Source organism: Paraburkholderia sp. CNPSo 3274, assembly GCF_024206475.1.
Taxonomy (GTDB): domain Bacteria; phylum Pseudomonadota; class Gammaproteobacteria; order Burkholderiales; family Burkholderiaceae; genus Paraburkholderia.
In genome coordinates this window covers 57129-110264 of record NZ_JAMBPR010000026.1, presented here as the reverse complement: position 1 = coordinate 110264, position 53136 = coordinate 57129, and the positions used below count along the sequence as shown (strand labels likewise).

Annotated in this window: 53 protein-coding genes and 1 pseudogene (1 of these 54 cut by a window edge); 37 read left to right on the top strand and 17 right to left on the bottom strand. The window is 64.9% G+C overall.

Annotated elements, in window-relative coordinates; translation table 11 throughout:
• The 3 genes and pseudogenes from M3I54_RS19545 to M3I54_RS19535 form a co-directional block, all read right to left on the bottom strand.
• A partial coding sequence (locus M3I54_RS19545) for a hypothetical protein (RefSeq protein ID WP_254338755.1) occupies nucleotides 1–910 on the bottom strand: 910 nt, incomplete at its 3' end.
• Between the two features lie 356 nt (nucleotides 911–1266).
• A pseudogene (locus M3I54_RS19540) lies at nucleotides 1267–1374 on the bottom strand (magnesium chelatase subunit ChlI); the annotation flags it as partial.
• A 210-nt stretch (nucleotides 1375–1584) separates the two neighbouring features.
• Nucleotides 1585–1842, bottom strand: coding sequence for an accessory factor UbiK family protein (locus M3I54_RS19535; RefSeq protein ID WP_028201802.1), 258 nt, complete (start codon nucleotides 1840–1842; stop codon nucleotides 1585–1587).
• A gap of 528 nt (nucleotides 1843–2370) precedes the next feature.
• Here M3I54_RS19535 and M3I54_RS19530 point away from each other — a divergent pair.
• The 7 genes from M3I54_RS19530 (at nucleotide 2371) to ptsP (M3I54_RS19500) (ending at nucleotide 10334) form a co-directional block, all read left to right on the top strand.
• Nucleotides 2371–2709 carry a P-II family nitrogen regulator gene (locus tag M3I54_RS19530; protein WP_028201804.1) on the top strand — a complete coding sequence of 113 codons (339 nt, stop codon included), beginning with the start codon at nucleotides 2371–2373 and terminating at the stop codon, nucleotides 2707–2709.
• Nucleotides 2710–2749: 40 nt separating this feature from the next.
• The gene (locus M3I54_RS19525) at nucleotides 2750–4243 is read left to right on the top strand and encodes an ammonium transporter (protein WP_254338753.1); all 1494 of its coding nucleotides are present in this window, start codon (nucleotides 2750–2752) and stop codon (nucleotides 4241–4243) included.
• A gap of 392 nt (nucleotides 4244–4635) precedes the next feature.
• A complete protein-coding gene (gene gshA, locus M3I54_RS19520) occupies nucleotides 4636–5925 on the top strand; it encodes a glutamate--cysteine ligase (RefSeq protein ID WP_254338751.1) in 1290 nt (429 codons plus the stop codon).
• A 122-nt stretch (nucleotides 5926–6047) separates the two neighbouring features.
• Nucleotides 6048–7001 carry a glutathione synthase gene (gene gshB / locus M3I54_RS19515; RefSeq protein WP_254338749.1) on the top strand — a complete coding sequence of 318 codons (954 nt, stop codon included), beginning with the start codon at nucleotides 6048–6050 and terminating at the stop codon, nucleotides 6999–7001.
• Nucleotides 7002–7441: 440 nt separating this feature from the next.
• Nucleotides 7442–8026, top strand: a complete 585-nt coding sequence (locus M3I54_RS19510; protein WP_254338747.1) for a PTS sugar transporter subunit IIA — start codon at nucleotides 7442–7444, stop codon at nucleotides 8024–8026.
• A gap of 85 nt (nucleotides 8027–8111) precedes the next feature.
• The gene (locus tag M3I54_RS19505) at nucleotides 8112–8381 is read left to right on the top strand and encodes an HPr family phosphocarrier protein (RefSeq protein ID WP_254338745.1); all 270 of its coding nucleotides are present in this window, start codon (nucleotides 8112–8114) and stop codon (nucleotides 8379–8381) included.
• Nucleotides 8382–8594: 213 nt separating this feature from the next.
• Nucleotides 8595–10334: a phosphoenolpyruvate--protein phosphotransferase gene (ptsP, locus tag M3I54_RS19500; protein WP_254338744.1), complete on the top strand. Its 1740-nt coding sequence runs from the start codon at nucleotides 8595–8597 to the stop codon at nucleotides 10332–10334.
• 77 nt (nucleotides 10335–10411) lie between these two features.
• Here ptsP (M3I54_RS19500) and M3I54_RS19495 read toward each other — a convergent pair whose 3' ends face one another.
• From M3I54_RS19495 to gpmA, 3 genes are all read right to left on the bottom strand, one after another.
• Entirely contained in the window at nucleotides 10412–11173 is a 762-nt protein-coding gene (locus tag M3I54_RS19495; protein ID WP_254338741.1) for a molybdopterin-synthase adenylyltransferase MoeB, read from the bottom strand.
• A 176-nt stretch (nucleotides 11174–11349) separates the two neighbouring features.
• The gene (locus M3I54_RS19490; RefSeq protein ID WP_254338739.1) at nucleotides 11350–12933 is read right to left on the bottom strand and encodes a S41 family peptidase; all 1584 of its coding nucleotides are present in this window, start codon (nucleotides 12931–12933) and stop codon (nucleotides 11350–11352) included.
• Between the two features lie 400 nt (nucleotides 12934–13333).
• Nucleotides 13334–14083 carry a 2,3-diphosphoglycerate-dependent phosphoglycerate mutase gene (gene gpmA / locus M3I54_RS19485; protein WP_254338737.1) on the bottom strand — a complete coding sequence of 250 codons (750 nt, stop codon included), beginning with the start codon at nucleotides 14081–14083 and terminating at the stop codon, nucleotides 13334–13336.
• Between the two features lie 212 nt (nucleotides 14084–14295).
• On the opposite strand from gpmA, the gene M3I54_RS19480 reads away from it, so the two are divergent.
• From M3I54_RS19480 to M3I54_RS19460, 5 genes are all read left to right on the top strand, one after another.
• Nucleotides 14296–14721 (top strand): rhodanese-like domain-containing protein, encoded by a 426-nt coding sequence (locus tag M3I54_RS19480; protein ID WP_254338735.1) that lies wholly within the window; start codon nucleotides 14296–14298, stop codon nucleotides 14719–14721.
• Complete coding sequence (gene grxC, locus M3I54_RS19475; protein WP_254338733.1) at nucleotides 14718–14978, top strand: glutaredoxin 3; 261 nt, start codon at nucleotides 14718–14720, stop codon at nucleotides 14976–14978. Before M3I54_RS19480 ends, grxC begins: the two co-directional genes overlap by 4 nt.
• A gap of 226 nt (nucleotides 14979–15204) precedes the next feature.
• Nucleotides 15205–15669 carry a protein-export chaperone SecB gene (gene secB, locus M3I54_RS19470; RefSeq protein ID WP_233879248.1) on the top strand — a complete coding sequence of 155 codons (465 nt, stop codon included), beginning with the start codon at nucleotides 15205–15207 and terminating at the stop codon, nucleotides 15667–15669.
• Nucleotides 15670–15715: 46 nt separating this feature from the next.
• The gene (locus M3I54_RS19465; protein WP_254338731.1) at nucleotides 15716–16714 is read left to right on the top strand and encodes an NAD(P)H-dependent glycerol-3-phosphate dehydrogenase; all 999 of its coding nucleotides are present in this window, start codon (nucleotides 15716–15718) and stop codon (nucleotides 16712–16714) included.
• A 99-nt stretch (nucleotides 16715–16813) separates the two neighbouring features.
• On the top strand, nucleotides 16814–17347 hold the full coding sequence (locus M3I54_RS19460) for an O-acetyl-ADP-ribose deacetylase (RefSeq protein ID WP_254338729.1): 534 nt from the start codon (nucleotides 16814–16816) through the stop codon (nucleotides 17345–17347).
• A gap of 13 nt (nucleotides 17348–17360) precedes the next feature.
• On the opposite strand, the gene trmL is transcribed toward M3I54_RS19460, so the two are convergent.
• Entirely contained in the window at nucleotides 17361–17831 is a 471-nt protein-coding gene (gene trmL / locus M3I54_RS19455) for a tRNA (uridine(34)/cytosine(34)/5-carboxymethylaminomethyluridine(34)-2'-O)-methyltransferase TrmL (RefSeq protein WP_254338727.1), read from the bottom strand.
• A 42-nt stretch (nucleotides 17832–17873) separates the two neighbouring features.
• Nucleotides 17874–18704 carry a ComF family protein gene (locus M3I54_RS19450; RefSeq protein ID WP_254338725.1) on the bottom strand — a complete coding sequence of 277 codons (831 nt, stop codon included), beginning with the start codon at nucleotides 18702–18704 and terminating at the stop codon, nucleotides 17874–17876.
• An 87-nt stretch (nucleotides 18705–18791) separates the two neighbouring features.
• On the opposite strand from M3I54_RS19450, the gene M3I54_RS19445 reads away from it, so the two are divergent.
• From M3I54_RS19445 to M3I54_RS19410, 8 genes are all read left to right on the top strand, one after another.
• The gene (locus tag M3I54_RS19445) at nucleotides 18792–19787 is read left to right on the top strand and encodes a methyltransferase domain-containing protein (protein ID WP_254338723.1); all 996 of its coding nucleotides are present in this window, start codon (nucleotides 18792–18794) and stop codon (nucleotides 19785–19787) included.
• 267 nt (nucleotides 19788–20054) lie between these two features.
• Complete coding sequence (locus tag M3I54_RS19440) at nucleotides 20055–20531, top strand: DUF2244 domain-containing protein (RefSeq protein ID WP_158756827.1); 477 nt, start codon at nucleotides 20055–20057, stop codon at nucleotides 20529–20531.
• A gap of 89 nt (nucleotides 20532–20620) precedes the next feature.
• A complete protein-coding gene (gene coxB, locus M3I54_RS19435; RefSeq protein WP_254338721.1) occupies nucleotides 20621–22288 on the top strand; it encodes a cytochrome c oxidase subunit II in 1668 nt (555 codons plus the stop codon).
• A 176-nt stretch (nucleotides 22289–22464) separates the two neighbouring features.
• Nucleotides 22465–24078, top strand: coding sequence for a cytochrome c oxidase subunit I (ctaD, locus tag M3I54_RS19430; protein WP_254338719.1), 1614 nt, complete (start codon nucleotides 22465–22467; stop codon nucleotides 24076–24078).
• Nucleotides 24079–24215: 137 nt separating this feature from the next.
• Complete coding sequence (locus tag M3I54_RS19425) at nucleotides 24216–24356, top strand: cytochrome oxidase small assembly protein (protein WP_208867222.1); 141 nt, start codon at nucleotides 24216–24218, stop codon at nucleotides 24354–24356.
• Nucleotides 24357–24396: 40 nt separating this feature from the next.
• The gene (locus tag M3I54_RS19420) at nucleotides 24397–24975 is read left to right on the top strand and encodes a cytochrome c oxidase assembly protein (RefSeq protein ID WP_051481078.1); all 579 of its coding nucleotides are present in this window, start codon (nucleotides 24397–24399) and stop codon (nucleotides 24973–24975) included.
• Nucleotides 24976–25084: 109 nt separating this feature from the next.
• On the top strand, nucleotides 25085–25246 hold the full coding sequence (locus M3I54_RS19415; protein WP_375542167.1) for a DUF2970 domain-containing protein: 162 nt from the start codon (nucleotides 25085–25087) through the stop codon (nucleotides 25244–25246).
• Nucleotides 25247–25349: 103 nt separating this feature from the next.
• Nucleotides 25350–26207, top strand: a complete 858-nt coding sequence (locus M3I54_RS19410; protein ID WP_254338715.1) for a cytochrome c oxidase subunit 3 — start codon at nucleotides 25350–25352, stop codon at nucleotides 26205–26207.
• Nucleotides 26208–26341: 134 nt separating this feature from the next.
• On the opposite strand, the gene M3I54_RS19405 is transcribed toward M3I54_RS19410, so the two are convergent.
• Nucleotides 26342–26551, bottom strand: a complete 210-nt coding sequence (locus M3I54_RS19405; protein WP_028201826.1) for a twin transmembrane helix small protein — start codon at nucleotides 26549–26551, stop codon at nucleotides 26342–26344.
• A gap of 105 nt (nucleotides 26552–26656) precedes the next feature.
• Here M3I54_RS19405 and M3I54_RS19400 point away from each other — a divergent pair, with 105 nt between their 5' ends.
• The 11 genes from M3I54_RS19400 to nagE all read left to right on the top strand — a co-directional run bounded on the left by M3I54_RS19400 (nucleotide 26657) and on the right by nagE (nucleotide 39767).
• Complete coding sequence (locus tag M3I54_RS19400) at nucleotides 26657–27439, top strand: SURF1 family protein (protein ID WP_254338713.1); 783 nt, start codon at nucleotides 26657–26659, stop codon at nucleotides 27437–27439.
• 104 nt (nucleotides 27440–27543) lie between these two features.
• On the top strand, nucleotides 27544–28188 hold the full coding sequence (locus tag M3I54_RS19395) for a cytochrome C oxidase subunit I (protein ID WP_254338710.1): 645 nt from the start codon (nucleotides 27544–27546) through the stop codon (nucleotides 28186–28188).
• 38 nt (nucleotides 28189–28226) lie between these two features.
• Nucleotides 28227–29336 carry a heme A synthase gene (locus M3I54_RS19390; RefSeq protein WP_254338708.1) on the top strand — a complete coding sequence of 370 codons (1110 nt, stop codon included), beginning with the start codon at nucleotides 28227–28229 and terminating at the stop codon, nucleotides 29334–29336.
• A gap of 9 nt (nucleotides 29337–29345) precedes the next feature.
• Nucleotides 29346–30251 (top strand): heme o synthase, encoded by a 906-nt coding sequence (gene cyoE, locus M3I54_RS19385; protein WP_254338706.1) that lies wholly within the window; start codon nucleotides 29346–29348, stop codon nucleotides 30249–30251.
• A gap of 4 nt (nucleotides 30252–30255) precedes the next feature.
• Nucleotides 30256–30897, top strand: a complete 642-nt coding sequence (locus tag M3I54_RS19380) for an SCO family protein (RefSeq protein WP_254338704.1) — start codon at nucleotides 30256–30258, stop codon at nucleotides 30895–30897.
• A 191-nt stretch (nucleotides 30898–31088) separates the two neighbouring features.
• Complete coding sequence (locus M3I54_RS19375) at nucleotides 31089–31901, top strand: MetQ/NlpA family ABC transporter substrate-binding protein (protein ID WP_254338702.1); 813 nt, start codon at nucleotides 31089–31091, stop codon at nucleotides 31899–31901.
• A 460-nt stretch (nucleotides 31902–32361) separates the two neighbouring features.
• Nucleotides 32362–33096, top strand: coding sequence for a GntR family transcriptional regulator (locus M3I54_RS19370; RefSeq protein WP_254338700.1), 735 nt, complete (start codon nucleotides 32362–32364; stop codon nucleotides 33094–33096).
• Nucleotides 33097–33172: 76 nt separating this feature from the next.
• Nucleotides 33173–34276, top strand: coding sequence for an N-acetylglucosamine-6-phosphate deacetylase (nagA, locus tag M3I54_RS19365; protein WP_254338698.1), 1104 nt, complete (start codon nucleotides 33173–33175; stop codon nucleotides 34274–34276).
• Nucleotides 34269–35276, top strand: a complete 1008-nt coding sequence (locus M3I54_RS19360; protein WP_254338764.1) for an SIS domain-containing protein — start codon at nucleotides 34269–34271, stop codon at nucleotides 35274–35276. Before nagA ends, M3I54_RS19360 begins: the two co-directional genes overlap by 8 nt.
• A gap of 12 nt (nucleotides 35277–35288) precedes the next feature.
• Entirely contained in the window at nucleotides 35289–37883 is a 2595-nt protein-coding gene (gene ptsP / locus M3I54_RS19355) for a phosphoenolpyruvate--protein phosphotransferase (RefSeq protein WP_254338696.1), read from the top strand.
• Nucleotides 37884–38003: 120 nt separating this feature from the next.
• Entirely contained in the window at nucleotides 38004–39767 is a 1764-nt protein-coding gene (gene nagE, locus M3I54_RS19350; RefSeq protein WP_254338694.1) for an N-acetylglucosamine-specific PTS transporter subunit IIBC, read from the top strand.
• An 86-nt stretch (nucleotides 39768–39853) separates the two neighbouring features.
• Here nagE and cydB read toward each other — a convergent pair whose 3' ends face one another.
• The 4 genes from cydB to rpoH form a co-directional block, all read right to left on the bottom strand.
• Complete coding sequence (gene cydB / locus M3I54_RS19345; RefSeq protein ID WP_254338693.1) at nucleotides 39854–40990, bottom strand: cytochrome d ubiquinol oxidase subunit II; 1137 nt, start codon at nucleotides 40988–40990, stop codon at nucleotides 39854–39856.
• A 37-nt stretch (nucleotides 40991–41027) separates the two neighbouring features.
• Entirely contained in the window at nucleotides 41028–42614 is a 1587-nt protein-coding gene (locus M3I54_RS19340) for a cytochrome ubiquinol oxidase subunit I (RefSeq protein ID WP_254338691.1), read from the bottom strand.
• The gene (gene cydP / locus M3I54_RS19335) at nucleotides 42601–42903 is read right to left on the bottom strand and encodes a cytochrome oxidase putative small subunit CydP (RefSeq protein WP_254338689.1); all 303 of its coding nucleotides are present in this window, start codon (nucleotides 42901–42903) and stop codon (nucleotides 42601–42603) included. Before cydP ends, M3I54_RS19340 begins: the two co-directional genes overlap by 14 nt.
• A gap of 187 nt (nucleotides 42904–43090) precedes the next feature.
• The gene (gene rpoH, locus M3I54_RS19330; RefSeq protein ID WP_254338687.1) at nucleotides 43091–44026 is read right to left on the bottom strand and encodes an RNA polymerase sigma factor RpoH; all 936 of its coding nucleotides are present in this window, start codon (nucleotides 44024–44026) and stop codon (nucleotides 43091–43093) included.
• 574 nt (nucleotides 44027–44600) lie between these two features.
• Between rpoH and M3I54_RS19325 the strand changes: the two genes are divergently transcribed.
• Nucleotides 44601–44984 carry a nuclear transport factor 2 family protein gene (locus M3I54_RS19325; protein WP_028201838.1) on the top strand — a complete coding sequence of 128 codons (384 nt, stop codon included), beginning with the start codon at nucleotides 44601–44603 and terminating at the stop codon, nucleotides 44982–44984.
• Nucleotides 44985–45123: 139 nt separating this feature from the next.
• Here M3I54_RS19325 and leuA read toward each other — a convergent pair whose 3' ends face one another.
• The 3 genes from leuA to ybiB all read right to left on the bottom strand — a co-directional run bounded on the left by leuA (nucleotide 45124) and on the right by ybiB (nucleotide 48317).
• Nucleotides 45124–46770 carry a 2-isopropylmalate synthase gene (gene leuA / locus M3I54_RS19320; protein ID WP_254338685.1) on the bottom strand — a complete coding sequence of 549 codons (1647 nt, stop codon included), beginning with the start codon at nucleotides 46768–46770 and terminating at the stop codon, nucleotides 45124–45126.
• Nucleotides 46760–46963: a hypothetical protein gene (locus tag M3I54_RS19315; protein ID WP_254338683.1), complete on the bottom strand. Its 204-nt coding sequence runs from the start codon at nucleotides 46961–46963 to the stop codon at nucleotides 46760–46762. Before M3I54_RS19315 ends, leuA begins: the two co-directional genes overlap by 11 nt.
• A gap of 391 nt (nucleotides 46964–47354) precedes the next feature.
• Nucleotides 47355–48317 carry a DNA-binding protein YbiB gene (gene ybiB, locus M3I54_RS19310; RefSeq protein ID WP_254338681.1) on the bottom strand — a complete coding sequence of 321 codons (963 nt, stop codon included), beginning with the start codon at nucleotides 48315–48317 and terminating at the stop codon, nucleotides 47355–47357.
• Nucleotides 48318–48647: 330 nt separating this feature from the next.
• Here ybiB and M3I54_RS19305 point away from each other — a divergent pair, with 330 nt between their 5' ends.
• The gene (locus M3I54_RS19305) at nucleotides 48648–49346 is read left to right on the top strand and encodes a fumarylacetoacetate hydrolase family protein (protein WP_028201842.1); all 699 of its coding nucleotides are present in this window, start codon (nucleotides 48648–48650) and stop codon (nucleotides 49344–49346) included.
• A 44-nt stretch (nucleotides 49347–49390) separates the two neighbouring features.
• Entirely contained in the window at nucleotides 49391–50038 is a 648-nt protein-coding gene (gene maiA, locus M3I54_RS19300; RefSeq protein ID WP_254338679.1) for a maleylacetoacetate isomerase, read from the top strand.
• 82 nt (nucleotides 50039–50120) lie between these two features.
• On the opposite strand, the gene ftsY is transcribed toward maiA, so the two are convergent.
• Complete coding sequence (gene ftsY / locus M3I54_RS19295) at nucleotides 50121–51269, bottom strand: signal recognition particle-docking protein FtsY (RefSeq protein WP_254338677.1); 1149 nt, start codon at nucleotides 51267–51269, stop codon at nucleotides 50121–50123.
• Nucleotides 51270–51560: 291 nt separating this feature from the next.
• On the opposite strand from ftsY, the gene rsmD reads away from it, so the two are divergent.
• The 3 genes from rsmD to M3I54_RS19280 all read left to right on the top strand — a co-directional run.
• On the top strand, nucleotides 51561–52208 hold the full coding sequence (rsmD, locus tag M3I54_RS19290) for a 16S rRNA (guanine(966)-N(2))-methyltransferase RsmD (protein WP_254338675.1): 648 nt from the start codon (nucleotides 51561–51563) through the stop codon (nucleotides 52206–52208).
• Nucleotides 52209–52316: 108 nt separating this feature from the next.
• On the top strand, nucleotides 52317–52820 hold the full coding sequence (gene coaD / locus M3I54_RS19285; protein WP_254338673.1) for a pantetheine-phosphate adenylyltransferase: 504 nt from the start codon (nucleotides 52317–52319) through the stop codon (nucleotides 52818–52820).
• A gap of 80 nt (nucleotides 52821–52900) precedes the next feature.
• A protein-coding gene (locus M3I54_RS19280; protein WP_069264882.1) for a YfhL family 4Fe-4S dicluster ferredoxin crosses the window boundary here: on the top strand, nucleotides 52901–53136 show its 5' portion. The gene runs 25 nt beyond the window's last position; 236 of the gene's 261 nt are visible here — the first part of the coding sequence; the start codon lies at nucleotides 52901–52903; the stop codon falls past the right edge of the window.

The following is a 53136-nucleotide window of genomic DNA, read 5'->3' as shown; positions in this document are numbered from 1 at the left end:
CCCCGGAAGTCCCTGTGCTGGATCCCCCGGAACTCCCCGTGCTGGATCCTCCGGAAGTCCCTGTGCCGGATCCCCCGGAACTCCCCGTGCTGGATCCTCCGGAAGTCCCTGTGCCGGATCCCCCGGAAGTCCCTGTGCTGGATCCCCCGGAACTCCCCGTGCTGGATCCTCCGGAACTACCTGTGCTGGATCCCACGGAGTACGTCTCCTCGACGGTGCCGACTACCGTCTGTTGGCTCGTATCCGAATACTCTGTGCCGGTGCCAAGTACACCGGAGCTTCCCAGCGGTGCAGCGGCTGGAATAGGATCGACCTGAGTGATGACATCGACCGACCCGTCATCGTTGATCTGACCGACTTCAGCAGATGTCTGGGGATCTGTGAAAATCTGTTTTGTCTCCGTAACCGTAGTAGTGGTGCCATTCTCAACCACGGTGTCGGTAATGGTTTCGGTGGTTTTAAAGACAGCAGCGCCATCAAACGTCGCTGCCACAGGTGGGGAGTCCGTCAGCGTCCCTGATCCGGTGGCGGCAACGTTGTCGATCGTGCCAGAAACGGAGAAGTTCGCCGTGTCGCCGTTATCGACCTCAATGGCAACAGCGGCCTGCAGCGGCACCGAAACCGCTTGTGTCGACGTTGTACTGACATTGTTATTACCGCCCCCACAGGCACCAAGCAGCATCGCGGAAATCAGGGCTATCAGCGCGGGTCGCATAGGTACTCGCAGCGCGACATCGTCCGGATGCTCTGCGGCCGCCGGCGCATTGGTTAGAGAATCGCTTTGACCCCATACGGAACAGCTCGGCAGCATTGCAGGAGAAGTGACCAGCGTCGTAACCGAACATTCCATGACGACCTCCCAACTGACCTTGGTGGGGATATCAACCACGAAACGCAGACTCGCTTCCATGATATGCAGTTGGGCGTGCCCGTCCAAATAGACCTTGGTCCGATAGCCGCCGCTGCAAGTCTATTTACGCAAATGCGTGCTACCGGGCCAGTTTCTGCCGTTCGCAAACGCTGCAGCGTAGACATCCAAATGTCGCATCGGAACGACTTGCGTGCGTAGCTCGTCCGTCAGGTTCCGGATTAAAGCAGCCGTTCCAACGGCAAGTTTCCCCGGTCGCTGACCGGCAGGTCCTGGCCGTTTGGCGACAGCTCTGTCGCCACTTGCATCCCAGCGCTTTTACTGCGTCGCGCCATGACAACTCCGACCCGGGCCAAGAACGAGGGATTTCGGCCGTGCTTCAGTTAGTGCAATAAATTCCCCACCTTCGAAAACGACGGCAGCCCGTTGGCGAGATGGACTTCTACGGTGACTTCGGGCGCGCGGCCAGCAGCCGGCGCGCGGCTGCGCACCACGGCAAGCGACATGGGATTCTCCGGAAGATTCGCATGCGGGAGTGGCGCGCGTCGTACCAAGCTTCGGACTGAGCTTCGTACGTGCTTCGCGCGCCGCGCATGCGCCAGGCTGGTGAGGCGTATGCCCCTTTACGGTTCCATTGCGATCACGCTACGGATCGCTTGCGGTGGTGCGGCAGTGGCGCTGCACTCAATTGCGCACAGGAGTGCGCAAAGAAATGATCAGGAGGACTGGCTAGTCACCGGCAGCTTCTGCTCGAGCTCGGCCACGCGGCGCTCGAGTTCTTCGAGGCGCTGGCGCGTGCGCACGAGCACCTGCGTTTGCGCGTCGAATTCCTCGCGCGTAACGAGGTCCAGCTTCGAAAAGCCTTGCGACAACATTGCGCGAACATTGCGTTCGACATCGCGCGCCGGCGAATTCTTGAGCAGATCGCTCACGCGTGACTGCAGATCATTGAATACGTCGTTTGGTTGCTTCATTCGATTCCCCTTCGCTGCACAAAAAATGTGCAAGTTTTGTTTCGCCTGTGCCCCGCGACGGACCGTGATCGATCTTGGTGCGAACTCACAGGGCCACGGCCAAGTGTGCGCGCAACAGGTGCGCATCGCCGGCCAGTGTGCTTCGCGTTGTGGCCTGGCGGGCCACTCCCAGCCGCTATGCGGCTCCCAGCGCGGCAGCGATGCCTGAGAACACTGTAGCAACGTTCCCCCCGCCACGCCACCGCGTGCGCGCCACGCTGGCCGTTCGGCCAGACCCTTGCGCGCCGCGCCCCTCAAGGCGCGGACCGGCATTGTCCACGGCTTTGGGCGCGCTTGCATCGAAGTCCATCACATCGGCTTTGCGGATGAGTGCAGCAGATTGGCACGGGTGTTGCTAATACTGCCCCGCGCACCGAACGAGGGTTGGCTCACGGTGTGCCAGCGACGCGGCGAAGCATCATGCGCCGTTCGCAAGGCGCCCGTTGCAGAAGCAGACAAATGAATGAAGCAAACCACAGCGAGGACTACATGAAACTCATTACAGCAATCATCAAGCCGTTCAAGCTCGATGAGGCGCGCGAAGCCCTCTCGGCGATCGGCGTTTCGGGGATCACGGTGACGGAGGTGAAAGGCTTCGGTCGCCAGAAGGGACACACCGAGCTGTACCGCGGCGCGGAGTATGTCGTCGACTTCCTGCCGAAGGTGAAGATCGAAGCCGCTGTGGCCGACGACATCGTCGAGCAGGCCATCGAGGCGGTCGAACGCGCGGCCCGCACGGGCAAGATCGGCGACGGCAAGATTTTCGTCACACCGATCGAACAAGTGATCCGCATCCGCACCGGCGAGACCGGCGCCGACGCGCTGTAAAGCCTAAAGAGACCGAGACAAGAGGAAAGAGGAAACCGAGATGCGCAAACTTTTGATGTCCCTGATGATGGCCGGCTCGCTGCTGGCCGGCGGCGTCGGCGCCGCGCTGGCGGACGACGCCTCCGCGCCCGCCGCGGCCTCCGCGCCGGCCACCACCGCTTCGGCACCCGATGCGTCCGCAGCCGCTCCGGCTTCGGCGCCCGCTGCCGACGCTGCTTCGGCCCCGGCAGCCGCCGCAAGCGCCCCGGCCGACGCATCGGCAGCCGCAGCCGCCGCGCCTGCCGCACCGACCGCGCCGTTCTCGGTCGATTCGTCGAAGATCAACTCGGGCGACACCGCGTGGATGCTGACCTCCACCGCGCTCGTGCTGTTCATGACGATCCCGGGCCTCGCGCTCTTCTACGGCGGCATGGTCCGCAAGAAGAACGTGCTCTCCACGCTCATGCAGAGCTTCGCGATCACCTGCGTCGTCACCGTCATCTGGACGGTGGTCGGCTACTCGATCGCGTTCACGCCCGGCGGCTCGTTCATCGGCGGCTTCTCGCGCATCTTCCTTGAGGGCATGAACTACATCAAGGGCGACAAGGCGACGACGCTCACCGTGAGCCACCTCGCGCCGACCATCCCCGAGACCGTGTACTTCGTCTACCAGATGACGTTCGCGATCATCACGCCGGCGCTCATTACCGGTGCGTTTGCCGACCGCATGAAGTTCTCGGCGATGCTCGTGTTCATGTCGCTGTGGTCGATCATCGTCTACTCGCCGATCGCACACATGGTGTGGGAGCCGACGGGCTGGCTCGCCAGCGCCGGCATCCTCGACTTCGCGGGCGGCACGGTCGTGCACATCAACGCCGGTATCGCAGGCCTCGTGTGCTGTATCGTCCTCGGCAAGCGTGTGGGTTACGGCCGCGAAGTGATGGCACCGCACAACCTCGTTCTCACGCTGACGGGCGCGGCCATGCTGTGGGTGGGCTGGTTCGGCTTCAACGCGGGTTCGGCAGTCGCGGCTGACGGCCGTGCCGGCTTCGCGATGCTCACGACGCAAATCGCCACCGCCTGCGCCGCGCTCGGCTGGATGTTCGCGGAGTGGATCGCCAAGGGCAAGCCGTCGGTGCTCGGTATCGCTTCGGGCGCCGTCGCGGGTCTCGTGGCCGTGACGCCGGCATCGGGCTTCGTCGGCGTGCTGGGCGCGATCGTGATCGGCGTGGTGGCGGGTGTGGTCTGCTTCTGGTCCGCCACGTGGCTCAAGCACAAGTTCAACTACGACGACTCGCTCGACGCGTTCGGCGTGCACGGTATCGGCGGCATCATCGGTGCGCTGCTGACCGGCGTGTTCGCGGTGAAGGACATCGGCGGCGCGGATGGCAGCGTCATCCTGCAAGCCAAGGGCGTGCTCACGACCCTCATCTACAGCGGCGTGGTGAGCTTCGTCCTGCTGAAGGTGATCGACATGGTGATGGGCCTGCGTGTTTCGGAAGAAGACGAGCGCGAAGGTCTCGACGTGGTTCTGCATGGCGAGCGCGTGGAATAAGCGCGCCGCGCTCGATGGTTTGATCTAGCAGGGCAGCAAGCAGCGACCTGGGCCCGCCGTTTCGGCGGGCCCTTTTTCTTTTGCGCGCTTTGGCGCCGGGTGCGGCTTTGCTCCCGCGGGAGGGCGCGAGGGGGAATAAGCGCCTCGTCCGCGCGTTCGCATAGTGCCCCTTCAATCCGTGTGCCCAATTGCGTCGGGTGGCGCGGGCGGTCCAGAATGGATATTCGGCATGAATATCCGCGCGCGCGCAACGCTCGATTGACCCTACCGTGCTCACGGGATTTCATGACGGGATTCATGAGGGCAATCCCGTCTTGCATCTGGCGCAATCGTCCCCAGATAAACGGCCGGTTTCCCTACAATCAAAGCATTTCGTCTGCGAGTCACCCCTTATGGTCCCGCATCTGGTTACGGCGTTGAACGGCCCGCTCCTCGAGCTGGAGCAGCGCATTCTCGACGCGACGCCGGCCATCGAGCGCTGGTTCCGCCTCGAATGGCAGGAGCACACGCCGCCGTTCTACGCTTCGGTGGACCTGCGCAACGCCGGCTTCAAGCTCGCGCCGGTCGACACCAACCTTTTTCCCGGCGCCTTCCACTGCCTGCCGCAGGAAGTGCTGCCGCTCGCCGTGCAGGCGGCCATGGCCGCCATCGAAAAGATCTGCCCGGACGCCAAGAACCTGCTGGTGATTCCGGAGATGCACACGCGCAACGCGTTCTATCTGGAGAACGTCGCGCGCCTCGCCACGATCATGCGCCAGGCAGGCCTGAACGTGCGCTTCGGCACGCTCGACGAAACGATCGCCGGACCGGTCACGATCTCGCTCGCGGACGGCCAGAAGATCGTGCTCGAACCGCTCGAGCGGTCGCAGCGGCGCGTGGGCCTGAAGAACTTCGACCCGTGCTCGATCCTGCTGAACAACGATCTTTCGGGCGGCATTCCGCCCGTGCTCGAAAACCTGCACGAGCAGTACGTGCTGCCGCCGCTACACGCGGGCTGGGCGGTGCGCCGCAAGTCCACGCACTTCTCCTGCTACGACGACGTGGCGAAGAAGTTCGCCAAGATGGTGGGCGTGGACCCCTGGATGATCAATCCGTACTTCGCGCACGTGGAAGGTGTGGACTTCGAGGCGCGCACGGGCGAGGAGCAACTTGCGAGCGCCATCGACGCCGTGCTCAAGAAGATCGCGAAGAAGTACCGCGAGTACGGCATCACCGAAAAGCCCTATGTCGTCATCAAGTCCGATGCCGGCACGGACGGCCGCGGTGTGATGACGGTGCACGACGCCTCTGAGGTGGCCGCACTCACGAAGCGCGAACGTGCGAAGATGTCGGCCACGAAGGACGGGCTCGAAGTACACGACGTGATCGTGCAGGAAGGCGTCTACACGTTCGAGCATATCGGCGACGAAGTGGCCGAGCCGGTCGTGTACATGATCGACCGCTATGTCGTGGGCGGCTTCTACCGCGTGCACGGCAGCCGCGAGCGCGACCAGAACCTGAATGCGCCGGGCATGCATTTCGTGCCGCTCGGCTTCGAGCACACGGCGCTGCCCGACACGCGCGCGCAAGCGGGTGCGGCGCCGCCGAACCGCTTTTACATGTACGGCGTGGTGGCGCGGCTCGGGTTGCTGGCGGCCTCGGTCGAGCTGGAGAAGACCGACCCCGAGGCGATCCAGGTCTGACCCAGCCGTATCATTCACACAATTGAACGCAGCGCCCGCCACCGTGCGGGCGTTGCCGTCATGAAAGCAGGCACCACACCAGGCGCCACGCAGCGACAAGACAGGGACAAGGCAGAGACGATATGGACATTCTCTTCATCGCCGATCCGCTCGAGCGGTTCAAGATCTACAAGGACTCGACCTACGCGATGATGGCCGAGGCCGCGAAGCGCGGCCACACGCTCTTCGCGTGCGAGCCTCAGCACCTCGCGTGGGTGAACGGCCAGGTGGCGGCCGACGTGCGGCGCTTTGCAATCGTCGGCGATACGGCAGACCTGCATCGCGAAACCTGGTTCGAAGCGACGGCCGATTCGCGCGCGCTCACCGGCTTCGACGCCGTCGTCATGCGCAAGGACCCGCCGTTCGACATGGAGTACGTGACGTCCACGTGGCTGCTGGAGATCGCCGAGCGCGCAGGCGCGAAGATCTTCAACAAGCCGCAGTCGATTCGCGATCACTCGGAAAAGCTCGCCATCGGCGAATTTCCGCAGTTCGTCGCGCCTACGCTCGTGACGCGCAGCGCGGCGCGCCTGCGCAAGTTCCATGAAGAGCACCAGGACGTGATCCTCAAGCCGCTCGACGGCATGGGCGGCATGGGCGTGTTCCGCGTGAAAGCGGACGGTATGAACCTCGGCTCGATCATCGAGATGCTGAGCCACGACGGCGCGCGCAGTGTGATGGCGCAGAAGTTCATCCCCGAAATCAAGGCTGGCGACAAGCGCATTCTGCTGATCGGCGGCGAGCCGGTGCCGTATTCGCTCGCGCGTATTCCTCAGGGCAATGAAGTGCGCGGCAATCTCGCGGCGGGCGGACTTGGCGTTGCGCAGCCGCTCACCGCACGCGATATAGAGATCGCCAAAGCCCTCGGCCCGACGCTCGCGGCACGCGGTCTGCTGCTCGTGGGGCTCGATGCCATCGGCGACTGGCTCACCGAGGTCAATGTCACGAGCCCGACGTGTTTCCGCGAAATCATGGAGCAGACGGGCTTCGACGTGGCCGCCATGTTCATCGACGCGCTGGAGCGCGCGGCGGCCTGAATCTGGCCTGAATCTGGCTTGGGAGCGCGGGCCGGGGCGCATTTGAAGCCCGCACCTGGAGGCGCGGACTTGAAAGCCGCGTGTATGGCTGCATTTGCCAGACGTGGGCGCCTTGCAGGGTGGGCGCCCCATCGAGACTTTGGCTGGCGGGCAGTTTCGGACCACGAAAGGTCGAGCAAGTGTGCTGTGCGTGTGAATGGCGCGCGACATCTGTCGCCGCTGTGAGCAGAACCGCCTCGCGTGCGCGAAAATGACCCTGCTACAATGCCGCGAGCCCGCGTTCCGGGCTGGCAAGCCGGCGTCGACAAGACGTTTTGGCTGCCGCGCGGCGCGTGTTCCGACCCTGCGAGCTCACGGCTGGCCGCGGGGTTGGCGCTGCAGGACGTGATCTACGGGTCGTCCGAGCATCAACCGGAGCCGTTTTTTGCAGTCAAGCTGACATGGCAGGGATTCTGATCATTGCGCACGCACCGCTCGCCACCGCGCTACGCGAGTGCATCGCGCATATCTATGGCGGTTGTCCGGCGCGCATCGGCGCGCTCGACGTGCTCCCCGACAGCGACCCGGCAGAAGTGGTCGCCAAGGCGAATTCGGAGATCGAGCGCTTGCGCGAGGACAATGGCGCGCTCGTGCTGACCGACATGTTCGGCGCCACGCCTTCGAACATCGCGGCGCGCCTCGCCACGCTGCCCGAAGTGCGCGTGCTGGCCGGCGTGAATCTGCCGATGCTGGTGCGCGCTGTGTGCTACCGTGCAACGCCGCTCGACACGCTCGTCGAAAAGGCGCTGGCTGGCGCGAGCAAGGGCGTCCAGACCATCGGCCCGACCATGCCGCCCGTTGCGGCCGCTGCGAGCGAATGCGGCTGCCCGCCCACGCCCTGCACTGAAGCCGCTGCCGACGCGACGAAGCTCGCCGCGAATCAGGCGGCCGGCCAGAGCGCAAGCCAGCCGGCCGCCGCGACGCTGGGCGCGGCTTGTACCAGCGGCGTCGCGGCTGGCGTGTTCAGGCCAGCTGGCAGCACCTGAACCGGCGGCGCGCCACTGAAAGCCAAAAACAAGGCACACCGAAAGAACCCAGTCACACTTCCACACACCGCGTCCGGATCGACCTATGCTGCAACAAGAAACGACCATCGTGAACAAACTCGGCCTGCACGCGCGGGCGTCGGCGAAGCTGACGCAGCTCGCAGGCAACTATCAGTCGGAAATCTGGATGAGCCGCAACGGCCGCCGCATCAATGCCAAGAGCATCATGGGGGTCATGATGCTGGCGGCAGGCATCGGCAGCACGGTGATGATCGAAACCGAAGGCCCGGACGAGGTCGACGCCATGAGCGCGCTGCTCAAGCTGATCGCCGATAAGTTTGGTGAAGGTCAGTAATACGCGCGTGGTCATTGCGCCTTGCTCGGAACGCCGCGGTTTGCCGCGGCGTTTTTGTTTGCGGGCAGCGGACTGCTGCACAAGGCCGCAGTCAGGCGAGAACACGCGTGCATGGCTACATTCGGCCGCGCTGGAATTTATAATCATCGCCGGGGTCTGAGAGAGCGCATTGCAGCGGTTTGCCGCAGCATCAAATAACCAGAGGAGGTGCGCGTGCCGTTCACGCTGCATGGAATTCCCGTATCACGCGGTATAGCCATCGGGCGAGCATATCTGATCGCCCCGGCTGCACTCGACGTCGACCATTACGTCATCGAGCACGCGCAGATCGAAGACGAAATCGAGCGCTTTCGCGCGGCGCTCCACGCCGTGGAGCGGGAGCTCGCCACGCTGCGCGCCGACCTCGCCGCCGACGCCCCTTCCGAAATGGGCGCATTTATCGGCGTTCACCTCATGATCCTGAACGACGTGATGCTCGTGCAGGAGACCATCGATCTCATCCGCACGCGCCGCTTCAATGTGGAGTGGGCGCTTACCGAACAGCTCGAACGCCTCTCGCGTCACTTCGACGACGTAGAGGATGAGTACCTGCGCGAGCGCAAGGCCGATATCGAGCAGGTCGTGGAGCGCGTGCTGAAGTCGCTCGCGGGCGCCATGCCCCCTTCGCTGCACGGCGGTTGCGACGAGATGATCGTCGTCGCGCACGACATCGCGCCTGCCGACATGCTGCAGTTCAAGGGGCAAACCTTCCAGGGTTTCGTCACCGATCTGGGCGGGCGCACCTCGCACACGGCCATCGTGGCGCGCAGCCTCGGCATTCCGGCGGCGGTGGGCGTGCAGCAGGCGAGCGCGCTGATCCGTCAGGACGATCTCATCATCGTCGACGGCGACCATGGCGTCGTGATCGTCGATCCCGCGCCCATCGTGCTCGAGGAGTACACCTACCGGCAAAGCGAGATGGCGCTCGAGCGGCGCAAGCTGCAGCGCCTGAAGTTCTCGCCCACGCAAACGCTGTGCGGCGCGAAGATCCAGCTCTACGCGAACATCGAGCTGCCTGACGACGCACAGGCCGCGCTCGACTCGGGCGCGACGGGCGTGGGCCTCTTTCGCACCGAGTTCCTGTTCATGAACCACAAGAACCACTTGCCGGAGGAGGACGAGCAGTTCGCCGCCTACCGCCGCGCGGTGGAGCTCATGAACGGGCTGCCCGTGACGATCCGCACGATCGACGTGGGCGCGGACAAGCCGCTCGACGCCATGAGTACGGGCGACGGTTACGAGACGGCCGCGAACCCGGCGCTCGGCCTGCGCGCGATCCGCTGGAGCCTGTCCGAGCCGCAGATGTTCCTCACGCAGCTGCGGGCGATCCTGCGCGCCTCGGCGTTCGGTTCGGTCAAGATTCTGATTCCGATGCTCGCGCACGCGCAGCAGATCGACCAGACGCTCGACCTGATCCGCGAGGCGAAGCGTCAGCTCGACGACGCCGGTTTTGCCTACGATCCCAATATCCAGATCGGCGCGATGATCGAGATTCCGGCGGCGGCGCTCGCGCTGCCAATGTTCCTGCGCCGTCTCGACTTCCTCTCGATCGGCACCAACGACCTGATTCAGTACGCACTCGCCATCGACCGGGCCGACAATGCGGTGGCCGACCTGTACGATCCGCTGCATCCGGCCGTGCTGCAGCTGATCGCGCATACGCTGCGCGAGGCGAAGCGCGCGGGCGTGCCGGTTTCGGTGTGCGGGGAGATGGCGGGCGACCCGTCGTTCACGCGTTTGCTGCTCGGCATGGGTCTCACCGAGTTTTCGATGCACCCGAGCCAGTTGCTCGTGGTGAAGCAGGAGATCCTGCGCTCGCAACTCAAGACGCTGGAAAAACCGGTGGCGGAGGTGCTGGCCGCTTACGAGCCCGAGGAATTGGAGGCAGCGCTGCTGCGTGTGGCACAGGCCTGAGCGTCCACACACATACGCGAAAATGAACAAAGCCCCGGCATGTCCGGGGCTCTTTTATGCCTTGGCTCGCGCGCGCTTCAGGGGTGCCGGTGACGCTCGCCGCACACCGGACAGTCTGGCTGCCGTGCCACGCGCATCGTGTTCCACTCCATGCGCAGCGAGTCGAGCATCATGAGCCGCCCGACGAGCGTTGCACCGATGCCGCCGATCACGCGCAGCGCCTCGGCAGCCTGCATTGCGCCGATGATGCCCACTGTGGGCGCGAACACGCCCATCGTCGAGCACGCCACTTCCTCGAACGGCTGGTCTTCGGGAAACACGCAGGCGTAGCAGGGCGAGGCGTCGTCGCGGAAGTCGAACGTGCTGATCTGTCCGTCGAAGCGCAACGCAGCGCCCGAGACGAGCGGCACGCCGTGCTTCACGCACGCGCGGTTGATGGCGTGACGCGTGGCGAAGTTGTCGGTGCAGTCGAGCACGACGGTCGCGCCCGGCACCTGCGCGTCGAGCCACGCATCGTCGATGCGTGTTTGCAGCGCGTTCACCTTCACCTCGGGATTCAGGCGCGCGATGGCGTCGCGGCCCGACTCGACCTTCGCGCGGCCGACCGACGCCGTCTCGTGCAGGATCTGCCGCTGCAGGTTGGTGAGGTCGACGGTGTCGTTGTCGACGAGCGTGAGCGTGCCCACGCCCGAGGCCGCGAGATACATCGCCGCCGGCGATCCCAGGCCGCCCGCACCCACGACGATCGCATGCGCGTCGAGAAAGCGCTGCTGCGCCTCGATGCCGATCTCGTCGACGAGGATATGGCGGGAATAGCGAAGGAGTTGGTCGTCGTTCATCGCGATGCGCTGGTTCGATGGCGCTGCGATGGACCTCGAGAGCCTGGATGGCCCTGAATGGGGAAGCGCGCGCCGGGGAAATACCGTGCCGTTATTGTAACGACGCCAGCGGCTGGAGGAGGGGCGGCCTCGCGACCGGCGCACAGGACGCGCGGGTCGCGAGGCGGTACGGCGTGTTACTTGGCCGGAGCCGGAGCGGAGGCCGGCGCGGCGGCGGAGCCCGGAGCCGGCGCCATGATGAGGGCACCCGGCTTCACGGCGATCGGCGCGGAGGCCGAGGTAGGCGGCTTCTGCTGCGCGAGGCGGCGCTCCATCGGCGACTTCGATTCGGCCACCGGCTTGCCCTGGAGCTTGTTCAGCGCCTGCTGGAGCATGAAGTCGTCGGTGGAACCGAACTCGACCGGCTTGCGCTCGCGATCCTTCTGGCGCTGCTCCGGCGTCTTCTTGTCGTTCTGCTCTTCGAGCTGTCGCAGCATGTCCATGCGCTCCTGCTCGCGCACGTCCTGCTCCTTCTTCTCGTCCGGATCCTGCGTATTGGCGAGGTGGTTCTGGTAGTCCACTTCGCGCGTGACGAGTGCGTCGTCCGGATCGCCATCGGCGTACTGGTCGACCGCGATATCAGGACGGATGCCCTTGTTCTGGATCGAGCGGCCGCTCGGCGTGTAGTAGTACGCCGTGGTCAAGCGCAGCGCCGTGTCGGCCGTCATCGGGCGCACGGTTTGCACCGAGCCCTTGCCGAACGTCGTCTTGCCGGCGATGAGCGCACGCTTCGAGTCCTGCAGCGCGCCCGCCACGATTTCCGAGGCCGACGCCGAGTAGGCGTTGGTCAGCACGACCATCGGCACGGTCTTGAACTCGGCCGCCTCGCCCTTGAGCGGATCGCCGTCGAACGACGGCAGGCGGTAGTTCTCGTAGGTGTCGCGGTAGACCTGCTTCGAGTCCGGGATCTGGCCGTTCGTCGAGACGACGACCGAATCCGGCGGCAGGAACGCGCCCGCCACGCCCACGGCGCTTTGCAGCAGGCCGCCGCCGTTGTTGCGCAGGTCGAGAATGATGCCCTTGAGGTTCGGTTCCTGGCGCGCGATGTCTTGCAGCTTCTGGGCGAGGTCGGGGACCGTGCGCTCCTGGAAGCTCGTGACGCGGATGTACGCGTAGCCCGGCTGCAGGATCTTCGACTTCACGCTCTGCACCTTGATGATGGCGCGCGTGATGGTGAGCGGGAAGGTGCGGTCGTCGGTCTTGCGGAAGATCGTGAGCGTGACCTTCGTGCCCGGGTCGCCGCGCATCTGCTTGACCGCCTGGTCGAGCGTCATGCCGCGCACCGGCTTGTCGTTGATACGCGTGATGAGGTCGCCCGGACGGATGCCGGCGCGGTACGCGGGCGTGTCTTCGATCGGCGAGATGACCTTGATCAGGCCGTCTTCCGACGAGATTTCGATGCCGAGGCCCGCGAAGCGACCCTTGGTCTGCTCCTGGAGCTCCTGGTAATCGGTCTTGTCGAGATACGACGAGTGTGGGTCGAGGCTCGACACCATGCCCTTGATGGCGGCGGTGAGGAGCTTCTTGTCGTCCACCGGCACGACATACTCATGCTTGATTTGACCGAACACTTCGGCGAAGAGCCTCAGCTGGTCGAGCGGCAGCGGTTCTACGACCGTCTGCTGGGTTTGCTGCGCCTCGGCGGAAATCTGCAGGGTGGCGAATACGCCGGTTGCGAGGCCAGCGGCGATCAGGCCGATGTTTTTCAGGTTCTTTCGCATAGAGTATGTTGCGTGCGGTCGAAAAGGCGCGTGGCAGCGTCTATTGGAAAAGCGACGGACAAGTATAACTGCACACCCGCCGTGGCTGTGTATATGGCGCGTACGATGGGACTAAGACAGTGCTGCAGTCGCCTGGTTCGCAAACCGTGTGCCGCAATTTTGGTTCTGACGCGGTGCTGTCTGGGCGCTGGCAATCTTGCCAGCCAGGCCCAAAAAAAAGGCAGAAAAGGGGAATGTGCAACCAATTGCCATGGCAGCCAGGGCAGCCAGGGCGAAGCCGCACGGCGCCCGCGTGGCCGGAGGGCATGGCCCACGGATAACCGCCGGCCCGACGGACCGGCGGCTGCCTGAATCAACAAGGCAGGGCCAGGGTGCGGCCGATGACAGGAAGCGCGGACCGTCAGCCCGCCTTCTTGCCCTGGTTCGCAACGGCGGCCTGCGCCTTCGCGATGGCTTCGGCGTCGCCCAGATAGTAGTGCTTGATGGGCTTGAGGTTCTCGTCCAGCTCATAGACGAGCGGCACGCCGTTCGGGATGTTCAGGCCGACGATGTCGTCATCCGAAATGTTGTCGAGGTACTTCACGAGCGCGCGGATCGAATTGCCGTGCGCGGCGATCACCACCTTCTTGCCCGCCTTGATGGCCGGTGCGATCGACTCGTTCCAGATCGGCATCACGCGCGCGACCGTGTCCTTCAGGCACTCGGTGAGCGGCAGTTCCTCGCGCGCCACCTTGGCGTAGCGCGGGTCGTTGTACGCCGTGCGCGAGTCGGTCGGCTCGAGCGCCGGCGGCGGCGTGTCGTAGCTGCGGCGCCAGACCAGCACCTGCTCGTCGCCGAACTTCTCGGCCGTTTCGGCCTTGTTCAGGCCCGAAAGCGCGCCGTAATGCCGCTCGTTCAGACGCCACGAGTGGACGACGGGCAGGTACATCTGGTCCATCTGGTCCTGCACGTGCCAGAGCGTGCGGATCGCGCGCTTGAGCACCGAGGTGTAGGCGATGTCGAACGTGTAGCCTGACTCCTTGAGCAGCTGGCCTGCCTGCTGCGCTTCGCGGTTGCCCTGCTCGGTGAGGTCGACGTCCACCCAGCCGGTGAAGCGGTTTTCCTTGTTCCACGTCGATTCGCCGTGGCGGATGAGTACGAGTTTGTACATGAGGATGCCGGTCGGTAGTGAAGGAAGCGGTAATCGGGGACGGGAGACGCAACGCGGCAGCAACGCCATGGCGGTGGTCCAGTCCGGCGGGCTGCACGCCCGGGCTGGGGGGGCGGTAACCCTGCGACAAACGGTTATTTTATAATGAGCGGATTGTCCGAATCCGATTTCGCACGATTTCTCCGACTTTCCCTTTTTCCGGCGGACCCTCCGTGACGTTCTTCACCAATTACATCAACCTTGTACTCATCGCGATCGTCCTCATCTCAGGAGGGTTGCTCCTGTGGCCGACGCTCAAGCGCGGCGGCCGCGGCGGCGTTTCTACCGCCGAGGCGACGCAGCTCATCAACCGCCGCAACGCGGTGGTGGTCGACCTGCGTCCCGCGGGTGAATTCGCGAAAGGTCATCTGCCCTCGGCGCGCCAGGTTGAATTCGGCGAACTCGAGACGAAGATCGGCCAGCTCGTGAAGAACAAGAACAACCCGGTGTTGCTGGTCTGCCAGACGGGCCAGCAGTCGCACAAGGCGCTGCGCCTCGTGAAGGACGCCGGTTTTGCCGAAGTCCACGTGCTGGACGGCGGCGTGAACGCCTGGCAGCAGGCCGGAATGCCGGTCGTGAAACAAGGAGGTTCGAAGTGAGCAAAGTGGTCATGTACAGCACCCAGGTGTGCCCGTATTGCCAGATGGCCGAGCGTCTTTTAAAGTCGCGCGGCGTCGAGCACATCGAGAAAGTGCTGATCGACCGGGACCCGGCGCGGCGCGAAGAGATGATGACGCGCACCGGCCGGCGTACCGTGCCGCAGGTTTTCATCGGCGAGACGCACGTGGGCGGTTACGATGACCTCTCCGCGCTCGACCGTGCGGGCGGCTTGATGCCGCTGCTCGAAGTCGCCTGAGGTTACAGGCGGTTCAAAGCCTGATTTGCAGCCCGATAGCCGTGCGGCCTCGGTCCGCAGGCGGGCTGCGCAGCGTGACGGACCGACGCAGGTTTTCGGCCCGCGCGAGCCAGTGAGGCTTGCGCGGGCCTGTTGCCGTTCATTGCCGTAGTGCGGCGCATTATCGCGACTTTGAGATGTCACGATAGTGCCGCCGCAATCCATTCAATCAGGGAAGCCATACACCATGTCTGACGAGAACAACCAGCCGTTCTTCAACATCCAGCGCATTTACCTCAAGGACATGTCGCTCGAGCAGCCGAATTCGCCGGCCATCTTCCTTGAGCAGGACATGCCTTCGGTCGAAGTGGAAGTCGACGTCAAGGCCGAGCGCCTCGCCGATTCGGTGTTCGAGATCATCGTCACGGGCACCGTCACGGCCAAGGTCAAGGACAAGGTTGCGTTCCTGATCGAAGCCAAGCAAGCCGGCATTTTCGACATCCGCAACATCCCGGCCGAACAGGTCGATCCGCTCGTCGGCATCGCATGCCCGACCATCCTGTTCCCGTACCTGCGCTCGAACATCGCCGACGCGATCACGCGCGCGGGCTTTCCGCCGATCCACCTGGCCGAGATCAACTTCCAGGCGCTCTACGAGCAACGCCTGCAGCAACTCGCCCAGCAAGACGGCGCAAGCAGCGCGACGCACTAAAGCGTACGTTGATCGTTTCCACGAACTACCGGTGCGGAGTATCGGAATGAACATCGCCGTTCTCGGCGCCGGAGCGTGGGGCACCGCGCTGGCGGGGCATCTCGCCCAGGCGCATCACACGCTGTTGTGGGCGCGCGATGGCGCGCTCGTCGACACCTTGCGCAAGACGCACGAAAACGCCCGCTACCTCGCGGGCGTCGCGCTGCCCAAGACTCTCCAATACGAAACGGATCTCGCCGCCGCGCTCGACCATGCTTCGGGCGAGGCGGATCTCGTCGTGCTCGCCACGCCCGTTGCGGGCCTGCGCGGCATGCTCTGCACGCTGCGCGACATGGGTCGCGTGCCCGCCCACTTCGTCTGGCTCTGCAAGGGCTTTGAGGCGCAAACGCAACTGATGCCGCATCAGGTCGTGGCGGCTGTTCTGCCGGGCCACGCGAGCAACGGCGTGCTTTCGGGGCCGAGCTTCGCGCGCGAAGTAAGCGAGGGCCTGCCCGTCGCATTGACGGTGGCGAGCGCCTCCGCCGCTTGCCGCGAGCGCACGCTCGCTGCGTTCCATCACCGCGCGATGCGCATCTATACAGGCGACGACGTGGTCGGCGTGGAGGTCGGCGGCGCGGTCAAGAACGTGCTCGCGATCGCGACCGGCATCGCGGATGGCCTGGGCCTCGGCCTGAACGCACGCGCGGCGCTCATCACGCGCGGCCTCGCCGAGATGACGCGGCTTGGCGTCACGCTCGGCGGGCGCGCCGAGACCTTCACGGGACTGACCGGCCTCGGCGACCTCATCCTCACCGCCACGGGCGACCTCTCGCGCAACCGCACCGTGGGCAAGCAGCTCGCGAGCGGCCGCACGCTCGACGACATCCTCGGCGCACTCGGCCACGTGGCCGAAGGCGTGCGCTGCGCGCAGGCCGTGCTGGCGCTCGCGCGCGCACATGGCATCGAAATGCCGATCACCCAGGCGGTATGCGCCGTGCTATTCGACGGTGTCACGCCGCGCGACGCCGTGAGCGCGCTGCTCCGGCGCGACGCGAAAGCGGAGTAGGGCGCTTCGGTCCTGCTGCGCGTTGAATGAAGCACGCTCGCTCTGCGTGGGACCGGAGTGAGCGCTAAAGCGCCAACTCCGGATCGCAAGGAGGACCGTATGCTGACCATCGGAAACTGCCGTATCGAAGCGCAGGCCGTCGACATCACCACGTTGCAGGTCGATGCGATCGTCAACGCCGCGAACGAATCGCTGCTCGGCGGCGGCGGCGTTGACGGCGCGATTCATCGCGCCGCCGGGCCGGACCTGCTGCGCGAATGCGAGACGCTGAACGGCTGCCCGACCGGCGACGCCAAAATCACCGGCGGCTATCGGCTTCCCGCGAAACACGTCGTCCATACGGTGGGCCCCGTCTGGTACGGCGGGGGCCGTGACGAAGCGCATCTGCTGGCCTCCTGCTACCGGCGCTCGCTCGAGTGCGCTCGTGAGGCGAGCGTGACGAGCATCGCGTTTCCGGCAATCAGTTGCGGCGTCTACCGTTTTCCTGCTGACGACGCGGTGACGATTGCCGTAGCGACCGTGATCGACGCGTTATCGAAATACCCGACGCTCGAGCACGTAATCTTCGCGTGCTTCGACAATGCGATGCTCATGCGCTATGAGCGTGAGCTTGCGGCGCGCGGCAAGGCGTAGCCCCTCGCTTGCCTTATTCGCCGCCTTCGAACCCCGCCTGACGCCACGCTTCGAACACCACGACCGCGACCGTGTTCGAGAGATTCAGGCTGCGATTGCCGGGCCGCATCGGCAGGCGCACGCGCTGTGGCGTCTCGAAGCGCTCGAGCACCGTGTCGGGCAGGCCGCGCGTTTCCGCGCCGAACACGAACCAGTCGCCCGGCTGGAACGCATGCGAGTGAAAGCGGCCCGATCCGCGCGTCGTGAACGCGAACATACGTGACGGGTCCGGTGCTTCTTTGGCGATGAAGGCATCCCAGTCGCCGTGCACGTGCATCTGCGCGTACTCGTGATAGTCGAGGCCCGCGCGGCGCATTTTCGCGTCGTCGAGGGGAAAGCCAAGCGGCTCGATCAGATGAAGCCTCGCACCCGTATTCGCGCACAGGCGGATCACGTTGCCGGTGTTCGGCGGAATTTCGGGTTCGACGAGAACGACGTTGAACATGACGATGGAACTCTCTCGATGTCTTGAATAGTGTGAGGCCGATCAGTCCTTCGGCGTGCGCAGCGCGACGAAATTCGTCACGCGCCGTGCGCCGGCGGCCTTGAGCGTATGCGCGAGCGCGTCGAGCGTGGCGCCCGAGGTCATCACGTCGTCGACCACGCCCACGTGCTGGCCGTTGAGCGGCCGCGTGAGTGCGAACGCCCGGCCGACGTTGCGGCGGCGCGTCTCGCGATCGAGCTTCGACTGCGGCGCCGTATGCAGGATGCGTCGTACGAGCGTGGCGTCCGCGTGCGTGCCCAACCGGCGTGCGAGCGGCCGCGCGATCTGCCAGGCCTGGTTGTAGCCGCGCTCGATGAGGCGTTCGCGCGAGAGCGGCACCGGCACGACGATATCCGGCATGCCGTGTTCATCGCACAGATCTTGTGCGGCCAGCGCGAGGCGTCGTGCAAATTCCTCGCCAAGCGCGAGGCGCGCGCGAAACTTCAGGCCCCGTGCGAGCAGGTCGAGCGGCGCGCGATAGTCGGCGAGCGCGAGCGTGGCGTCGAATGCGGGCGGCGCGTCGGCGCAGGCCTCGCAGCGGTAGCGCGTGCCCCCCGTCGCACCGCGCCTGTGCGCGAGCGGCATAGCGCAGACCGTGCAACGCAGGCGCGGCTCATTCCAGTACGCGGCATCGCAGCACACACAGAGCGTGGTTCGCGACAAATTGCCGCATAATGGGCACAGATTGGGCAGCACGAAGTGGGCAAGCTGTGACGGCAGCGCCCGCGCTTTTCGACAGACGCGCGCAAGGCCCGCAAGACGAGTGCGGTGCGAAGCGGGCGGCGTGACACGCGCTGCATTGCGTGTCTCGCATGAAGAAGGGCGCGGTGGCATCGAAGGACGGCCCGGGCAGCAGGCTCGCGTGACTGAAAGGAAAGGAGTGAGCGAGTATACTTCGCAGACTTCGCCAATACGACCGACATGTCCCCGTCTCCCGCAAGAACTGGCCGTCCGGACTATGAAACCCGGCACCTTCGGCGCATCTTCGATCGCCGTGCGGCGACTTTCGACGACGTTGCCTTCCTGCCACGTGAAATTGCGCAACGCATGCGCGAGCGCCTCGAGTACATCAAGGTGAATCCCGCGGCCGTGCTCGACATTGCGTGCGGCCAGGGCGACGACCTGCCCAGCTTGCGCGAGCGCTTTCCCGAAGCGCCCGTGTTCGGCACCGATCTCTCCCTCGCCATGCTGCGCCGCGCCCGCGAGCACGACGCCCCCGACACGAGCTGGCGGCGCTTTCTGCCCGCATCGGTTGGCCGCGCGCTCGGTTCGCGCGGTCCGCGTGTTGCGCAGGCCGACTTTGCCGAACTGCCGTTCGCGCACGATGCATTCGAACTGCTGTGGTCGAATCTGGCGCTGCATTGGCATCCGCGCCCCGACCTCGTGTTCGGCGAGTGGCAGCGCGTGCTCAAGGTGGACGGCCTGCTCATGTTCAGCACGCTCGGTCCCGACACGCTCAAGGAGCTGCGCGGCGCGTTCGCCGAAGTCGAAGCCGCGCACGGCGTGCCGACGCGCGCGCACGTAATCGATTTCGTCGACATGCACGATCTGGGTGACATGCTCGTCGAGAACGGTTTCGAAATTCCGGTGATGGACCAGGAAACGCTCACCATCACCTACAAGACGCCGGACAAGCTGCTCGCCGACGTGCGCCGCTGGGGCGCGTATCCGTTCGAGCGCAACGGCGATGGCAATGGTGATAACGGCGGCACGCACGGCGCGCGGCGCCTGTACCGTGCGCTCGTGGCCGCGCTCGAGGCGCGCCGCTGCGCGGACGGGCCGCACGCGGGCACGATCCCGCTGACCTTCGAGGTCATCTACGGCCACGCGTGGAAGGCCGTGCCGCGCATGACCGCCGAAGGCCATGGCATCGTGCGCATCGAGGACATCGGTCGGGGTCCGGCAAGGAATCGGTAACGTGGTAAGGGGGCTTTCGTTATGCCTGAAATTAGCGCCTGAAAAGCCCTCGAGAAATGCTTGAAAAATCGCTGCAAGTCCCGTCCGGCATGGGTTTGCGGGCGATTGAACCTTGCTTGTGAGGGCTGGGGATCGCGCCTATAATGCGTCAGTTTGCTGCACGGAAGGGTCCCCAAAATCCATTGTGGCAAGTCCAGATCTCCCCGTAGTTGTGCGAGGCGCGACGCGGCGATAGTCTGGCGAAGTTGCAAGTGGGGGAAGCGAGCGATGCAGGCGCCTGATCTGCTGGCGAGTCCGGAGCCGGTCCTGAAAGACTGGACCATGAAGCGCAACTGTTCGGTTTCGCCCAGGCAATTCGTGTTCTTCTATGTTTCGCTGGCGCTGGTTTCCATCGCGATCGCCGTTCTGTTGTTGATCCACGGCGCCTGGCTGGTTTTGCCGTTTACCGGTATCGATCTGTTGGTAGTAGGCGGCGCTTTTGTCATTTATGCGCGCCATGCTGTCGATTACGAACGTATCAGGCTTTATCCGAACCGGCTGGTGATCGAGCAGATGAGCGCCGACGCGCTCACGCAGTTCGAATTCAATCCCCGCTGGGTCCGGGTCGAACCGGGCGCGACCCCACGCGACCCGGTGCGTCTCGTGTCCCGCGGTCAGGCGGTCGCTGTCGGGTTGCATCTGCCGCAATATCGGCGTGCGCAGTTCGCGCGGGAACTGCGTGCCTGGCTTGCGCGCGCGGGTTGATGCGCGGCGCGTGAGTTTGCCGGTTGGCGGTATGAGCGTCCCAGGGGGCGCCCTGGTTGCAAAACCTTCCTGCGGGGTCGAGGGTTTGAATGGAAATTATGGGTAAGGAAGCTATGAAAACAATCAAGCGAGCCCTCCAGGGCGTGCTGGCGTGCAGCGGATTCCTCGTCGCCGGCGCGGCACTCGCAGTCGGAGACAGCCCAGGCGGCCCTGCGGTGAACGAGATCAATTTCCAGCCGCCCGTCACGCGCATCGCCGAAGAGCTCTACAGCCTCCATATGTTGATGCTGCTCTTGTGCGCCGTGATTTTCGTCGGCGTGTTCGGCGTCATGTTCTATTCGATCTACGCGCACCGTAAATCGAAGGGTCACAAGGCCGCTCACTTCCATGAGAGCACCACGGTCGAAATCATCTGGACGGTGGTGCCGTTCATCATCGTCGTGCTGATGGCGCTGCCCGCCACCAAGGCCGTCGTCGCGATGAAGGACACGTCCAACGCCGACCTCACCGTGAAGGTCACGGGCTACCAGTGGAAATGGGGCTACGACTACGTGAAGGGGCCGGGCGAGGGCATCAACTTCCTCTCCACGCTCAGCACGCCGCGCTCCGAGGTGAACAACCGCGTGCCGATCACCGATACGTACCTGCAGGAAGTCGACAATCCGCTCGTCGTGCCGGTCAACAAGAAGGTTCGCATCATCACCACGGCCAACGACGTCGTGCACTCGTGGTACGTGCCCGCGTTCGGCGTGAAGCAGGACGCGATTCCGGGCTTCGTGCGCGACACGTGGTTCAAGGCCGATAAGGTCGGCACTTATCGCGGCTTCTGTACCGAGCTGTGCGGCAAGGAGCACGCGTTCATGCCGGTCGTAGTCGAGGTGCTTTCCGACGACGACTACGCGAAGTGGGTCGATACGCAAAAGGCGAAGATGGCCGCCGCTAACGACGACCCGAACAAGACCTACACGCTGGCCGAGCTCAAGGAGCGCGGCGAGAAGGTCTATAACTCGAACTGCGCGGTATGCCACCAGCCCACCGGCAAGGGCGCGGGCGCATTCCCGGCGCTCGACGGCAGCAAGATCGCCAATGGTCCGATCGCGGAGCACGTGAGCATTGTCCTGAAGGGCAAGAACGCCATGCCTTCGTGGGCGCCCACGCTCAACGACGTCGAGATCGCTTCGGTTATCACGTTCGAGCGCAACTCGTGGGGCAACCATACCGGCGACATTCTGCAGCCGCGTCAGGTGGCCGACGCGCGTAACGGCAAGATGCCCGAGGGCGGCGATCATACCGCCGCGGCGGGTGCTGGCGGCGCAAGCGACGCGGCCGCGGCAAGCGGCGCGCAAGAGGCTAGCGGCGCTGCCGATGCGAGCGCTGCAAGTGGGACGGCCCCCGCAAGCGGCGCGGATCAGGCGTCTGGCGCAGCGGCGCCGAGCGCAGCCGCGTTGCCGGCGAGCGTCTACTTCGAAGTGGGCAAGAGCACGCTGCCCGCCGACGCGAAGGACGCCATCCAGGCTGCAGCTGATTACGCGAAGGCGCACCCGGACGCGAAGTTCACGCTCTCGGGCTACACCGATTCGAGCGGCAACGCCAGCACGAACGCCGACCTCGCCAAGCGCCGCGCGCAAGCGGTGCGCGACGCGATGAAGGCGGCAGGCATTGCCGAAGACCACATCATTCTGAAGAAGCCGGAAACGATCACGGGCGGCGCGAACGCGAAGGAAGCGCGCCGGGTGGAGATCGGCGCGGCGGCCTGAGCGGGCCAGCGCGAGAAGAACAAGCAGCAAGAGACGCAGGACAAGCGCTGCGCGAGCACAAAACAAGCAGGCAAACGCTGCAGCAAGAGACGCCAAGCAATTCGCTTTCGCATTTCAATTGCATGGGGCCGGAGAAGGCGCTAAAGCGCCAACTCCGGACCGACAGGAGATAAGTCATGTCTAGCATCGGACACGATGTAGCTGGAGGGCACGGCCACGTGCACGGCGATCACGCGCACGCCACGCCCCACGGCTGGCGCCGCTGGCTGCTCGCGACGAACCATAAGGACATCGGAACGCTGTATCTGCTCTTCTCGTTCGTGATGTTCCTCTCGGGCGGCGTCATGGCGCTCGCCATACGTGCGGAGCTGTTCGAGCCGGGCATGCAGATCATGCGCCCCGAGTTCTTCAACCAGCTCACCACGATGCACGGTCTCATCATGGTGTTCGGCGCGATCATGCCGGCCTTCGTGGGCTTCGCGAACTGGATGATTCCGCTGCAGATCGGCGCCTCGGACATGGCGTTCGCGCGCATGAACAACTTCAGCTTCTGGCTGCTGCCCGCCGCGGCGTGTCTGCTGATCGGCTCGTTCTTCTCACCGGGCGGCGCGACCGCCGCGGGCTGGACGCTCTACGCGCCGCTCTCCACGCAGATGGGCCCGGGCATGGACTTCGCGATCTTCGCGGTGCACATCATGGGCGCCTCGTCGATCATGGGAGGCATCAACATCGTCGTGACCATCCTGAACCTGCGCGCGCCGGGCATGACGCTCATGAAGATGCCGATGTTCGTGTGGACGTGGCTCATCACCGCCTACCTGCTGATCGCCGTGATGCCGGTGCTCGCAGGCGCGATCACGATGCTGCTGTTCGACCGCCACTTCGGCACGAGCTTCTTCAACGCGGCCGGCGGCGGCGACCCGGTCATGTACCAGCACATCTTCTGGTTCTTCGGGCACCCCGAGGTCTACATCATGATCTTGCCGGCGTTCGGGATCGTTTCGCAGGTGATTCCGGCGTTCTCGCGCAAGCCGCTGTTCGGCTATAGCTCGATGGTGTACGCCACGGCATCGATTGCGATTCTCTCGTTCATGGTCTGGGCGCACCACATGTTCGCGACCGGCATGCCAGTCACGGGCCAGCTCTTCTTCATGTACGCGACGATGCTGATCGCCGTGCCGACGGGCGTGAAGGTGTTCAACTGGGTCGCCACGATGTGGCGCGGCTCGCTCACCTTCGAAACGCCGATGCTGTGGGCCGTGGGCTTCCTGATCGTGTTCACGTTCGGCGGTCTCTCGGGCCTGATGCTCGCCATGGCGCCGCTCGACATCCAGTATCACGGCACTTACTTCGTGGTGGCGCACTTCCACTACGTGCTGGTGGCGGGGTCATTATTCGCGTTGTTCTCAGGGTGGTACTACTGGGCGCCGAAATGGACCGGCTGGATGTACAACGAGACGCGCGGCAAGATCCACTTCTGGTGCTCGCTCATCTTCTTCAATCTCGCGTTCCTGCCGATGCACTTCGTCGGCCTGGCCGGCATGCCGCGTCGCTATGCCGACTATCCGGCCCAGTTCACCGACTGGAACCAGGTGATCTCGATCGGCGCCTTCGGCTTCGGACTTTCTCAGGTGTACTTCCTGTTCGCGGTGGCGCTGCCCGCCTATCGCGGCGGCGGCGAACTGGAGAAAGCCACCGACAAGCCGTGGGACGGTGCAACGGGCCTCGAGTGGACCGTGCCGAGCCCGGCGCCGTTCCACACGTTCGAGAATCCGCCGACGGTCGAGTAAGCCGTTGAGTGTGTGGCGTCCGGCTGTGCGCAGCCGGACGCGACCGAAGTCCGCGGTCTTCACGCAGTCTTCATCGGAGCACGTACGAGAGGTAATTCACGATGCAAGGAGAAGCCGCGGCCAACCGCGCTGAACGCATGACCCGGGATCCACAAAAAAGACGCACGCCTGAGCAAATCCGCGCGGGCAATCTGCGGCTCGGCCTCATTTTGCTGGCCGTCGTAGTCGGTTTCTTTGTGGCTGCCGTCGTCAAGCAGGTGTATTTCCCCGGCCACTGACGCGCAGAGCGTTTGCCGGAAGATCGTTCGAGGAAGTTCGATGTCCACGCAAGCTGGAAATGATCGCGCGTTCAACCGGTCGATGCTCATCAAGCTCGTCGTCGTGGCGCTGCTGATGTTCGGGTTCGGCTTTGCGCTGGTGCCGATGTATCGCGCGATCTGCCAGGTCACCGGCATCAACAACCTGGTGCAGCGCGACGCCACCGAGCGCGAGGCACGCAACACGCAGGTGGACATGACGCGCACGATCTCCGTGGAGTTCGACGCGAACGCACGCGGGCTGCTCGGCTTCAAGCCGGAGCAAACGAGCCTCGACGTGCATCCGGGCGAAGTCATGACGGTGATGTACGACATTTCGAACAACGAAGGACGCACGATCGACGCGCAGGCCATTCCGAGCTACGCGCCGAAGCAGGCGACGGAGTACTTCCGCAAGATCGAGTGCTTCTGCTTCACGCAGCAGGTCTTGAAGGCGAACGAGACGAAGCGCATGCCGGTGGTGTTCGTGATCGACCCGAAGCTGCCGAAGGACGTGAAGACGATCACGCTGTCGTACACGTTCTTCGAGCTGAACAAGCCGGCCGTGCCGCCGCCGCCGAAACAGTCGGCGGGCGCATGAGGCGTCGGCGCCGGGGTCAACGATGTCAGGAGGCGAAAGGCGCATGAGCGACGAACGCGGCAGCGGCGTTGAGAGGCCGGCGAAGAAGAAGGGCGGCATCCTGCAGGTGATGAAAGCGGTGGCGTGGTCCTTCCTCGGCGTGCGTAAGCGCGCCGACCTCGAAGACGACGCCGCGAACCTGCACCCCGTGCAGCTGATCATCGCGGGGATCGTCGGTGCGGTGCTGTTCATCGTCGTGCTGCTGTTGATCGTGCACGCGGTGGTGGGATGAGCGAGTGCGCGAAACGCTGCGCGCGAAGCAGTGAATAACGAGGACACACTCGGGTAAAAGCAGCCGGCGATGTCCGGAGCAACTGGAAATTGGAGAAACAGGCATGAGCGGCCAAAACGATAGCCCGTACTACTTCGTACCGCACCCGTCGCGGCACCCGATCAGCGCGTCCATTGGTCTTCTGGTCATGCTCGCGTCGCTCGCTTCGTGGATCAACGGCGAGTCGTGGGGGCCGATCGGCGTGCTCGTCGGCCTGCTGTGGCTGCTCTTCACGCTGTGGCACTGGTTCGGCGACGCCATCGCCGAATCGGAAGGCGGCATGTATGGCAAGCGCGTCGACGTGTCGTACCGTTGGAGCATGAGCTGGTTCATCTTCTCCGAAGTGATGTTCTTCGGCGCGTTCTTCGGGGCGCTCTTCTACGCGCGCGCGATCGCCCTGCATCAGCTCGGCAGCCTCGACTACAAGTTGATCTGGCCGGACTTCTCGGCGGTGTGGCCGAACAACGGTCCTGCGGCACTGGTTTCGCACTTCCGCTCGATGACGCCGTGGCCCGTGCCGACCATCAACACGGCGCTGCTGCTCTCCTCGGGCGCGACGCTCACCGTTTCGCACCACGCGCTGCGCGACAACCATCGCTCGAAGGCTATCGCGTGGCTCGCCGCGACGATCGTGCTGGGCGTGTGCTTCCTCTTCCTGCAGGCGTTCGAGTACATCCACGCGTACGGCGAATTGAACCTCACGCTCGCTTCGGGCATTTACGGTTCGACGTTCTTCCTGCTCACGGGCTTCCACGGCTTCCACGTGTTCCTCGGCGGCACGATGCTCACGGTCGTGATGATCCGGCTCATTCGTGGCCACTTCACCGCGGAGCATCACTTCGCATTCGAAGGCGCGGCGTGGTACTGGCACTTTGTCGACGTAGTGTGGCTCGGCCTCTACATCGTCGTGTACTGGCTGTGATGCCTGGTGCGCCGCGCGGGCCGCGGCGCTGGAGACGTGAATGAAACAAGGCGCCGCCCGACCTCGTCGGCGCGGCGCCTTGTGTTTTCCGGAATGGGGTTTGCGCTGCGGTCTTCAGTGATGGTCAGCGGCGCTCAGCGACCGTAAGGAATCCCGGTGGACTGGATCCAGCCCATCCAGTGTGCGAACAGGATGAACAGAAAGAGCGAGATGGAAAGGCCCACGCGCGTGGCGAGCGACCAGACCATCCGCTTGGTGCGGCCCCGGTCGTGCATCATGAAATAGAGCGCGGAGATCATGCTCGCGATGATCAGCGCGAACGCAACGGGGACGAGTATGTGCATGAAGTTCACGGAATTTGGCATGCCTGAAAACGTCTGTCTCATTATCGCACCGCGCTACATGGCGCGGGGTTCGATCACTTGTATCTTTCGCATCGGACATGCCCAATGAAAATCCGGCTCGTCCCCACGTTGCTCATCCTGATCGTGATGGCCGTGACGATCCGGCTCGGCTTCTGGCAGCGCGACCGCGCGCATCAGAAGGAGGCGCTGCAGGCGCAAATCACGCAGTACGAATCGTCTGTGCCGCAACCGGTGGGCGCCACGCCGCTCGCGCTGAAGGACATCGAGTTCCATCGCGTGCGGGCGACGGGCACATTCCTGCCCGAGCGCGTGGTGTATCTCGACAATCGTCCGTATAACGATCAACCGGGTTTCTATGTCGTGATGCCGCTTAAACTCGAAGGCGGCGGCTACGTGCTGGTGAATCGCGGCTGGCTACCGCGCAACATCGCGGACCGCGCCGCGATCGCGCCCTATGTCACGCCGCCTGGGCCGGTGGTTGTGGAAGGCATTGCGCGCGCCGACGCCTCGCGCGCCTTCGAACTCGGTTCGGGCGGCTCTGCAGCGCACCAGAAGATACGGCAGAATCTCGGCGTCGCTTCCTATGCAGCGGAAAGCGGGTTGCCGCTGCAACCGTTCGTGATCCAGCAAACCGGCTTCGTGCCGGCCTTCAAGGACGGGCTCGTGCGCGACTGGCCGGTGCCGGATACCGATGTCGAGCGCAACTACGGCTACATGCTCCAGTGGTGGGGCATGGCGCTCGCGGCCCTCGGTTTCGGTCTTTTTGCGGCCCGCAAGGCTGCGACAAAAGCGCGCACTGAAGACGAAGCCAGGCAGCACGCCGAAGAGCCCGGAAGGCAAAACACAGGCAGCGCGAAGGACGCCTGATGATCCGTCGGACGAATCAATTCGAATCCGATGTGATCCGGACCATGGCGCTGCGCATGCAGCACATGGACAACTGAAAGCGACAGAAGCGAGGTTCCACGAGAGTGTCGACGCAATCCCCCCGTTCCGCCCAGGTCGCGAAGCCGGCCGCCACGCTCGCGCAGAAGGGCGCGAAGCGCCGTGGCCGCTGGACGCTGCTCATCATCGCGCTCATCTGCGGCGCGCCTATCGTGATTTCGTACTTCACGTACTACGTGATCAAGCCGAAGGGCGGCACGACGAGCTATGGCGCGCTCATCGAGCCGCAGCGGCCCATTCCCGGCGCGCTCATGGTGACGGGCGACGACGGTCATGAAGTGCCGCTCGCCTCGCTCAAGGGCCGCTGGCTGATGATCTCGGTGAATGGCGGTGACTGCGACGAAGCCTGCGCAACGAAACTCTATTTCATGCGCCAGGTGCGCGCGACGCAGGGCCCGGAGCGCGAGCGCATCGTCACGGTCTGGCTGCGCACCGACGACGCGAGCGTCCCCGCGAAACTGAAGGGCGCCTACGCGGACACGCGCATGCTGCGCGCCGATCCGGTCGCCGTGGCCGCGTGGTTGCCTGCCACGGAAACGACGAAAGACACCGATCACATCTATCTGGTCGATCCGAACGGCAACCTGATGATGCGATTCCCGGCGAATGCCGATCCGTCGAAAATCAAACAAGACGTCACGAAACTGCTCAAGTGGTCCCGCATCGGTTAAGGTGCGCAGCGCGAGTCTGACGGAGAAGAGTAAGAGAGATGTTTATCCTGGAGCTGGGCCTGATTGGCCTGTGCATCGCGTTGCTGCCGCTCTCGTGGGTCTGGGTGAAGGCCGACGACAGCAAGTTTCGCAAGCTCGTGTGGCTCACGACGTTCATGACGCTCGACCTCGTCATGTTCGGCGGCTTTACGCGCTTGACCGACTCGGGCCTCGGCTGTCCTGACTGGCCGGGCTGCTATGGCACGTCCTCGCCGTTCATCGCGCATGCGCAAATTGCCGCCGCGCATCTCGCTATGCCGAGCGGCCCCGTGAGCATGACGAAGGCATGGATCGAGATGATCCACCGCTATTTCGCCATGGCTATCGGTGTCCTGATCATTGCGCAGATGGCGATTGCCTGGCGCGCGCGCATCAAGCGCCTGCCGCTGCACGTCTCGCCATGGTGGCCCACCGCGCTGCTCGGGCTGATCCTCGTGCAGGGCGTGTTTGGCGCGTGGACAGTGACGATGAAGCTGCAGCCCATCATCGTCACCACGCACCTCTTGCTCGGCCTCACGCTGCTCGGCTCGCTCGCGTGGCTCGCCGCGCGCATGACGCCGCTGCCCGCATACGAACCCGACGCCGCGCGCTGGCGCGTGGCCGCGCTGGCGGCGCTCGTGCTGCTCGTCGCGCAGATCGCGCTGGGCGGCTGGGTGAGCACGAACTACGCGGTGCTGGCCTGCACCGACTTCCCGACCTGCAACGGCGCGTGGATTCCGCCGATGGATTTCCATCACGGCTTCCACCTCTGGCGCGCGCTCGGCATGGACGGCAACGGCGACGTGATCACGCAGGACGCGCTCGTCGCGATCCACTGGACGCACCGTACGTTCGCGTTCGTCGTGATCGCTTATCTGATATGGTTCGCCCTGAAGTTGCGACGCTATGCCTCGCTGCGACGCCCGGCAAACTGGATCATGATCGTGATCTTTATCCAATTTTTGACGGGGCTATCCAACATCGTGCTGCAGTGGCCGCTGCCCGTGGCAGTGGCGCACAACGGTGGCGCGGCGATCCTGCTGCTTTTGGTCGTCGTGCTAAACTTTCGAATTGCTTGTAGCCGCCCCGGCCGCGCCGTTCTCCCCGCGCGCGACACCGCTGCGGTGTGATCCCGCCCTATGGAAAGTACAACCCTATCCCAGACGCCCGGTAGCCGGATTTCCCAATATCTCGCGCTTACCAAGCCGCGCGTCACGCAATTGGCCGTGTTTTGCGCCGTCATCGGCATGTTCCTCGCCGTGCCGGGCATGGTGCCCTGGAAGCAGCTGATCGGCGGCACCGTCGGCATCTGGCTCACGGCCGGCGCGGCCTTCGCGATCAACTGTCTCGTCGAGCAAAAGGTGGATGCGCGCATGCGTCGCACTGCCTGGCGTCCTTCGGCGCGCGGCGAGATCACGAGCACGCAAATCCTGATCTTCTCGGCGGTAATCGGCGGCCTCGGCATGTGGGTGCTGTACACGTTCGCCAATCCGCTCACCATGTGGCTCACGGTCGCGACCTTCATTGGCTACGCGATCATTTACACGCTGCTGCTCAAGCCGGCCACGCCGCAGAATATCGTGATCGGCGGCGCCTCGGGCGCCATGCCGCCGGCGCTTGGCTGGGCCGCGGTGACGGGCCACGTGCCCGCCGACGCCTGGATTCTCGTGCTCATCATTTTCGTGTGGACGCCGCCGCACTTCTGGGCGCTCGCGCTCTACCGCCGCAAGGATTACGAAAACGCCGGCCTGCCGATGCTGCCCAACACGCACGGCGAGAAGTACACGCGTCTGCATATTCTGCTCTACACCGTGATCCTGTTCGCGGTCACGCTGATGCCGTACATCTCGGGCATGAGCGGCGTGCTTTATCTGGCTTCGGCCGTGCTGCTCGGCGCCGTGTTCCTCGCTTACGCATGGAAGATCTACGTCGAGTATTCCGACGCACTGGCACGCAAGACTTTCCGCTATTCGATCGTCTACCTCTCGTTGCTGTTCGCGGCGCTGCTCGTCGACCATTACGTGCATGCGCTCATCGCGGCGTAACGATATGGCCCACCGCACGCTTGCGCGCTTCGTGCGCGCCACGGTCGTTGCGCTCGCCGCTGCAGGCGCACTCGGCGGCACGCTGGTTCTCGAGGGCTGCGGCCAGCAGCCGCCCTCGTTCACGAACCTCGACATCACCGGCAATACCCAGTTCGGCAAGGATTTCGCACTGCCCGACACCAGCGGCAAGACGCGCACGCTCGCCGACTTCAAGGGCAAGGTGGTCGTGCTGTTCTTCGGCTACACGCACTGCCCGGACGTTTGCCCGACCACCATGGCCGAGCTTTCGCAGGCGCTCCAGCAACTGGGGCCCGATGCGGCGAAGCGCGTGCAGGTGCTGTTCGTCAGCGTCGATCCTGAGCGCGACACGTCGCAGATCCTGAGCCAGTACACGGCCGCGTTCAATCCGACCTTCATTGGGCTGCGCCCGGCCAACGAAGACCAGCTCAAGCAGGTGGCTAAGGATTTCCGCGTGTACTACGCGAAGGTGCCCGGCAACACGCCGGATAGCTACACGATGGACCACACCGCCGCGAGCTACGTGTTCGACACGACCGGCAAACTGCGCCTCTTCGCGCGCGACGGGCAGGGCGTCACGCCCTGGCTCCACGATCTGAAGATCCTCCTCGGCTCGAATCCCGACTAAGGGAAGCCCGGCGTGTTCGCCTTGAGAGGCGAACACGCGTTGCGCGCTTCAGGGCCGCGCGGGCATACCAGTATGCGAATTCATTATTTCCCGCAACCGGTTCCATATGAGACGATTTATATCGTCCGGCAGACGGCGCACAACGCCGCGGAACCGGAGCAACAACAAAACCACGCAGGAACATCATCTTCATGCAGCGCAGAAATCTGATTAAAGCACTCCTCGCCGGCGTTGCCGCCACCACGCTCGCAGCCAGCTTTGGCGCCCGCGCCGACGACCAGGTCATCAAGGTCGGCACCGTTTCGGGTCCGGACGCGCAAGTCTGGGCCGTCGTCCAGAAGGTCGCCAAGCGCGAAGGCCTGAACGTCAAGGTCATCGAATTCAACGACTACGTACAGCCGAACGCCGCGCTCGACGCCGGCGACCTCGACGCCAACAGCTTCCAGACCGGCCCGTATCTCGACAGCCAGATCAAGCAGCGCGGCTACAAGCTCGTGAACGCAGGCCTCACGTACATCTCGCCCATTGGCGTCTACTCGAAGAAGCTCAAATCGCTCAACGAGCTGCCGCAAGGCGCGAAGGTCGCCGTGCCGAATGACCCGTCGAACGAAAACCGCGCGCTGCTGCTCCTGCAAAACAAGGGCCTGATTAAACTGCGCGCTGGCGCGGGCACCAACGGCAACAACGCGACGCCGCTCGACGTCGCCGAAAACCCGAAGAAGATCAAGCTCGTTGAACTCGACGCCGCGCAGCTTCCGCGCGCGCTCGGCGACGTGGACGCCGCCGTGATCAACACGAACTACGCGCTCGCAGCCGGTCTGCAGCCGACCAAAGACGCCATCGCAATCGAGGACATCCACAGCCCGTACGCGAACCTGATCGCCGTTCGCGCCCAGGACAAGGACAAGCCGTGGGTGAAGAAGCTGGTTGCCGCCTACCAATCGGAAGACGTGCGCCAGTTCATCAAGAACCAGTTCAAGGGCTCGATGGTGCCGTCGTTCTAAGGGACACTCGAGAAGCGGCTGCCTGCGTCCAATCGAGACGCGGGAGCCCCCGCAGGACCGGAACGCCGTGGCAACCGCCACGGCGTTTTTTTATTGCGCGTGCACGATAGGGAGGGATCCGTGCGATCTTTCCTGCCGAAGTCACGTCTTGGTCCTATGGCGGTACTACGGTGGGCTATGTCAGATAACCTGTTGATGCCAATCTGGTCCTATTGTGGGGTCCCGTGATACCGCTCCAGGGTAAATCCTGATGTCAATTTGCTCTTCGCTGCAGTCTTTCGTATCGTGTAATGTATTGATTTTTAACGATATTTTTCTATTTTATGCGGCGGCCCGGCATTTGTTGACTGGTCTTATTGTGGTTATATAATGGGCTCGAACTCGCACCGGACCAATCTGCACTGCCACGTAGCATGCTCGTCCGGCCCCCCACGATCGTCCAACCGCTGGCGCCAAGTCCATGGAAACCCGTTGGTCTGCCCTGATGCCCGATGCGCGCAATGTGACGCCGCTCTATCTGCAGCTGGCGCGCAACCTTGCCACGGCCATTCACTGCGGCGTGTGGTCGGCCGGCGAGGCGCTGCCCTCGGAGCGCACGCTGTCGGACGCCATCGGCGTGTCGCGCATCACCGCGCGCAAGGCGATCGAACTGCTCGTGGAGCAGGGGCTGATCCGGCGCGCGCGCGGCGCGGGCAGCTTCATCACGCCACGCGTGGAAGATCCGCTTTCGCGCCTCACGGGCTTCACGAAGAAAATGGAGCAGCGCGGCTTCACACCGGACTCGGTGTGGCTCGCGCGCGAGGTACGGCCCGCGCACCGCGAGGAGATCGTGCAGCTCGGCCTCTCGCCTGGCGCCTCGGTCGCGAGCCTGCGCCGTCTGCGCCGCGCCGACGGCACCGTGATGGCCGTCGAGCATTCGGCGCTGCCCGTGTCGATCGTGCCGGACCCGGAAGCCCTCGAAGGCTCGCTGTATTCGTATCTGGAGCAGCGCCGCGTGCCCGTGGTACGCGCCCTGCAGCACTTTCGCGCGGTCAACGCGACGGGCGAGATCGCCGCGCTGATGGGCGTCGAGCCGCGCGCGGCGCTGCTTGTCATCACGCGCGTGGGCTTTTCCGCCGATCAGCGCGCCATCGAGCTGACCGACACCTATTGCCGCGACGGCTATTACGACTTCGTTGCGGAGCTGCGCCAGTGAGCGCCGCCGCAGTCTCTCTCATGCACGTCACCGAAACGTCCTACCGCGCTTTGATGCGCCTCATCGGAAAACTCTCATGCTGAGCGGAAACATACTCACCCCTGAAGGCTGGATCTACGGCACGCTGTCGTTCGAGAACGGACGCGTCACCGCGATCACGGGCGAGGCCACCGATCCGGCGAAAAACGACGCACCCTACATCCTGCCGGGCTTCATCGACCTGCACGTGCACGGCGGCGGCGGCGCGGACGTGATGGAAGCCGGCGACGCGATCGAAACCATCGCGCGCACCCACGCCCGCTACGGCACCACGAGCCTGCTCGCTACGACCATGACCGCCCCGCGCGATGAGCTGATGAACGTGGTCGCGGGCCTCGGCGACGTCACGCGCAACCGCACGGCGGGCGGCGCGCGCGTGCTGGGTGTGCACCTCGAAGGCCCGTACATCAATCCAGGCAAGCTCGGTGCGCAACCCGACGCCGCCGTTTCGGCCGTGCTCGACGAAGTGCTCAAGTACCTCTCGATCGCACCGATTCGCGTGGTGACCGTGGCACCCGAAATCGCGGGCCATATTGAAATCATCGGCGAGATGGCGGCGCGCGGCGTGCGCGTGCAGATCGGCCACTCGCTCGCGACCTACGACGACGCCGTGGCCGCGCTCAAACACGGCGCCTGCGGCTTCACACACCTCTTCAACGCGATGTCGCCGCTGCATCATCGCAATCCGGGCGTGGTCGGTGCGGCGCTCGCGCATGCCGAGTACGCTGAGATCATTCCGGACCTGCTGCACGTGCATCCCGGCGCGATCCGCGCCGCACTGCGCGCCATTCCGCGTCTTTATGTGGTGACCGACAGCACCTCGGCCACCGGCATGCCCGACGGCGAATACCGCCTCGGCAGCCAGCGCGTGACGAAATGCCTTGGCGGCGTGCGTCTTGCCGACGGCACGCTCGCGGGCAGCACGCTCACCATGGACCAGGCGCTGCGCAACCTCGTTTCGATCGGCCTGCCGATCGCGGACGTTTCCGCGCGTCTGTCGCGCTATGCCGCCGACTACCTCGGCATCGAAGACCGTGGCCGCCTCGTGCGCGGCGCATGGGCCGATGTCAACGTGTTCGATCGCGAGCTGGCGCTCACCGCGACCTATGTCGAAGGAGAATCGATTGTCGAATATGCTTAAAGAAGCGCTGGCCTCGGCCAGCGTCGTCGCCGCCCAGCTTGCGGACACCTCGCGCGTCGAAGCGCTCGCCCGCGCGCTGAAGGCCGAGCCGCGCCACGTCGCGCTCACCGTCGCGCGCGGCAGTTCGGACCATGCGGCGAGCTACTTCGCTGCGCTCACCATGAGCCGCATCGGCGTACCGGTGGCCACGTTGCCGATGTCGATCGCGACGCTCCAGCAGGCGCCCTTACGTGTGCGCGGCCAGTTTGCCCTCGCTTTCTCCCAATCGGGTAGGAGTCCTGATCTCGTCGCGACGATCAAGGCGCTGCGCGAAGCCGGCGCGCTGACGGCGGCGATGGTCAACGTCGCGGGCTCGCCGCTCGCCGAGGCTGCTGGCACGGAACTGCCGCTCCTCGCCGGTCCCGAGCTGAGCGTGGCGGCAACCAAGAGCTATATCGCGATGCTCGCGATGTCGGCGCAGCTCGTCGGCTTCTGGCAGCGCGACGCCGCGTTCGTCGACGCCGTGCGCGCGCTCCCCGACGTGCTCGATCGCGCGGGCACGCTCGACTGGTCGAAGGCCGTCGAAGAATTGCGTGACGTCAAACAGATGATTGTTATCGGCCGCGGTCCGGGCCTCGCCGTTGCGCAGGAGGCTGCGCTCAAGCTCAAGGAAACCTCGGGCATTCAGGCCGAAGCGTTTTCGAGCGCCGAAGTGCGCCACGGCCCGATGGAACTGATCGATCGCGACTACCCGCTGCTCGTGTTCGCACCGCGCGGGCCGGAGCAGGCAGGCTTGATCGAGTTCGCCCGCGACATGGAAAAGCGCGGTGCGCGCGTGCTGCTCGCGGCGCCCGCCGACGTAGCCGGCGCTGCGCTGCCGCTCGAAACGGCTGCCGATGCGGCACTCGATCCCATCGCGGCCATTTTGTCGTTTTACGTGATGGCGGCGGGCCTCGCCGCCGCTCGCGGGCGGAACCCCGACGAGCCGCGTTACCTGAACAAAGTCACCGAAACCCACTAGATTGGAAAGCGAATGGAACGCATCGAGGAGTCTCACCTGATGGATCCGCATACTCGCGTCGAGGGGCACATCGTCCTGGTCTCTCCGCTCACCGGGCCGGTCGTGCCGCTCGCGTCGGTGCCCGATCCGGTGTTTTCGGAAGGGTTGTTCGGCGACGGCATTGGCGTCGATCCGCTCGTCGGCCGTGTCGTCGCCCCGTGCGACGGCATCGTCGTGCATCTCGCGCGCACCGGCCACGCGGTCACGCTGCAATCGGCCGAGGGGGCACAGGTGCTCGTGCACGTCGGCATCGACACCGTCGAGCTGAACGGCAAGGGCTTCACGCCGAAGGTCGCGCAGGGTGCGCAGGTGCGGCTCGGCGACACGTTGATCGAGTTCGATCTCGACGTGGTGGCGTGCAATGCGCCGAGCCTCGTTTCGGTCATCGCGATCGCCAATTCGGACGCATTCGAAGTGATCGAGCGCGCAGGCGCGGGTCACGTCGAAGCGGGCAAGTCCGCGCTGCTCGTGCTGCGCGTGCGTGAGGGCGCGGAGATCTCAGCCGCCCACGAATTGATCGCGAACGAAGTGCGCCGCAGCGTCACGCTCACGCATGCGGGCGGCCTCCATGCGCGGCCCGCGGCGCGGGCGCGCGAAGCGGTGCGCGGCGTCGACGCGCGCGTCGAGGTCCGCTTTGGCGAACGCAAGTCCGCCATCGAGAGCGTCGTCGGCCTGTTGGGCCTCGGCGCGGGCGAGGGCGCGACCATCGAACTCGTCGGCATCGGCCTGGAGGCGCAGCGCGCCGTGGACGCCGTAGCGGCCGAACTCCTGCGTGAAGCACCAGGCGAGGGCGGCGAAGCGCCGGCGCGGCTGCAGTCGCCCGCGCCCGTGATGCAGGAAGCCGCGGCCGCCGTGGCGTCCTCCGCCGAGCCTGGCGTGCTCATGGGCGTGTGCGCAGCGCCGGGCGTCGCGGTGGGCAAGCTGGTGCGCTGGGACGAAGCCGAACTCACGCCGCCCGAACTCGCGAGCGGCTCGTCGGCCGCGGAAAGCCGCCTGCTCGACAAGGCAATCGCCGCTGTGGACGCCGAGCTGAACCAGAGCGTGCGCACGGCCTCGCAGCGCGGCGCGATTGGCGAGGCGGGCATCTTCACGATGCACCGCGTGCTGCTCGAAGACCCGACGCTCGTCGACGCCGCGCGCGACGCGATCAGCCTCGGCAAGAGCGCAGGCTACGCGTGGCGCGAAGCGATCCGCGCGCAGGTTGCGGTGCTCGGCAAGGTGGACGATCCGCTGCTCGCGGAGCGCGCCGCCGACCTGCGCGACCTCGAAAAGCGCGTGCTGCGCGCGCTCGGTCTGTCGAACACGGCCGCGCGTGCGTTGCCCGAGGAAGCCGTGCTCGCCGCCGACGAATTCACGCCTTCCGATCTCGCCTCGCTCGACCGCAAGCGCGTGATGGCGCTCGTGATGGCGCGGGGCGGCGCGACCTCGCATGCCGCGATCATCGCGCGCCAGGCCGGCATTCCCGCGCTCGTCGCGCTCGGTGACGCGCTTCATGCGGTGCCCGAGGGCAGTGAAGTCGTCATCGATGCGGGTGCTGGCCGCTTTGTGTACACGCCGAGCGCGCTCGACATCGAACGCGCGCGCAGCGAAAAGCAGCGCCTCGCCGGCGTGCGCGAAGCGAACCGCCGCACGTCGCAAGAGGCCGCAGCCACGCGCGACGGCCACGCAGTGGAAGTCGCCGCGAACATCGCGACGCTGGAAGACGCCAACACGGCGATGGAAAACGGCGCGGACGCCGTGGGCCTCCTGCGCACGGAGCTGCTCTTCATCCATCGCCAGACCGCGCCGACGGTGGAAGAACATCTTCAGAGCTACCAGGCAATCACGGACGCACTCGCGGGCCGCACGGCGATCATCCGCACGCTCGACGTGGGCGCGGACAAGGAAGTCGACTATCTCACCCTGCCGCCCGAGCCGAATCCGGCGCTGGGTCTGCGCGGCATCCGCCTCGCGCAGGTGCGGCCCGATCTGCTGGACGATCAGCTGCGCGGACTCATTGCCGTGAAGCCGGCGGGCAAGGTGCGCATCCTGCTGCCGATGGTGACCGACGTGGGCGAACTCGTGCGTCTGCGCGAGCGCATCGACACATTCGCACGCGAAGCGGGCCGCACGGAGCCGATCGAAGTGGGCGTGATGATCGAGGTGCCCTCGGCAGCGCTGCTCGCGGACCAACTCGCGCGCCACGCCGATTTCCTCTCGATCGGCACCAACGACCTCACGCAGTACACGCTCGCGATGGACCGTTGCCAGCCTGACCTCGCGGCGCAAGCCGACGGCCTGCACCCGGCCGTGCTGCGTCTCGTGGCAGCGGCGGTCGAGGGCGCGAACAAGCACGGCAAGTGGGTCGGCGTGTGCGGCGCGCTGGCGGGCGATCCGCTCGCGGTGCCGCTGCTCGTCGGCCTCGGCGTGACGGAGCTTTCCGTCGATCCGGTTTCGGTGCCGTCGATCAAGGCGCGCGTGCGCAAGCTCGACTACAACGACTGTCGCGAGCGCGCGCAGAACGCACTCGCACTCGAATCGGCGCAAGCCGTGCGTGCGGCAAGCCGCGAAAGCTGGCCGCTCGATTGATGGTTTCTGTTTTACCCACCCTAAGCAATTCTTAAAAACACGCCAGCGCGCGCAGCGATCGCGCGCCGGCTTCTCTCACCGACACACGTCACACAAGAGATAGAGACTGGAGGCAGTTCAATGGATGGCAATCCGTTTCTCAAGATACAAAGCCTCGGCCGCGCGCTGATGCTTCCCATCGCAGTGCTGCCGGTCGCCGGTATCCTGCTTCGCTTCGGCCAGGCCGACATGCTCAACATCAAGATCATCGCCGACGCGGGCGGCGCGATCTTCGATAACCTGCCGTTACTGTTTGCGATCGGCATTGCAGTGGGCTTTGCGAAGGACAACAACGGCGTCGCCGGCCTCGCGGGCGCGCTGGGCTATCTGGTCCAGATGGCCGTGATGAAGGACATCAACGACAAGCTCAACATGGGCGTGCTGTCAGGCGTGGTGGCCGGTGTCGTCGCGGGCATGCTGTACAACCGTTTCAAGGACATCAAGCTGCCCGAGTTCCTCGCGTTCTTCGGCGGCAAACGCTTCGTACCGATCGTCACAGGGCTCACGTGTCTCGTGCTGGGCATCGTGTTCGGCTACGTCTGGGGACCGGTGCAGGGTGTGATCGACACCGCGGGTCACTGGCTCACTACGGCGGGCGCGATCGGCACTTTCGTGTACGGCTTGCTCAACCGGCTCTTGCTCGTCACGGGTCTGCACCACATCCTCAACTCGCTCGTGTGGTTCGTGTTCGGCTCGTTCACGCCGGCAGCCGGCGGCGCGGCCGTCACGGGCGATCTGCACCGCTTTTTCGCGGGCGATCCCACGGCGGGCAGCTTCATGGCCGGCTTCTTCCCGGTGATGATGTTCGGCCTGCCGGCAGCCTGCCTCGCGATGCTGCACGAAGCACCGAAGGAAAAGCGCGCGATGGTGGGCGGCCTGCTGCTTTCGATGGCGCTCACCTCGTTCCTCACGGGCGTGACCGAGCCGATCGAGTTCACGTTCATGTTCCTCGCTCCCGTGCTCTACGCGATCCACGCGGTGCTCACGGGGCTGTCGCTCGCGATCTGCTCGCTGCTCGGCATCAAGCTCGGCTTCACGTTCTCGGCGGGCGCGATCGACTACGTGCTGAACTACGGGCTCTCCACGCACGGCTGGTATGCAATTCCGCTCGGCGTGGTCTATGCGGTCGTGTACTACGGGCTGTTCCGCTTCTTCATCCGCCGCTTCAATCTGCCCACGCCGGGCCGTGAAGCCTCGGCGGACGATACGGCAATCGCCTCGTCGATGTCGGGCGTTACGGTGGCAGCGGGCGGCGCGGCAACGGCGGCATCGCTCTCGCGTGCTGCGCGCTACATCGATGCGCTGGGCGGCGCGGCCAACCTCAAGGTGGTCGATGCATGCACGACGCGTCTGCGTCTCACGGTGGCCGATCCGGCGCATGTTTCCGAGCCGGCGTTGAAGGCGATCGGCGCGCGCGGCGTGCTCAAGCGCGGCGGCGAAAGCGTGCAGGTTGTCATCGGGCCGGAAGCGGACATCATCGCCGATGAGATTCGCGGTGAGATCGCACGCGGCGGTGCGGCGGCCGTCAAGGCGGCTGCGGCCGCGCAGCCTGCGGGTCAGGCCGTTCAGGCTGCTCAGGCGAACGCGAGCGCGGATGTCGCGCAGGGCCCGCTCGATCCGAATCCGTCGCGCTGGCTTGCGGTGTTCGGCGGCGTAGCCAACATCGTCTCGCTCGACGCGGTGGCGGCCACGCGCCTGCGCGTGATCGTGCGCGACTCGGCGGCGGTGGATCGCGAGAGGCTCGGCGCGCTCGACGTAGCGTGGATTTCGGCGGATACGCTGCACATCGTGGTCGGCGACGCCGCGCCGCGCTATGCACGTGAACTGGCGCTCCAGCCGGCGTAATCGATTCGCTGTATGCCTATGAAAAACGCCGCGGCATGAACTGCCGCGGCGTTTTTGTCTCCGGTGCCGCTAAATCGCCTGGGCGCTTAGTACAACGTATGCTGGTTGTCCCGTATCGTACCCGCGGTGATCTTGCCGCGCATGACGCGATAGACCCATGCCGTGTAGCCGAGCACGATCGGCAGGAAAATGATGACGGCCACTAGCATGATCTCGAGCGTCATCTTGCTCGAGGTCGCGTCCCAGACCGTGAGGCTCGAACGCGGGTCGAGCGACGAGGGCATGATGAACGGGAACATTGAAAAGCCCGCAGTCAGAATCACGCCGACAATCTGCAGCGCCGTGCTCAGGAACGCGAGCCGCTCGAAGCGCGAGCCCGCGAGTGCGAACGCGAGCACGCCGCCGAGCAAGCCCGCGGCAGGGGCGAGCGCCATCCACGGATAAAGCCCGTAGTTCGCGAGCCAGAGTCCTGGCCCCGAATCGACGCTTTTCAGGAGCGGATTGGCCACCGTGTCTAAAGGCGCGGGCGACGTGATCGTATAGCCGCCGATGAGTGTCGCCACGAGCGCGCCCGCCACGAGGAACAAAACGATCGTGAGCGCCGCGAAGAGCCGCAGCGCCTTCGAGGCGCGCATGGCGACGACGCCGTCGCTCTTCATCTTCAGGAACGCCGCGCCGTGCGCGGTGAGCATGCAAAGACTCACCAGTCCGCAGATCAGCGCGAACGGATTGAGGAGTGCAAAGAAGCTGCCGTGATACGTCACGCGCAGGTCCGTGTCGTACACGAACGGCACGCCCTGGAGCAGATTTCCGAACGCCACGCCGATCACGAGCGCGGGCACGAAGCCACCGATAAAGAGACCGTAGTCCCACCCCTGGCGCCATCTCACGTCCACGCGCTTGCCGCGATAGTCGAAGCCCACGGGACGGAAAAACAGTGAGAAGAGCACGAGCAGCATGGCGAAGTAAAAGCCCGAGAACGACGCCGCATAGGCGAGCGGCCACGCGGCGAACATCGCGCCGCCCGCCGTGATGAACCAGACCTGGTTGCCTTCCCACGTCGCGCCGACCGCGTTGATGACGATGCGGCGCTCCTCGTCGGTCTTGCCGACGAAGGGCAGCAGCACGGCCGCGCCCATGTCGAAGCCGTCGGTGACCGCAAAGCCGATCAGCAGCACGCCGATCAGCACCCACCAGATCAACTTGAGCGTTGCGTAGTCCATGGCGTGTTTCCTCGCGTCTGTCGTCGTCTCGCATCGATCACGTGAGCTCGCCGCCGGTCGCCAGCGCGGCCGTCTGCTCGTGGAAGTAACGACCGGTATGCAGCGACGAAGGCCCGAGGCGCGCGTACTTGAACATCAGGGTGATCTCGATGATGAAGAGCACCGTGTAGAAGATCACGAAGCCCGCGATGCTCAGCATCACGTCGCCGGGTGCGAGGCTCGAAGCCCCAAGGCGCGTGGGCAGCACTTCCGCGATGCTCCACGGCTGGCGGCCCACTTCCGCGACGACCCAGCCGAATTCGGCGGCGAGCCACGGCAGCGGGATCGCCACCAAGGCCCAGCCCAGGAACCAGCGGCGGTTGTCCTTGAGCAGCGAGCGCTGCGCACAGAACCAGAAAGCGAGCACGAAGGTCACGAGAAAGAGGATGCCAAGTCCGACCATCACGCGAAACGACCAGAACACGGGCGCGACGGGCGGGATCGCCGTTCGCGATGCAGCCCTGACCTGCTCGGAAGTCGCGTCGACCACGTTCGGCGTGAACCGCCTCAAGAGCAGGCCGTAGCCGAGATCGGCCTTGTGCGCCTCGAACACGTCGCGCGTTTCGGTGTCGGCGGTGCCTTCCTTCATCTTTTGCAGCGCGGCGTAGGCGAGCATGCCATTGCGGATGCGCACCTCGGCGCGGCCCATCAGATCTTTCAGACCGATCACGGGCGTGTCGATCGAGCGCGTGGCGATGATGCCCATCAGCCAAGGAATGCGGATCGCGTAGTCGGTGCGCTCTTCCTTCTGGTTAGGCAGGCCGAATAGCGTGAACGGCGCGGGCGCGGGCGCGGTGTCCCATTCGGCCTCGATGGCGGCGAGCTTGACCTGCTGCACGACGCCGTCGGTGTAGCCCGATTCGTCGCCGAGGATCAGCACGCACAGCGTGGACGCCAGGCCGAAGCCCGCGGCGATCGCGTACGAGCGCAGCGCGAACTCCACGTCGCGCCGGCGCAGCAGGTACCACGACGAAATGCCGAGCACGAACATCGACGCCGTCACGTAGCCGGCCGAAACCGTGTGCACGAACTTCACCTGCGCAACGGGGTTGAAGATCACCGCGAACAGGCTGGTGAGTTCCATGCGCATGGTTTCATAGTTGAACGCCGCGCCCACGGGGTTCTGCATCCAGCCGTTGGCGATGAGAATCCACAACGCCGAGAGGTTCGAGCCGAGCGCGACGAGAAACGTGGTGAAGAGGTGCGCGCCTTTCGACAGGCGATTCCAGCCGAAGAAAAAGAGACCGACGAAGGTCGATTCGAGGAAGAACGCCGCGAGCCCTTCCAGGGCGAGCGGCACGCCGAAAATGTCGCCCACGTAGTGCGAGTAGTACGACCAGTTGGTCCCGAACTGGAACTCCATCGTGAGGCCGGTGGTGACGCCCATGGCGAAGTTGATGGCGAAGAGCTTGCCCCAGAACAGCGTCATGTCTTTGTAGATCTCCTTGCCGGTCATCACATAGACGGACTCCATGATGACGAGCAGCCACGAGAGACCAAGCGTGAGCGGCACGAACAGGAAGTGGTAGAGCGCGGTGATGGCGAATTGAAGACGCGAGAGTTCCACCGTTTCAATCGTGGGCATGACGGCCTCCTCGGTGCGGCGGCATGGTCTGAGGCTGGGACGCGGACGGCTTGAGCGCCGAAGACAGGGGCACGGCCAGGATGGCCTGCGCGACAGCGGCAGGCGGCATGTTCATGTCTTCTGCCTGCGGGTGATTGAAGAACGCGTATTTGAGCGCCATCAAGAGGACGAGCTTGACGGCGAGAACGAGGGCGATATCGCGCGCGAAGGTGGGGCCGCGCATCCACTGGAGGATTCGCGTGCGCAGCAACGACGGTATGCGCTGGCGTTGACCGGATGCCGGGATCATGACGAAGGGTGCCCTCGAACGCGTTACGAGGCCAGACCGCGGCGCGGCTTCTGGCTCACCACCTCGAAATCATCTTAGGGTGGAATCAGCGAGGCCGGTGCGAAGGTGCGCAGATTGCGGGTGCGCAAAAGAAAAGCCCCGTTCGCGGGAACGGGGCTTTCGGTTTGGCGTTGAAGCCAGCGGCGGCTTACGCGTAGTCGGCGAGCGCGGTGCGCATCTTCTTCATGGCGCTCGCCTCGATCTGGCGAATACGCTCGGCCGAAACGCCGAACTCGTCGGCCAGTTCGTGCAGGGTCGAGCCGCCCGAACCGTCGTCGTCCACGTGGAGCCAGCGCGCCTCGATAATGCGGCGGCTGCGTGCGTCGAGCGCTTCCAGCGCGCTCGCAATGCCGTCCGACTGCAGGCGGTCGCGCGAACGTGCGGCAAGCACGGCGCTCGGCTCGTTGTGCGAGTCGGCGAGCCAGGCGATCGGGGCAAACGACTCCTCGCCGTCTTCGGTCTGGCCCTCAAGCGCGATGTCGGCGCCCGATAGGCGCGTTTCCATCTCCACGACCTCTTCGCGCTTCACGTTCAGTTCCTGCGCGAGGCCGTCGATTTCCTCCGGCGTGAACGACTGCAGGCCCTGCTTGTGGCTGCGCAGGTTGAAGAACAGCTTGCGCTGCGCCTTGGTCGTGGCGACCTTCACCATGCGCCAGTTGCGCAGGATGTACTCGTGGATCTCAGCCTTGATCCAGTGCATGGCGTACGACACGAGGCGCACGTTCTGCTCGGGGTCGAAGCGCTTCACGGCCTTCATCAGGCCGATGTTGCCTTCCTGGATGAGGTCGGCGTGCGGCAGGCCGTAGCCGAGATAATTGCGAGCGATCGACACGACGAGACGCAGGTGCGACAGCACCAGGCGGCGCGCGCCTTCAAGATTGTTTTGCTCGCGAAACTCAGTCGCGAACTGACGCTCTTCCTGAGGCGTCAGCATCGGGATCCGGTTCACGGCCTGAATATAGGCGTCGATGTTGCCCAGCTGGCCGGGCAACAGGGAAGCACTCGCGAGCGCCAATGAGCCCCCGGCCTTGGCCGACGACGGGCTCAGCGTACTCGGAAGGGTCATGGTCATTGCGTTGCTCACGTAGCGAACTCCTCAGAATCTTGCGAAAGTCAGATACCGACTCCACGGTGGATGTTAGCACTCTGAATCACCGAGTGCTAATACTTGGAGCCTGTAGGGACTTCAAGGTTCCTTCGTTCCTATCGAAGTGGTTGTATCGATAGGTTACACTAAACGCCGCCAGTCAAGCAGGGCGGGGCCTGGCGCCGGCGGAGGCCCGCGCAGGGGGCAGGCCGAAGGAACACTCTAGAACGGGACAGCACTCCAGCGCGAGGGCGCGGGAAATAAAGGGTGGAATCAGAGGTGCTTGAAGGGGCGCGGAGCGCCTGGACTTTGCCACCGGACCTGACAAATAGACATCAGACAAAGTGGAAAGTGCTGCGCTGCGACATCCGGGCGCGGCCATGGGGATGCCGCTACCGCCACGCGCGGCTTTCACCGGGCGCGTGGTTTATGCACCATACATGGAGGCGTTGTCTTTGATCGCAAGTATCCTTGCGCCAAATCCTGGTATAAATTTCAGCCAGACGTATGCAGAAAATCTTCGGCGTAGATCTGCGCTCAGGCGCGGGCCGACGCGCAAGGGGCTCGAGCGATGGCGGCTAAACTAATCGATGCGATTCGCGGACTTGAGCGCGAGCGCTTTCGCGCGATGGTCGACGGCGACGGCACGTCGCTGGACCAGTTGCTGTCCGATCACGCGACCTTCGTGCACACCAACGGCAAACGCGAGACCAAGCAGCAGTTCATCGACGCGATCACGGCGGGCCGCCGCCGCTACCGCCAGATCGAGATCCAGTCGCAGGACGTGCTGCACGCTGGCAACGAGGCCTGCGTGGTCTCCGGCCGCGTGCTCATCGAGATGGAAGCGAACAACGGTGCGCTCCTCTTTCCTATTGCCTATACGGCGATCCAGACGCAGGAAGGGGGACACTGGCGTCTGCTCGCATGGCAGGCGACGCGTTGCGCGATCGAGTGATGACCGGTAAGTCCACTCGCTGAAACGCCGCTTGGGCGCTTCAGGCGCACGCCGGCGGCCCGTTTTGCCGCCGGCGCTCAACAATGCCGCCGATTTCCCTGCTGAAACTCAAGCTGCTTCGCGCACCGCGCGGAAGGTGTCAGGCCGCCACTCGCTGATCCACTTGCGGCCAGACCGCGCGATTCACCGCGCTGACCACTGCGGCGACGCACGCATGGACCGCGTCTTCTCCTACGCCCACGCCGTGGCGCAACGGCTGGCCGCCCACGCGCGCGCCGACGAACACGGCCGTGCCGCCCTGCGAGGTGCGCTCGGTCTCGAACGACGTGATTTCAATGCGCTCGCCGGCCATTGCCGCGACTGCGGCGGCCACGGCCTGCGCATGCGCTTCGTCGATGCTCACGGCAGCCGGCATGGCCACTTCACGGCCTTCCCAGCGCACACGACCTGAACCGGCGTCGGCAACCGGCCCGCGTGTTTCGAAGTACTCACGCGCGAAGAGCGCGCAGACCGCGTCGCCCGTGATCTCTTCACCCGAGGTATCGGCGACGGTCTGCACGGCGTGGCTGAACTCGATCTGCACACGGCGCGGCGGCGTGAAGCCCATGCCGCGTTCGAGCAGGTACGTCGCGCCACCCTTACCCGACTGGCTGTTCACGCGGATCACCGCGTCGTAGCTGCGGCCGAGATCGGCGGGATCGATCGGGAGATAGGGCACTTCCCAGACGGCGTCGGGCTGCTGCTGTGCCAAGCCCTTGCGGATCGCGTCCTGGTGCGAGCCCGAGAACGCCGTGAACACGAGGTCGCCCGCGTACGGATGGCGCGGATGCACGGGCAACTGGTTGCAGCGCTCGACCACGCGGCGCACGGCGTCGATATCCGAAAAGTCGAGGCCCGGATCGATGCCCTGGGTATAGAGGTTCATCGCGAGCGTGACGAGATCGACGTTGCCGGTGCGTTCGCCGTTGCCGAAGAGGCAGCCTTCGATACGGTCCGCGCCCGCGAGCAGCGCCATTTCGGCGGCGGCCACTGCCGTGCCGCGGTCGTTATGCGGATGCACCGAAAGCACAATGCTGTCGCGGTACGCGAGATTGCGGTCCATCCACTCGATCTGGTCGGCGTAGACGTTGGGCATCGCCGCCTCGACGGTCGCCGGGAGATTCACGATCATCTTGTGATCGCGCGTCGGGTGCCACGTCTGGGCCACCGCGTCGCAGACTTCGCGCGCGAAGGTCAACTCGGTCATGCTGAAGGTTTCGGGCGAATACTGGTACGTCCAGTGCGTTTGCGGATTTTTATCGGCATGTTCGCGGATGATGCGCGTGCCTTCGACCGCGAGCGCTTTTACTTCGTCCTTCGACTGGCCGAACACGATCTTGCGGAACGACGGGCAGATCGCGTTGTAAAGGTGGACGATTGCGCGCGGCACGCCTTCGAGCGCTTCGAACGTGCGCGCGATCAATTCTTCGCGCGACTGCACGAGCACCTCGATCGTCACATCTTCGGGAATGCGCTTTTCGTCGATCAGCTTGCGCACGAAATCGAAGTCGGTCTGCGAAGCGGACGGAAAGCCGACTTCGATTTCCTTGAAGCCGATCGCGACGAGCATTTCGAAGAATTCGGTCTTCTGCTCGATGCTCATCGGCTCGATCAGCGACTGATTGCCGTCTCGCAGGTCGGTGCTCATCCAGATCGGCGCGCGCTCGACGGTGCGCGTCGGCCATTTGCGGCCGTTCAAGCGGATGGCGGGGAAGGGGCGGTACTTCTCGGCGGGATTACGCAACATGACGAGCCTCGTTCTTCATGGTGTCGTTTGCGATGGCGGTCGGCAGCGGGCGGTTGGCGGGCTGGCGACGGAGCACGATGCGCGAAACTTCACGCGTGCGGGCGGCAACCTCGGACGCGAAGAAGACGGCCACGGTGACGGCGGTAGCCGGCGCGGCGAAAGCGGACGTGAACGATGCCCATGCAACGTGCATTTTGACCTCGCGACTCGTCCGAACGGTAAGCGGACGAATGCAGACGACAGGTTGTAGAGATACAGCGGATTTGGGGTACTGCGAGAACTGCTTTGGGAGGACCGCGGTGACCGGAGGAGGGGGTCGTTGCGGCGCTACACCAGCTTTAGGCTAGGCGTAGCGATAGGGCCGATAGTCGGCCGAGGGTAATTCGGAGGGGGTTCGGGTAGGAACGCATTTGTCCAATGTAAATCAGGGCGGATGCGCGTGTCAACAGAGAATTTGCGATTGCCCGAGTGGAGATCCGTGAAGATGGCCGACGAAGCGCGCCGATGCGCTTGTGGTGGAACGCGCGGGTTGCCCGCTCCATACGGCTTTCAGCGGATTGTGCGACGTGTTTCTGGTTCGATCGTTAGTGCTTCGCGATGCGCTTGATCGTCTCGATCTGGCGCGCGATCGCTTCCGGCACCGGCGCTTCGCCGCGCAACACGGCTTCGATCCAGGCGGCCGTAGTGGGCGCGTCGCGGCCTTCGGGGAGATCGACTTCGGGCGCGCCGGGCGACGAGCGCTCCGGTTCGATCAGCGTTTCGCAGATGCCATCGTGCAGCCAGTCGACCTGCACCTGGCGGCGTGTGTCGGCGACGGCTTCGCCCTCGGTGCCGCGCGCGAGCAATGCGCCGCCCACCGCCGCTTCCGGATGCGCCGCGAAGAGGGCGCTCAGGCTTTCGCGGTACGGCGGGTGCGTGTAGTTCACGAGACGCAGGCCCGGCTCGGCGAACGGCTGCAGCAGCTTGACGAGCGTATGTGTGGAGTTGCGCACGCCCATGCGCCGGCGCATCGAGAGCAGGCGCGCGAGTTTGGGCGCGAGCGTTTCGATCGACGAAAACGCCACGCGGCCCGACGCCAGTTGCGCCTCGATTTCGGCGTGATCGCGTGCTTCGGGCCGATTCAGCGCCGCGAAGATTTCCGCGCTCGTGATGCGGCCCGGATCGGTGACGACGCCGTGCACGAGCGCCGGCACGCCTTCGCGCGCGAGCAGCAAGGCGAGCAGCGGCACGAGATTCGGCTGCTTGCGCGCACCGTTGTAGCTTGGGATCGACACAGGCCGATAGTCGCCGCGCGGCACCGCGAGCGGCGCGAACGAGGCGTGCGCCGCGGCGAGCATGGCGGCCAGCTCATCCGCGGTTTCGCCCTTAAGGCGGTAGGCGAGCAGGACCGCGCCTAGCTCCAGCTCGGGCACGCGGCCGTCGAGCATGGCGGCGTAAAGGGCATGCGTGTCTTCGGACGAGAGCGAGCGTGCGCCGTGCGGTCCGCGGCCGATCTCCTTGATGAAGCGGGCGCACGGGAAGATGTCGGTGGAGTCGGCGGTGGTCATGGGCGAGCGCGGTTCGTTCGACGGCGTGCGGCGGGCCGCCGTCATATTGAAATGGGGGATGCGAGAAGTATCGCACGAGCACGCCGTGCCTCGCCGGCCACGCCTGCGGCCCGCCTGGGCGGACCCCACCTCGCCGGCCGCACCTCGCCGGCTGCACCGCGCCGGCCGCACCGCGCCGGCCACTTGAAGTCTCCGCCGCGCACGCTCACCGTCGCGCGTTACACTCGCGATTGTTCTGGCGGCGCAAGCCGTGCCTTCACGCCTTAAAAGCCCTAAAGATGTACAGGCCGCGTGCCTCGCGCACGCCCCATCACAAAGACGGAGAACTCCATGACGTACGTATTCGAACCGGCGGCGCTCGCCTCGGTGCCGGTGGCCGGCAGCGACACGCGTTTCCCGGTGCGGCGGATCTACTGCGTTGGCCGCAACTACGAAGCGCACGCGCGCGAGATGGGCCACGATCCGAACCGTGAACCGCCGTTCTTCTTCTCCAAGCCCGCCGACGCCGTGCTCTACGTTGCGCCCGGCTCGACCGCCGAATTTCCGTATCCTGCGCAATCGCAGAACGTGCACTTCGAGATGGAACTCGTTGCGGCGATCGGCAAGGGCGGCAAGGACATTCCTGTCGCGAGCGCGCTCGACCACGTGTATGGCTATGCGCTCGGCCTCGATATGACGCGCCGCGACTTGCAGGGTGAGGCGAAGAAGCTCGGTCGTCCGTGGGATACGGCCAAGGGCTTCGACCATTCGGCGCCGATCGGCCCGATCCATCCGGTTTCGAAGATCGGCCAGCTCGCGAAGGGCGAAATCTGGCTCGCGGTCAACGGTGAAGACAAGCAGCGCTCCGACATCTCGCAGATGATCTGGCCGGTTGCCGACACGATCGCGTTCCTTTCGACGCTGTTCGAGCTCAAGGCCGGCGACCTGATCTACACGGGCACGCCCGAAGGCGTGGGCGCCGTGGTCAAGGGCGACCTGATGACGGGCGGTGTGGCAGGGATCGGCGAATTCGCCGTGCGGGTCGTCTGAGCGGCGCGGGCCGCATCACGATTCAAGGGGAGCAAGAGAGGAGCATGAAGCTTTACAGCTATTTCCGCAGTTCGGCATCGTATCGAGTGCGTATTGCGTTGAATCTGAAAAACCTGCCGTACGAGTACGTCCCGGTTCACCTCGTGCGCGACGGCGGCGAGCAGCTCAAGCCCGCCTACCGCCAGGTGAATCCCGACGCGATCGTGCCGGCGTTCGTCGACGACGAAGGGCACACGCTCCAGCAGTCGCTCGCGATCATCGAGTATCTGGAAGAGACGCATCCCGAGCCGCCGCTGCTGCCGAAGTCGCCCATCGATCGCGCTCACGTGCGCTCACTCGCGCTGCAGGTGGCGTGCGAGATTCATCCGGTGGACAACCTGCGCGTGCTCAAGTACCTCAAGCACACCGTGGGCGCGGATGATGCGACGAAAGACGCGTGGTATCGCCACTGGATCGAGGCGGGCTTCGCGACGCTCGAACAGCGGCTCGCCAGCGATCCGCGCACCGGCAAGCTCGCGTTCGGCGACACGCCGACTGTCGCCGATCTTTGCATCGTGCCGCAGGTCTACAACGCGAACCGGTTCAAGATCGACACGACGCGTTACCCGACCATTCAGCGCATCAACGACTACGCGCTCACGCTCGATGCGTTTGCGCGCGCCGCGCCGGGTATGCAGCCGGATACGGAATGAGCGTCTGACCGTACCAATGAAGAAGGGCGTCGTTCGTGAGAACGACGCCCTTCGTGCGTCTAAGTCCGGGTAAAGCGCGCTGTCAGCTGCCAAGCAGCGCGTCGGCGAATTCTTCGGCGACGAACGGCTGCAGGTCCTCCACCTTTTCGCCCACGCCGATGAAATACACGGGAATCGGGCGTTGCCGCGCGATCGCGGCGAGAATGCCGCCCTTGGCGGTGCCGTCGAGCTTCGTGACGATGAGGCCGGTGAGGCCGAGCGCGTCGTCGAAAGCCTTGACCTGTGCGAGCGCGTTCTGGCCCGTGTTCGCGTCGATCACGAGCACCACCTCGTGCGGCGCACCGTCGAACGACTTGCCGATCACGCGCTTGACCTTCTTCAGCTCGTCCATCAGGTGCAGTTGCGTGGGCAGGCGGCCCGCGGTGTCGGCCATCACCACGTCGATGCGGCGTGCGCGCGCGGCGCTCACGGCGTCGAAGATCACCGCCGCCGGGTCGCCGCTTTCCTGCTGCACGACCGTCACGTTGTTGCGCTGGCCCCAGATGGCGAGCTGTTCGCGCGCGGCGGCGCGGAACGTGTCGCCGGCGGCGAGCAGCACGCTCTGGTCGAAGCTTTGCAGATGCTTGGCGAGCTTGCCGATGCTGGTGGTCTTGCCCGCGCCGTTCACGCCCGCGATCATCATCACGAGCGGCTGCGCGCGGCCGAGCATGAGCGACTTTTCGAGCGGCTTGAGCAGGCCGATGAGCAGCTCGCGCAGGGCGTTCTTCACCTGCAGTGCGTCGGTCAGGCGCTCGGCGCGCACCTTCTGGCGCAGCGTTTCGAGCAGATATTCGGTCGCGTCGACGCCCGCATCCGACATCAGCAGCGCGGTTTCCAGCTCCTCGTAGAGATCGTCGTCGATCTTCGCATTGACGAAGATGCTCTGGATGTTCGAGCCGGTTTTCGAGAGCCCCGACCTCAGGCGCGTGAGCCACGATTGCTTTGCGGCGGCCTCGAGCGCGGGCGGCGGGACGATTTCGACGGCTTGCGGATCGTCGTCGTCGTTGTCGTTGGCGGCTTGTTGCGGCTTGACCGGAGCGATCACGGCCGGTGGAGCGGACGGCGCGGGCGACGTTTCGCGCGCCGCGCTGGTGGGCGCTTCAACAGCCTCGTCCGGCGCCTCGAAGGTGGCTTCGTCCTGCGCGTTCTCGGTGTCCTTCGAGCCGCGGAATCGTTTGAAGAAACTGAACATGGTCTGGGGGTGGGTCAGGCGCGCTGCGAGTCGGACCGAGGGGCGGTCAGCGACGGCTTGGGAAGAGGTAACGCGCGGAAAACATAGCATTTTATCAGGCGCATTGGCTGGAGTCGCTGCGGCGTCGTCGTGGGGTCGTTGTGGCGCGTGCGCGGCACCTGCGCGCCCCTGTGGTAACGTGCGCGCATTGGAGGGCGCGATGCGAAAGCGTCGCGCCCGAACCTCACAGTCGAGTTCCGCCGGCAAGTTGGCTGCCGGAGGTCAAATGCACGCAGCCGTACGACCCAACGCATGACCCGTTCCTCATCTTCACGTGGCCAAGGCGGCCGCACCCATCAATCCGATCCGCGCGCACGTGGTGGCGGCGGCGGCGGCGCGCACACGATCCGCATCATCGGCGGCGACTGGAAGCGCACGCCGCTGCCGGTGCTCGATCTCGATGGTCTGCGCCCAACCCCCGACCGCGTGCGCGAAACGCTCTTCAACTGGCTCGGCCAGCGCCTCGACGGCCTGCGATGCCTCGACCTTTTCGCGGGCAGCGGCGGCCTCGGCTTCGAGGCGGCCTCGCGCGGCGCCGCACGCGTCGTGATGGTGGAGCGCAGCGCGCGCGCCGCCGCGCAATTGCGCTCGAACCAGGCGCGCCTTGGCGCGCGCATGGTCGAAATCGCGGAAGCCGACGCACTGCGCCTCGCGGCCAATCTCGCGCCAGGCTCGTTCGATGTGGTGTTCCTCGATCCCCCGTTCGGCGACACTGCGCTGCTCGAGCGTGCGCTCGAGCTGGCCGCGCCGCTCGTCGCCCAGGACGGCTGGCTTTACGTGGAGTCGGGTGAGTTCATCGATCCGGCTGCGCGGCCCGCGCTGGCGGGCTGGAGCGTGGTGCGCGAGGGCAGGGCGGGTGCGGTTCACTATCATTTGCTGCAGCGCGAAAATGAGGAATAATGCGCGTTCGATAAGAAGCGGCGGGCGGCTTGGCCGTCACGCACGCACGTGTGCATACGTTGCCACGGCATTGCATTGCACCCCATTTCTGTTGAGAGGAGAAGCCTCATGGTAGTCGCCGTGTACCCCGGTACCTTCGATCCGCTCACGCGCGGCCACGAAGATCTCGTGCGGCGCGCGTCGAGCATTTTCGACACGCTGGTAGTCGGCGTTGCGGACAGCCGCAACAAGAAGCCTTTCTTCTCGCTCGACGAGCGGCTCGAGATTGCCCACGAGGTGCTCGGCCACTATCCGAACGTGCAGGTCATGAGCTTCAAGGGCCTGTTGAAGGACTTCGTGCGGACCAATAACGCACGCGTGATCGTGCGCGGCCTGCGCGCAGTGTCGGACTTCGAGTACGAATTTCAGATGGCGGGCATGAACCGCTACCTGCTGCCCGACGTGGAGACGATGTTCATGACGCCTTCGGACCAATATCAGTTCATTTCAGGCACGATCGTGCGTGAAATCGCCCAATTGGGCGGCGATGTGAGCAAGTTCGTGTTTCCTTCCGTGGAAAAGCGCTTGCAGGACAAGGTGGCCTCGATGGGCGGCACGGCTACGAAGGTGTGAACGCGCGGCGAAAGCAGCGTAAACTATAGGGCTGAGCAACGTGTGAGCCGGCCCTCGCGCCGGCAGGAAGTGAGAACAGCATGGCCCTGATGATTACCGACGAGTGCATCAATTGCGACGTGTGCGAGCCCGAGTGCCCTAACGACGCGATCTCGATGGGCCCGGAAATCTACGTGATCGACCCGAAAAAGTGCACCGAATGTGTCGGCCATTTCGATGAGCCGCAATGCATCCAGGTGTGCCCGGTGGAGTGCATTCCCAAGAACCCGGAGCATGTCGAGTCGCCCGAGCAATTGATGCAGAAGTATCACGCGCT

Coding starts and splice junctions, on each gene's coding strand:
- nagA (WP_254338698.1), top strand. CDS start 33,173: ATGCTGAGCGGAAACATACTCACCCCTGAAGGCTGGATCTACGGCACG.
- M3I54_RS19460 (WP_254338729.1), top strand. CDS start 16,814: ATGCTGACCATCGGAAACTGCCGTATCGAAGCGCAGGCCGTCGACATC.
- M3I54_RS19400 (WP_254338713.1), top strand. CDS start 26,657: ATGAAAATCCGGCTCGTCCCCACGTTGCTCATCCTGATCGTGATGGCC.
- gpmA (WP_254338737.1), bottom strand. CDS start 14,083: ATGTACAAACTCGTACTCATCCGCCACGGCGAATCGACGTGGAACAAG.
- M3I54_RS19495 (WP_254338741.1), bottom strand. CDS start 11,173: ATGAACGACGACCAACTCCTTCGCTATTCCCGCCATATCCTCGTCGAC.
- M3I54_RS19410 (WP_254338715.1), top strand. CDS start 25,350: ATGAGCGGCCAAAACGATAGCCCGTACTACTTCGTACCGCACCCGTCG.
- M3I54_RS19465 (WP_254338731.1), top strand. CDS start 15,716: ATGAACATCGCCGTTCTCGGCGCCGGAGCGTGGGGCACCGCGCTGGCG.
- M3I54_RS19375 (WP_254338702.1), top strand. CDS start 31,089: ATGCAGCGCAGAAATCTGATTAAAGCACTCCTCGCCGGCGTTGCCGCC.
- M3I54_RS19405 (WP_028201826.1), bottom strand. CDS start 26,551: ATGCACATACTCGTCCCCGTTGCGTTCGCGCTGATCATCGCGAGCATG.
- M3I54_RS19370 (WP_254338700.1), top strand. CDS start 32,362: ATGGAAACCCGTTGGTCTGCCCTGATGCCCGATGCGCGCAATGTGACG.
- coaD (WP_254338673.1), top strand. CDS start 52,317: ATGGTAGTCGCCGTGTACCCCGGTACCTTCGATCCGCTCACGCGCGGC.
- M3I54_RS19490 (WP_254338739.1), bottom strand. CDS start 12,933: ATGCGAAAGAACCTGAAAAACATCGGCCTGATCGCCGCTGGCCTCGCA.
- trmL (WP_254338727.1), bottom strand. CDS start 17,831: ATGTTCAACGTCGTTCTCGTCGAACCCGAAATTCCGCCGAACACCGGC.
- M3I54_RS19510 (WP_254338747.1), top strand. CDS start 7,442: ATGGCAGGGATTCTGATCATTGCGCACGCACCGCTCGCCACCGCGCTA.
- M3I54_RS19325 (WP_028201838.1), top strand. CDS start 44,601: ATGGCGGCTAAACTAATCGATGCGATTCGCGGACTTGAGCGCGAGCGC.
- leuA (WP_254338685.1), bottom strand. CDS start 46,770: ATGTTGCGTAATCCCGCCGAGAAGTACCGCCCCTTCCCCGCCATCCGC.
- M3I54_RS19390 (WP_254338708.1), top strand. CDS start 28,227: ATGTTTATCCTGGAGCTGGGCCTGATTGGCCTGTGCATCGCGTTGCTG.
- M3I54_RS19360 (WP_254338764.1), top strand. CDS start 34,269: ATGCTTAAAGAAGCGCTGGCCTCGGCCAGCGTCGTCGCCGCCCAGCTT.
- M3I54_RS19535 (WP_028201802.1), bottom strand. CDS start 1,842: ATGAAGCAACCAAACGACGTATTCAATGATCTGCAGTCACGCGTGAGC.
- gshA (WP_254338751.1), top strand. CDS start 4,636: ATGGTCCCGCATCTGGTTACGGCGTTGAACGGCCCGCTCCTCGAGCTG.
- rsmD (WP_254338675.1), top strand. CDS start 51,561: ATGACCCGTTCCTCATCTTCACGTGGCCAAGGCGGCCGCACCCATCAA.
- gshB (WP_254338749.1), top strand. CDS start 6,048: ATGGACATTCTCTTCATCGCCGATCCGCTCGAGCGGTTCAAGATCTAC.
- cydB (WP_254338693.1), bottom strand. CDS start 40,990: ATGGACTACGCAACGCTCAAGTTGATCTGGTGGGTGCTGATCGGCGTG.
- M3I54_RS19445 (WP_254338723.1), top strand. CDS start 18,792: ATGTCCCCGTCTCCCGCAAGAACTGGCCGTCCGGACTATGAAACCCGG.
- M3I54_RS19505 (WP_254338745.1), top strand. CDS start 8,112: ATGCTGCAACAAGAAACGACCATCGTGAACAAACTCGGCCTGCACGCG.
- M3I54_RS19380 (WP_254338704.1), top strand. CDS start 30,256: ATGGCCCACCGCACGCTTGCGCGCTTCGTGCGCGCCACGGTCGTTGCG.
- cyoE (WP_254338706.1), top strand. CDS start 29,346: ATGGAAAGTACAACCCTATCCCAGACGCCCGGTAGCCGGATTTCCCAA.
- M3I54_RS19315 (WP_254338683.1), bottom strand. CDS start 46,963: ATGCACGTTGCATGGGCATCGTTCACGTCCGCTTTCGCCGCGCCGGCT.
- M3I54_RS19340 (WP_254338691.1), bottom strand. CDS start 42,614: ATGCCCACGATTGAAACGGTGGAACTCTCGCGTCTTCAATTCGCCATC.
- ptsP (WP_254338696.1), top strand. CDS start 35,289: ATGGAACGCATCGAGGAGTCTCACCTGATGGATCCGCATACTCGCGTC.
- M3I54_RS19525 (WP_254338753.1), top strand. CDS start 2,750: ATGCGCAAACTTTTGATGTCCCTGATGATGGCCGGCTCGCTGCTGGCC.
- maiA (WP_254338679.1), top strand. CDS start 49,391: ATGAAGCTTTACAGCTATTTCCGCAGTTCGGCATCGTATCGAGTGCGT.
- M3I54_RS19530 (WP_028201804.1), top strand. CDS start 2,371: ATGAAACTCATTACAGCAATCATCAAGCCGTTCAAGCTCGATGAGGCG.
- M3I54_RS19450 (WP_254338725.1), bottom strand. CDS start 18,704: ATGCCACCGCGCCCTTCTTCATGCGAGACACGCAATGCAGCGCGTGTC.
- ftsY (WP_254338677.1), bottom strand. CDS start 51,269: ATGTTCAGTTTCTTCAAACGATTCCGCGGCTCGAAGGACACCGAGAAC.
- nagE (WP_254338694.1), top strand. CDS start 38,004: ATGGATGGCAATCCGTTTCTCAAGATACAAAGCCTCGGCCGCGCGCTG.
- coxB (WP_254338721.1), top strand. CDS start 20,621: ATGGAAATTATGGGTAAGGAAGCTATGAAAACAATCAAGCGAGCCCTC.
- M3I54_RS19420 (WP_051481078.1), top strand. CDS start 24,397: ATGTCCACGCAAGCTGGAAATGATCGCGCGTTCAACCGGTCGATGCTC.
- ctaD (WP_254338719.1), top strand. CDS start 22,465: ATGTCTAGCATCGGACACGATGTAGCTGGAGGGCACGGCCACGTGCAC.
- ybiB (WP_254338681.1), bottom strand. CDS start 48,317: ATGACCACCGCCGACTCCACCGACATCTTCCCGTGCGCCCGCTTCATC.
- M3I54_RS19425 (WP_208867222.1), top strand. CDS start 24,216: ATGACCCGGGATCCACAAAAAAGACGCACGCCTGAGCAAATCCGCGCG.
- secB (WP_233879248.1), top strand. CDS start 15,205: ATGTCTGACGAGAACAACCAGCCGTTCTTCAACATCCAGCGCATTTAC.
- cydP (WP_254338689.1), bottom strand. CDS start 42,903: ATGATCCCGGCATCCGGTCAACGCCAGCGCATACCGTCGTTGCTGCGC.
- M3I54_RS19440 (WP_158756827.1), top strand. CDS start 20,055: ATGCAGGCGCCTGATCTGCTGGCGAGTCCGGAGCCGGTCCTGAAAGAC.
- M3I54_RS19305 (WP_028201842.1), top strand. CDS start 48,648: ATGACGTACGTATTCGAACCGGCGGCGCTCGCCTCGGTGCCGGTGGCC.
- M3I54_RS19415 (WP_375542167.1), top strand. CDS start 25,085: ATGAAAGCGGTGGCGTGGTCCTTCCTCGGCGTGCGTAAGCGCGCCGAC.